The organism is Hymenobacter polaris, from assembly GCF_012927305.1.
Lineage (GTDB): Bacteria > Bacteroidota > Bacteroidia > Cytophagales > Hymenobacteraceae > Hymenobacter > Hymenobacter polaris.
Genome location: NZ_JABBGH010000006.1, coordinates 55,330 through 96,923 on the forward strand (window position 1 = coordinate 55,330; position 41,594 = coordinate 96,923).

Annotated in this window: 36 protein-coding genes (1 of these 36 running past the window's edge); 23 read left to right on the top strand and 13 right to left on the bottom strand. The window is 57.7% G+C overall.

Going from position 1 to position 41,594, the window contains the following annotated elements:
- The 5 genes from HHL22_RS23360 to HHL22_RS23380 all read right to left on the bottom strand — a co-directional run.
- Positions 1-435, bottom strand: the 5' end (the start) of a protein-coding gene (locus HHL22_RS23360) for an efflux RND transporter periplasmic adaptor subunit (RefSeq protein ID WP_169533856.1). It extends 750 nt beyond the left edge of the window; only the first 435 of its 1,185 coding nucleotides appear in the window; its start codon is at positions 433-435; its stop codon lies beyond the left edge, outside the window.
- Between the two features lie 48 nt (positions 436-483).
- Entirely contained in the window at positions 484-4,932 is a 4,449-nt protein-coding gene (locus HHL22_RS23365) for a CusA/CzcA family heavy metal efflux RND transporter (RefSeq protein ID WP_169533857.1), read from the bottom strand.
- A gap of 176 nt (positions 4,933-5,108) precedes the next feature.
- Positions 5,109-5,435 carry a DUF6660 family protein gene (locus tag HHL22_RS23370; protein ID WP_169533858.1) on the bottom strand — a complete coding sequence of 109 codons (327 nt, stop codon included), beginning with the start codon at positions 5,433-5,435 and terminating at the stop codon, positions 5,109-5,111.
- Between the two features lie 90 nt (positions 5,436-5,525).
- A complete protein-coding gene (locus HHL22_RS23375) occupies positions 5,526-6,305 on the bottom strand; it encodes a Fic family protein (RefSeq protein WP_169533859.1) in 780 nt (259 codons plus the stop codon).
- Positions 6,302-6,604, bottom strand: a complete 303-nt coding sequence (locus HHL22_RS23380) for a hypothetical protein (RefSeq protein WP_169533860.1) — start codon at positions 6,602-6,604, stop codon at positions 6,302-6,304. Before HHL22_RS23380 ends, HHL22_RS23375 begins: the two co-directional genes overlap by 4 nt.
- A gap of 422 nt (positions 6,605-7,026) precedes the next feature.
- Here HHL22_RS23380 and HHL22_RS23385 point away from each other — a divergent pair, with 422 nt between their 5' ends.
- The 9 genes from HHL22_RS23385 (at position 7,027) to HHL22_RS23425 (ending at position 15,466) form a co-directional block, all read left to right on the top strand.
- Positions 7,027-7,938, top strand: a complete 912-nt coding sequence (locus tag HHL22_RS23385; RefSeq protein ID WP_169533861.1) for an ArdC family protein — start codon at positions 7,027-7,029, stop codon at positions 7,936-7,938.
- Positions 7,939-8,186: 248 nt separating this feature from the next.
- Entirely contained in the window at positions 8,187-8,324 is a 138-nt protein-coding gene (locus HHL22_RS23390) for a hypothetical protein (RefSeq protein WP_169533862.1), read from the top strand.
- 30 nt (positions 8,325-8,354) lie between these two features.
- Positions 8,355-8,774 (top strand): hypothetical protein, encoded by a 420-nt coding sequence (locus HHL22_RS23395; RefSeq protein WP_169533863.1) that lies wholly within the window; start codon positions 8,355-8,357, stop codon positions 8,772-8,774.
- A 41-nt stretch (positions 8,775-8,815) separates the two neighbouring features.
- Positions 8,816-10,045, top strand: a complete 1,230-nt coding sequence (locus HHL22_RS23400; protein ID WP_169533864.1) for a hypothetical protein — start codon at positions 8,816-8,818, stop codon at positions 10,043-10,045.
- Positions 10,046-10,072: 27 nt separating this feature from the next.
- Complete coding sequence (locus tag HHL22_RS23405; RefSeq protein ID WP_169533865.1) at positions 10,073-10,759, top strand: hypothetical protein; 687 nt, start codon at positions 10,073-10,075, stop codon at positions 10,757-10,759.
- A 49-nt stretch (positions 10,760-10,808) separates the two neighbouring features.
- The gene (locus tag HHL22_RS23410; protein ID WP_169533866.1) at positions 10,809-11,483 is read left to right on the top strand and encodes a hypothetical protein; all 675 of its coding nucleotides are present in this window, start codon (positions 10,809-10,811) and stop codon (positions 11,481-11,483) included.
- Between the two features lie 206 nt (positions 11,484-11,689).
- Positions 11,690-12,448, top strand: a complete 759-nt coding sequence (locus HHL22_RS23415; protein WP_169533867.1) for a DUF2971 domain-containing protein — start codon at positions 11,690-11,692, stop codon at positions 12,446-12,448.
- A gap of 72 nt (positions 12,449-12,520) precedes the next feature.
- The gene (locus tag HHL22_RS23420) at positions 12,521-13,945 is read left to right on the top strand and encodes a competence protein CoiA family protein (protein ID WP_169533868.1); all 1,425 of its coding nucleotides are present in this window, start codon (positions 12,521-12,523) and stop codon (positions 13,943-13,945) included.
- 90 nt (positions 13,946-14,035) lie between these two features.
- Positions 14,036-15,466 (top strand): hypothetical protein, encoded by a 1,431-nt coding sequence (locus HHL22_RS23425; protein ID WP_169533869.1) that lies wholly within the window; start codon positions 14,036-14,038, stop codon positions 15,464-15,466.
- Between the two features lie 34 nt (positions 15,467-15,500).
- Here HHL22_RS23425 and HHL22_RS23430 read toward each other — a convergent pair whose 3' ends face one another.
- Both HHL22_RS23430 and HHL22_RS23435 read right to left on the bottom strand, forming a co-directional pair.
- Complete coding sequence (locus HHL22_RS23430; protein ID WP_169533870.1) at positions 15,501-16,328, bottom strand: DUF5677 domain-containing protein; 828 nt, start codon at positions 16,326-16,328, stop codon at positions 15,501-15,503.
- A 92-nt stretch (positions 16,329-16,420) separates the two neighbouring features.
- Positions 16,421-17,563, bottom strand: coding sequence for a replication initiation protein (locus HHL22_RS23435; RefSeq protein WP_169533871.1), 1,143 nt, complete (start codon positions 17,561-17,563; stop codon positions 16,421-16,423).
- A gap of 1,300 nt (positions 17,564-18,863) precedes the next feature.
- On the opposite strand from HHL22_RS23435, the gene HHL22_RS23440 reads away from it, so the two are divergent.
- The 6 genes from HHL22_RS23440 (at position 18,864) to HHL22_RS23465 (ending at position 21,162) form a co-directional block, all read left to right on the top strand.
- Positions 18,864-19,208, top strand: a complete 345-nt coding sequence (locus tag HHL22_RS23440; RefSeq protein ID WP_169533872.1) for a hypothetical protein — start codon at positions 18,864-18,866, stop codon at positions 19,206-19,208.
- Between the two features lie 10 nt (positions 19,209-19,218).
- A complete protein-coding gene (locus HHL22_RS23445; RefSeq protein WP_169533873.1) occupies positions 19,219-19,509 on the top strand; it encodes a hypothetical protein in 291 nt (96 codons plus the stop codon).
- A gap of 10 nt (positions 19,510-19,519) precedes the next feature.
- Complete coding sequence (locus tag HHL22_RS23450; protein WP_169533874.1) at positions 19,520-19,855, top strand: hypothetical protein; 336 nt, start codon at positions 19,520-19,522, stop codon at positions 19,853-19,855.
- 28 nt (positions 19,856-19,883) lie between these two features.
- Positions 19,884-20,219: a hypothetical protein gene (locus HHL22_RS23455; protein ID WP_169533875.1), complete on the top strand. Its 336-nt coding sequence runs from the start codon at positions 19,884-19,886 to the stop codon at positions 20,217-20,219.
- Between the two features lie 76 nt (positions 20,220-20,295).
- Positions 20,296-20,790 carry a hypothetical protein gene (locus tag HHL22_RS23460; RefSeq protein ID WP_169533876.1) on the top strand — a complete coding sequence of 165 codons (495 nt, stop codon included), beginning with the start codon at positions 20,296-20,298 and terminating at the stop codon, positions 20,788-20,790.
- Between the two features lie 57 nt (positions 20,791-20,847).
- Positions 20,848-21,162 (top strand): hypothetical protein, encoded by a 315-nt coding sequence (locus tag HHL22_RS23465; RefSeq protein WP_169533877.1) that lies wholly within the window; start codon positions 20,848-20,850, stop codon positions 21,160-21,162.
- A gap of 25 nt (positions 21,163-21,187) precedes the next feature.
- Here the strand turns inward: HHL22_RS23465 and HHL22_RS23470 are convergent, their stop codons facing one another.
- The gene (locus HHL22_RS23470; protein WP_169533878.1) at positions 21,188-21,790 is read right to left on the bottom strand and encodes a hypothetical protein; all 603 of its coding nucleotides are present in this window, start codon (positions 21,788-21,790) and stop codon (positions 21,188-21,190) included.
- Between the two features lie 265 nt (positions 21,791-22,055).
- Here HHL22_RS23470 and topA point away from each other — a divergent pair, with 265 nt between their 5' ends.
- Both topA and HHL22_RS23480 read left to right on the top strand, forming a co-directional pair.
- Positions 22,056-24,380: a type I DNA topoisomerase gene (gene topA / locus HHL22_RS23475; protein WP_169533879.1), complete on the top strand. Its 2,325-nt coding sequence runs from the start codon at positions 22,056-22,058 to the stop codon at positions 24,378-24,380.
- Positions 24,381-24,385: 5 nt separating this feature from the next.
- Positions 24,386-24,712, top strand: coding sequence for a hypothetical protein (locus HHL22_RS23480; protein ID WP_169533880.1), 327 nt, complete (start codon positions 24,386-24,388; stop codon positions 24,710-24,712).
- Between the two features lie 65 nt (positions 24,713-24,777).
- Here HHL22_RS23480 and HHL22_RS23485 read toward each other — a convergent pair whose 3' ends face one another.
- Positions 24,778-26,073: a patatin-like phospholipase family protein gene (locus HHL22_RS23485; protein WP_169533881.1), complete on the bottom strand. Its 1,296-nt coding sequence runs from the start codon at positions 26,071-26,073 to the stop codon at positions 24,778-24,780.
- 108 nt (positions 26,074-26,181) lie between these two features.
- The gene (locus tag HHL22_RS23490) at positions 26,182-27,036 is read right to left on the bottom strand and encodes a phospholipase D-like domain-containing protein (RefSeq protein WP_169533882.1); all 855 of its coding nucleotides are present in this window, start codon (positions 27,034-27,036) and stop codon (positions 26,182-26,184) included.
- A gap of 141 nt (positions 27,037-27,177) precedes the next feature.
- On the opposite strand from HHL22_RS23490, the gene HHL22_RS23495 reads away from it, so the two are divergent.
- The 4 genes from HHL22_RS23495 to HHL22_RS23510 all read left to right on the top strand — a co-directional run bounded on the left by HHL22_RS23495 (position 27,178) and on the right by HHL22_RS23510 (position 32,928).
- The gene (locus HHL22_RS23495; protein ID WP_241738261.1) at positions 27,178-30,534 is read left to right on the top strand and encodes a class I SAM-dependent DNA methyltransferase; all 3,357 of its coding nucleotides are present in this window, start codon (positions 27,178-27,180) and stop codon (positions 30,532-30,534) included.
- Between the two features lie 23 nt (positions 30,535-30,557).
- Positions 30,558-31,661, top strand: a complete 1,104-nt coding sequence (locus HHL22_RS23500; protein ID WP_169533883.1) for a hypothetical protein — start codon at positions 30,558-30,560, stop codon at positions 31,659-31,661.
- A gap of 11 nt (positions 31,662-31,672) precedes the next feature.
- Positions 31,673-32,182 carry a hypothetical protein gene (locus HHL22_RS23505; RefSeq protein WP_169533884.1) on the top strand — a complete coding sequence of 170 codons (510 nt, stop codon included), beginning with the start codon at positions 31,673-31,675 and terminating at the stop codon, positions 32,180-32,182.
- A gap of 335 nt (positions 32,183-32,517) precedes the next feature.
- The gene (locus HHL22_RS23510) at positions 32,518-32,928 is read left to right on the top strand and encodes a hypothetical protein (protein WP_169533885.1); all 411 of its coding nucleotides are present in this window, start codon (positions 32,518-32,520) and stop codon (positions 32,926-32,928) included.
- Positions 32,929-32,944: 16 nt separating this feature from the next.
- Here the strand turns inward: HHL22_RS23510 and HHL22_RS23515 are convergent, their stop codons facing one another.
- Both HHL22_RS23515 and HHL22_RS23520 read right to left on the bottom strand, forming a co-directional pair.
- Positions 32,945-36,415, bottom strand: coding sequence for an AAA domain-containing protein (locus HHL22_RS23515; RefSeq protein ID WP_169533886.1), 3,471 nt, complete (start codon positions 36,413-36,415; stop codon positions 32,945-32,947).
- Between the two features lie 9 nt (positions 36,416-36,424).
- The gene (locus HHL22_RS23520) at positions 36,425-37,432 is read right to left on the bottom strand and encodes a helix-turn-helix transcriptional regulator (protein ID WP_169533887.1); all 1,008 of its coding nucleotides are present in this window, start codon (positions 37,430-37,432) and stop codon (positions 36,425-36,427) included.
- A gap of 440 nt (positions 37,433-37,872) precedes the next feature.
- On the opposite strand from HHL22_RS23520, the gene HHL22_RS23525 reads away from it, so the two are divergent.
- Together HHL22_RS23525 and HHL22_RS23530 are read left to right on the top strand one after the other, a co-directional pair.
- Positions 37,873-39,003, top strand: coding sequence for a ComEC/Rec2 family competence protein (locus HHL22_RS23525; protein WP_169533888.1), 1,131 nt, complete (start codon positions 37,873-37,875; stop codon positions 39,001-39,003).
- A gap of 11 nt (positions 39,004-39,014) precedes the next feature.
- A complete protein-coding gene (locus tag HHL22_RS23530; RefSeq protein WP_169533889.1) occupies positions 39,015-41,279 on the top strand; it encodes a Mov34/MPN/PAD-1 family protein in 2,265 nt (754 codons plus the stop codon).
- Positions 41,280-41,300: 21 nt separating this feature from the next.
- Here the strand turns inward: HHL22_RS23530 and HHL22_RS23795 are convergent.
- Positions 41,301-41,594 (bottom strand): hypothetical protein (locus HHL22_RS23795; protein WP_206680766.1); only part of this gene is annotated, 294 nt, incomplete at its 5' end.

Here is a 41,594-nt window from a genome sequence, read left to right on the forward strand (position 1 = left end):
GCGCTCGTATTCAGCTTTCGCAAACTTGAGTTGGCTGCGGGTTTCCTGGTAGTCCTGCTGCAGCTGCACAAAGTCGGGGTTGCGGATGACGGCCAGCACCTGGCCGGCGCGCACCCGCGAGCCCTGCAGCAGGTCGGTCCGGTCCACAAAGCCGCCCAGCGGGGCGCTGACCGATACCAGATTTTCGGGCGGCACGTCGAGCACGCCGTTCACTTTCAGCCCCCCGCTCATGGGGCGCTCGGTGAGGGCGCCCAGGCGCACGCCGCCCACCTGCTGCTCGGCAGCGGTGAGCGTGACGCGGTCGGCGGGGCCTTTCTCGGCCGCTTCCCCGCCGGGAGCGGCGGCGGCCGTTTCTTCTTTTTCCGGGGGGGCTTCCTTGGAGCCGCAGCCGCTTAGCAGGCCGAGCAGCACCAGGGGGAGGGCTAGGTATCGCATGATGATTCTGAGGTTGAAGGGAGAAGGCGTAGCGCGGCGCGGGCCGGGCTACTGGCTGCCCAGGAGGTATTCCAGCTCGATAACGGTCTGGTTGTGTTGCAGCAGCGCGTCGAGGTAGTCGAGGCGCAGGCGGCGGGCGCGCTCCAGGTTGAGCAGGTATTCGGAATAGCCGGTTTCGCCGGCCTTGTAGGCCAGGGTGGACAGGCGGGTGATGACCGTGGCCTGCGGCAGGGCCGTGCTTTCGAAGTAGGCCAGGCGCTGCTGCTGCTCGGTGCGCCGCAGCAGCAGCTCATCGAGCTGGCCGGCCAGCTCGGCCCGGTAGCGGTCGAAGCCGGCCTGCGCCACCTGTTCCTGCAGGCGGGCGGCCTGCACCCGCGCTTTTTGGGGCCGCCGCCACAAGGGCACGGCCACCCCGGCCTGCACCCCCTGGAAGCGGGAGCCCCCGCCGAAGTAACGCTCGGTACCGGCCGCGTCGAGGCGCTGGTAGCCGATGATGCTCTGGTTGAAGTAGCCCACGGTGAACTCGGGCAGCCCGGCCGCCTGCGCCACGCGGGTTTCGGCCCGTCGCTCGGCTACCTGCTGGGCCAGCACCCGCGCCTGCGGGTTGGTGCGCTGGAGCAGCGTGTCGGCCCGGCCCGGGGCCGTGGTATCGACCAGCTGGGCGGCCCCCAGCAGCGCGAGCGGTTGGAGCACGCTGTCGGCCAGGGCCACTGCCGTGCGCACTTGCAGCAGCGCCTGTAGCTGGCGCTGCGCCACCCGGAAGTCGGTGCGGGCTGCCCGCAGCTGGGTGCGGACTTCGCCCTGCTGCACCAGCGCCGTGGCGGGTTCGAGCCGCGCCGCCTCGCCGGTCTTGAAGCGCAGATTGGCCGAGCGCAGAAACTCCGAGTAGAGGCTGTCCTGCCCCCGCAATACCCGCAGGCGGTGCCGGGCGTGCACGGCCTGCTCGTAGCTCAGGCGCACCTGCCGGCGCAGTTTGGCCTGCACCTGCGCCAGCTGCGCCTGCTGGCCGGCAATGCGGGCGTCGGCCAGCGCAGCGGCGCTGCGGTACACGCCGGGCAGGGCCAGCGACTGGGTGAGGGTGAACTGGTTGTCGCGGTTCTGGGAGTTGTACTGCCCGTAACTGCCGGTAAGCGTGGTGCGGCCGAAGTCGTAGGCCGTGCGGCGGATGGCCTGCTGGGCTTCCAGCGCCCGGGTGCCGGCCAGCACCGTGCCGTTGGTTTGCAGGGCTTGGCTCACGGCCTGCGCGGCAGTCAGCGGCCCCTGCGCCCGACCCGGCAGCGGCAGGCCGAGCAGCAGCAAAAGCAGCCCCGGGGCCACGGGCAAGCTTTTCGCGGGGGCAATTGAAGTAGCCTCTGGCTGCGGCTCCGCATTCGGGCCGCCGGCCTTCACGCGCTCGGAAAGGGCGTAGAGCACGGGCAGCACCAGCAGCGTGAGCAGCGTAGCCGACACCAGCCCGCCGATGACCACGGTGGCCAGCGGGCGCTGCACTTCGGCCCCGGCCGACTGGGCCAGGGCCATGGGCAGGAAGCCGAGCGAGGCCACGGTGGCCGTCATCAGCACCGGCCGCAGGCGCACTTCGGTGCCGCGCATAATGCGCTCCATCAGGTCGGTCACTCCTTCGGCCTTGAGCTGGTTGAAATAGCCGATGAGCACAATGCCGTTGAGCACGGCCACCCCGAACAGGGCAATGAAGCCCACCCCGGCCGAAATACTAAAGGGCATGTCCCGCAGCCACAGCGCCGCGATGCCGCCGATGGCCGAGAGCGGGATGGCCGTAAAAATCATCACCGACTGCTTGAAGGAGCGGAAGGTGAAGAACAGCAGCACGAAGATGAGCACCAGCGCCACCGGCACGGCCACGCTCAGGCGGTCGGTGGCCTGGCGCAGGTTCTCGAATTGGCCGCCGTAGGTGGTGTAGTAGCCCGGGGCAAATTTGAGCTGGCGGTCAATCTTGCCCTGCAGCTCTTCGACCACCGTTTCCACGTCGCGGCCCCGCACGTTGAAGGCCACGCTGATGCGGCGCTTGGCGTCGTCGCGCTGAATCTGGTTGGGGCCTTCGCGCAGCTCCACGCTGGCCACCTGCTCCAGGGGCACCTGCCGGCCGTTGGGAGCGGCAATGAACAGGCGGCGCACGCTGTTGATGTCCTTGCGCAAATCCTGGCGCAGGCGCAACACGAGGTCGAAGCGCCGCTCCTGCTCGAACACCTGGCCGGCGGTTTCGCCGGCGAAGGCCGTTTGCACGGTGCGGTTCACGTCGGCCACGTTCAGGCCGAACTGGGCGAGGCGGTTGCGGTCGAGCTGCACCACGATTTGGGGCAGGCCGGTGACCTGCTCCACGTACACGTCTTCGGCTCCCTTCACTTGGCGCACGAGCCGGCCGGCCTGCTGGGCGTAGTCGGCCAGCTGCTGCAGGTCCTCCCCGTAAATTTTGAGCACCACGTCCTGCTTGGCCCCCGAAATCAGCTCGTTGAAGCGCATCTGGATGGGCTGCTGAAACCCAAACGTGACGCCGGGCATGACGCTTAGGGCGTCGGCCATCTTATCGGCCAGCGCTTCGCGGTTGTGGGCGGAAGTCCATTCCTTCTGGTCCTTGAGAATAATCATCACGTCGGCGGCCTCCACCGGCATGGGGTCGGTGGGAATCTCACCGGCCCCGATTTTGGCGACTACTTCCTTGACTTCGGGAAACTGCTTTTTGAGAATCCCACCAGCCTTTTGGGCCTGCTCGATGGTGTAGCTCAGCGAGGAGCCGGTGAGCGTGCGCATCTCCACCGCGAAATCGCCCTCGGTCAGCGTCGGAATGAACTCGCCCCCCAGGATGCGAAACAGGAAAAAGCTTCCCACCAGCAGGCCCACGGCCGTGAGCAGCACCGCAGCCTGGTGCCGCAAGGCCCCTTTAAGCAGCGGGTGGTAGAGGCGGGTGTAGAAGGCCATCATCCGGTCGGAAATGGTCTGCTTGGTTGTAGTCGACCGGCTCAGGGCCAGCGCCGACATCATCGGCACGTAGGTCAGGGACAGGATAAATGCCCCGAGAATGGCGAAGGCCACGGTTTCGGCCATGGGCCGGAACATCTTGCCCTCGATGCCGGCCAGGGCCAGCAGCGGCAGGTACACGATGAGGATGATGATTTCGCCGAACGCGGCCGAGGAGCGGATTTTGCTGGCCGCGTGGTAGGTTTCCTCGTTCATCTGCTCGGTGCTCAGGCGGTTGCCCGGTACCACCAGCTGCCCGCCGTGCAGGCGGTGAATGATGGCCTCGACGATGATGACGGCCCCGTCCACAATCAGCCCGAAGTCGATGGCCCCGAGGCTCATCAGGTTGCCCGACACGCCAAACAGGCGCATCATGCTCACGGCAAACAGCATGGCCAGCGGAATGACGGAGGCCACCACCAACCCGGCGCGCCAGTTGCCCAGAAACAGCACCAGCACAAACACCACAATCAGCGCGCCTTCCAGCAGGTTCTTGCTCACCGTGTGAATGGCCCGGTCCACCAGGTTGGAGCGGTCGAGGAACGGCTCCACACTCACGCCTTCGGGCAGGGTTTTGCGAATGGTGGCCATGCGCTTCTGCACGTCCTGGATGACTTCGGCGGCGTTGGCCCCCTTGAGCATGAGCACCAGGCCGCCGGTCACTTCGCCCTGGTCGTTGAGGGTCATGGCCCCGTAGCGCACGGCCGCGCCGTAGCGCACGTCGGCCACGTCGCGCACGAGCACGGGCAGGCCGGTGCGGGTGCTGCGGATGACGATGTTGCCGATGTCGGCGGGCGAGGTGGCCAGGCCCTCGGTGCGGATGAAGGCGGCAGTGGGGTTCTGGTCGAGGTAGGCCCCGCCCGCGTTCTGGTTGTTGGCCGCCACGGCCTGGTATACCTCGTTCACGGTCACGCCCAGCGAGCGCAGCCGCTCCGGGTCGAGGGCCACCTCGTACTGCTTGAGCAGCCCGCCGAACGAACTCACGTCGGCCACGCCGGGGGTGCCCAGCAGCTGCCGGCGCACTATCCAGTCCTGAATGGTGCGCAGCTCGGTGGCATTGTATTTCTTCTCAAAGCCCGGCTTGGCGCGCACTAGGTACTGGTACACCTCGCCCAGGCCGGTGCTGAGCGGGGCCAGCTCGGGGCGGCCCGTGCCGGCCGGAATCTGGCTTTCGGCCTCCTGCAGTCGCTGCGATACTTGCGTGCGGGCCCAGTAAATGTCGGTCTGGTCCTCGAACACCACGGTGACCACCGAGAGGCCGAAGCGCGAAAACGAGCGCACTTCCACCTGCCCCGGGATGGTGGCCATGGCCTGCTCCACGGGAAAAGACACCAGGCGCTCAATCTCCTGGGCGGCCAGCGAGGGAGCCACCGTGTAAACGACAACCTGGTTACTGGTAATGTCGGGCAGCGCGTCAATCGGCAGCCGGCTCAGCGAGTAGCCGCCCCACGCCACCAGGGCCAGGGTTAGCAGCCCGATGATGAGCTTGTTGTGGATAGAAAAATGAATCAGCCGGTCGAACATCCGCTGGTTGGGGGTTAGGTCTAACGCTTCCGTGAAACCCTGCGGCCCGGCGGCTCCGGCACAAGCGGCGGGAGCACAAGGGGGCATAACCGATTCAGCGCCAAACGCTAAATCGCCCGTCACGCAACGCGACGGGCCACCCAAAGGGGGTGGTCAGCAGGAAAATAGGGGAAGGGTTAGGCCTGGGGCGGCTGCCACACGGACCCAAGCGCCCGCGTTGGGGCGGCCACAACCAGCCGGCCGTGCCGGAGACTGGTACCCCACTCAGTGGGCGGAGTATAGGCCGCCTGATTGCCCAGCGGCACGGGCATCACAGCCCCGCCGCAGCAGTGGCACTGGCACAGCGGCGAGCACCAGTCGCCAAACGCGCCGGCCCCGCAGTCGGAATGCGAAGCGGCCACTGTTGTTTGCTGCTGGTCCTTGCACACGGGTACTTCGTCCGTGCAGGAAAGGCACGAGAGGCAGGCGAAGTAGAAGGCAAAAAACAGGGCGAGCAGGCGCATGTGCTGGCAAAGATAGCGAATCCGGGTAAACGAGCCGGGATTTTGGGCCGGGTCACTTACCGCGCAACGCCTCAAAAGGGGCGTACTCGGCTAGGTACGGGGAACCGACGCGGACAGCTGATACGTCAGGGATTTGCCATGCTGGCCCCGCATAAAGTCCATGAATACCGCCAGGTCCTCCGCTACCCGGCTCTGCTCCAGGGCCTCGAAATACGCCTGGCGGTCCTCCCGGAACACAATGGTCAGCGGTTGGCCGTAGTAGCGCTGTACGTAGTTCATCAGCAGCCGGGAGGTGCGCCCGTTGCCGTCGTTGAAGGGGTGAATGCTCACCAGCCGCTGGTGGGCCTCGAAGGCCAGCTCCAGCTGCTCGCGCAGGGTGGCCACCGCCGGCATCCGCTCGCGCAGCTCCCCTACCAGGGCCGCGACCAGAGCCGGCACCTTCTGCGCGTTGGGAAACGAGCTGGCCCCAACAATGAACACGTTGTTGCGGCGCAGGTCGCCCTGCGTGGGGTCCACGGTGCCCAGGGCCGTATTGGTAAGCCGGCCGGTGCTGCGCATCACGGCCCCCGCCAGCTCCCGCAGAAAGGCCGGGCCGGGCAGCTGCCGCGCGTCGGCCCGCTCCAGGGCCAGGTCGAGGGCGCGGGCGTGGTCGCCCAGCATGTCGTAGCCTTCCAGCGGCTTGCCCGGCCCCAGCACGGGCGCTTCGCCCAATAGAAAATCCATGGCTTCGAGCACCGTCACGCGGGAGCCCTCAATCATGGTGGAGTGGGCCGATACCATCACCTGACTAAGCTGCTGGCTGGTTTGCTGGCGCACCGGGGGCAGCTGCTGCACCAGCTCGGTGAGGCGCTCAATCTCGGTCCACGTCATGCGGCCTGCCGCAGGGTGGCCGCCCGGAGCGCCGCCACGTCCACCGAGGCCAGCGGCAGGGGCGAGGCCAGGCCCGCGCCGTGAATGAGGTCGCTGGCCCAGGCCGCCAGGTCATAAGCGTAAATCATGCGCTGCCCCGCCTCGTCCTGGTACTCGGTTTTGCCGCGCATGAAGGCTTCCAGGCTCGGCCGTAGCGCCGCCGGCACCTCCGCCAGCGCCTGGTCGGGGTGGGTGGGGCTGAGCAGCGAGTTCAGGTAGTCCCGCAGGGCCTGATAAGCAGCTTGGCTGGCGGAGGTCATGGATTGCGGAATGGTGAGCAGGCGGCCGAATGCGTTACCAAAAGTAGCGAATTCGAGGTTAATGCTCCTGCTGAGTGATGGCCGGACGACAGTATTCGAAGGGCGGTGGGGCGAACCCTTGCGGGCCGGGCTGTGCGGGGCTCCGGCGGTGCCTACGGTCCTGCGGACTAAACCCCTTCCATCCCTTTCGCGGACCAGAGGAAAGCAGCACCGCGAAGAAATAGTCACGCCAGCAGGCAATGGGCGGGCCAGACGGGAACGATGGTAATGAGGAACAAAAGGGGAAAAATCAGAATTCGTGCCAAATGGCGTGATTTATTACGCAATTATTGGAACTTTAATTTACACATTATTGAAACATTAATGCGAGTTTTTGCGTTTAAATAGTATAAGCAGCAAGCATAAAACCAACCTGTTAAGCCATGAAAAAGCCCGCTCCTTTTGCTCCCCGCCCCGACGTGTACGAAATCATCACCAACCGCATTATTCTGGCGTTGGAGAACGGCGTGACCCCGTGGAAGCAGCCGTGGAACGCCGCCCACGGCGCGCCTCGCAACTACCGCAGCAAGCACGTGTATCAGGGCGTGAATGCCCTGCTGTTGGGGATGCTGGAGTATGAGCACCCGTATTTCCTGACCTACAACCAGGCCAAGGAGCTGGGCGGGCAGGTGCGCCGGGGCGAGAAGGGCATGCCGGTGGTGTTCTTCACCGTGACCAAGAAGGAGGATGGCAAGGGCGAGGAGAAGAAGAAGGCTTTTCTCAAATACTCCACGGTGTTCAACGTGGCCCAGATTGACGGCGTGGCGTGGAGTTTCCCCGAACTGCCCAGCCGCGAGCACACGCCCGAGCAGGCCGCCGAGCAGGTGCTGGCCGGCTACGTGGGTGGCCCCCGCGTGCTGCACAAGGGCAGCGAAGCCCTGTACCGCACCAGCATCGACACCGTGACCATGCCCGAGGCCAGCAACTTCCACACGGCCGAGGACTATTACCACACCCTGTTTCATGAGTTGACCCACTCCACCGGCCACGCCAAGCGACTGGACCGGGCCACGCTCACCGAGTTAGCCGCCTTTGGCAGCGAAACCTACGCCAAGGAAGAACTGGTAGCCGAATTAGGGGCCTCGTTCCTGAGCCACGCGGCCGGGCTGGACTTAGCCCGCACCGAGCCCAGCAGCGCCAGCTATATCGCCAACTGGCTGCAGGCCCTGCGCAACGACAAGCAGCTGATTATTTCCGCCGCCAGTCAGGGCCAGAAGGCCGCCAACCACATTCTGGGCATCGTGCCCAGCTACGAAGTGGAGGAAGCTCCCGGCACCGAAGTCACGCCGCAGTAAGGTTAGCGGCCGCCCGATGGAGTTGTTTCGTCGGGCGGCCACCGGGGCGGGCAACAAAATGAGATTGCAATTGCAAAAACACAATTGTTAAAGCCTTACAAAAGGGAAGGATTTGTTAACCACAACACCCTTAGTAGCTGCTTAAATAGTCAATAATTATCACTTTAATTTAAATAAAATTGAAACATTAATGTCGGATTTTGCGTTTAATAAGTATCAGCAACGAACGATAAAACAGCTCTTTATCCATGGTTGACGAAGCTTTTGATTTAGCCCACGGCGAGGTATGGGCCGACCGGTTTGACCCCGCCGACGAAGCGCCCGGCGCACCCCCGGCAGTATCCGCTGCTGAGCTAGCGGCATGGGAAGCTGCCCCGTGGTTTTAGCCCCTTTTTCACCTCAAGCCCTTTTTCAGTATGAACGCTCCCACCACTTTCCGACCCGCCCGCCGCATTCCCGCCGCTCGTTTAGCCCGTCTTCGCGCTGCTAACGCGGCCCAGCGTCAGGCCCGCGAGGATGCCTGGCAAGCCCGCGAGGATGCCGCCGCGCAGCTGACCAATCCGGTGCCCGAGTTTGAAGCCGCGCCCCGCTTAACGATGCTTCCCGGTGGGCTGCATTGGTCAGCCCAGCAGCCCGTGCCAGAGGTAGGAACTACGGTAACGGTGAACCGCGACGGCCACCCGGAGCGGGCCAAGGTAAAGGGCTACACCCATGCCGCCGGCTTTTTGGGACTGGTTACCGAAACCACCCACCATGCCAAGGCTAACAGCCGCCGCAAGCGCAGCAGCCCCCGCGCGGGTGTGGTATTCGGCAGCCAGCTGGCGCTTGCCGCCTAGCCGCCGGCTCATCTTCTCCCTACTCCTTTTCCCCTTCAATTATGATTACCCCAGCCCCTGCCCCCCAGCAGCCCCGAATCAGCCCCCTCGATTGGGCTGGCGACCCGCAGCAGTGCCCGCAGTGGGTAGGTTTCCCCTCCCGCGCCGGCTTACCAGCCGGCCTGCAATGGTCGGGCAGGGGCGAGGTGCCCGCCATCGGTGCCCGGATTCATATCTACATGAACGGCATCGGCCCGGCCGGCGTGAAAGCGTACTTCCACGCCGAGGGGTATGTAGGGGTACTCTGCCAGCCGGCTAAGATGCCCGAGCATCTGGCGAAGCACGGTGTAACGCTGGGGCATTTTTTTGGCCGGGAGTTGGAGCCCTACACGCCCGGCCCCGCCGCGCCGGCCCAGGTGCCCGAAGCAGTAGAAATCAGCTCGCAGGAGTACCGGGTGATTCCGGCCCCGCTGTACTACCGCAACCTGCACACCGGCCGCATTACGGTGGTATACGACGGACTGGCCGACTACTACGGTTTCTTTGACGTGGAAGCTTTCGCTGGCACGGACCGCCACGATGCGGCTCAGCTGGCCGACCCAGCTAATTGGCGGGAGATTCCTGAGCACCACTATCTGCAGGTGCACGAGGCCAGCCACGAGCGCAAGGCCCCGCAGCTGTTTGCCCTTCGCGCCGGCACGGCCGACCAGGTGGACTACCTGACTGAGCAGTTTCCCGGCCCGTTCCGCATCCCCGCCGCCGTGCCCTACACCTTCGACCAGTACGACACGCTGAGCGCCCTGGCCGAGGCCATGAAGCAGCAGGGCCCGCAGTACCGGGGCCGCATCGTGGAGAAAAACGAGTGGCGGACGTGGGTAGCGTTTGAGGAAGAGATGGGTGGCAGCGGGGAGTGCCCGTGGGAGCGGCTACAACTCGATTTGGGCCAGCTGCCGCTTGACAGCTACGCCTACCTCTCGGGCCGGCGGGCTACGGTTGAGGAAGGCGAGGGCAACGGCCGGGTTACGCTTTGGCAGCAGCCCAGCGGGCAATACTATGTGGAAACCGAGCCCCACTTTCACTACGGCCCGAATTACCCCACCCTGACCCCGCTCACGCTGGCCCAGGTGCAGGAGCGGTATGCGTTCGACTTCACCCCCAACGGCCAGGAGCCCGCGCCGGCCGAGCACGCCGACTGGATTCCGGACTACCCGCCCCAGGAGGACGACGAGTTGGCCGACAATCAGGACAGCACCGAGTACCCGGAAGACCCCAGCGACGAGCAGCGCGACTAGCCTCACTTTTTACAATTGCAAAATCTCATGCTACCGAACCTCCCCGCCATCGAAACCCACGCCGGCCGTATTGCCATTGGGGCCACCGTCCGCAGTACCCGCTACCGCGACGTGCAGGGCCTGGTGACCGCCATTTATTGGAACGGTTATCACTACGCCATCAAGGTAAACGACCGCCACAGCGACGACGCGGACCAGTACGAGCTACTTTCTGAAAACACCCACCAGGGCTTTAACTACGTCAATCCTCACAGCCAGCAGGTGCTAAGTGGCAGGTTTGAGATACTGCTACCAGGGGAGGGGGACCGGATATATTTTGCCGACACCGCCGAGCAGGCCATTGCCCTGCTCGCGGCTACCATCGGCCTGCGCGACCAGGCGCAGGAAATCGAGTATCTGAAGCAGCGGGCCGCGGCCGGCCCATTGGACGAACTACGTTGGCGCGGGCAGGCCGTGGGCAGCATCGTTGGCCATCTCGCTTACGTGAGCACCGGCACCGGCAAGCAGCACCCGGCCCCCAGGTTTCTAGTGGGCCAGCAGGTGCATTTTTTCAGCCCTCACACGACCCACACGATTAGCGGGCTGGCTTTATACAAAGACCGCCTGAACTACGGCCAGACGCAGTGGCACTATTTCTACGAAGGCGCAAAGGGTACTCATTACCCCATGAGCGAAGCCAACACCACGGCCGCGCCGGCAGAGTTGGCCGCGTAGCTTATCGTTTCACAATTGCAAAATCAGAAGCGCTTCTTTCCCCTTTGTTATGGCTTACCCCACCCCCCAGGAAATCACGGCTAAGGCCGCTGCCCAAGGTTTTCGCGTTGGCGCTTACGTTCACATGAGCACCCGCAACGCCGATACGGCCGCGCCCATCCGCGAGTTTTCCAGCATTAACGGCCAGGTGCAGGCCGTTTGGATGAATGGCGCTTGCCGCAATCTGCTGGGCGAGTTGCGCCTGAGTACCCAGCACCGCTTGCCGTACCAGTTTCCGGATGGGTATGAGTTCTTTACCAGCCCGCACCTCGTGGCCGAGGCCTGCCGCCAAGCTGGGAGCAATGAGGCTACCGTGAGCTTTACCGCCGCTAGGGTGCAGGGCTTCGGGAGCGATGGTACTGATACATGGGTTACTTCTGACCCCAACCCCCAGCGCGCCGACGCGGTATTCGTTAGCCTTCGGCAGCAGCCGGCCGAAGCCCCAGTGCCTGAACTAAGCCCAAATATGGAAATCATTGTGGCAGGGCAGGTAATGACCGCCGCCGATGTGGCTCACTGGATGAACGCCGACCCCAGGCAGGGCGCGAAGCTGTTCAAGGAGATGCAAAAACTATACGGTTCCAAGCCCACCATGCTGGACTTGGCCATGTTCAGCGGCGCTACCATGCTGGCCCCCGTCGCGGCTAGTGTGATAGCGGCCAGACGCAAAGCGCATGGCGAGTAATCCCCTGGCTGAGCACCAAACTAAGCGCCCCAGTCAGCTGACCGGGGCGCTTTTATTTTTCGAACTGGAGGCCGCGAACAAGAGGAAAAGCCATGGTGAAAGGAAGTGAATTATTAGCTTACCGAGCAGGTTAATTTACCTAATGCCACGCTTTTAACTGTTCATCCTTGCACATGCTATCCTCAACTGCCTCCTTGCCTGACCTAATGCTGCAGGCCATTGCTGAAGGTATTTACCCAGCTAAACTCTGGAAATACCGCCCCAACAATAATTTTACTGATGATATTTTTCAGAGTCAGGCCCTGTATTTCCCGTACCCGCCCCAACTCAATGACCCGTTTGATTGCCAGATTCAGCCAATCAGTTGCACCCCGGCGGAAGTGACAGCTTTTGTGCATCAGAATAATGCGGGCAGGTCCAGCGCGGACCTCAGAGCCATGGTGGCGGAGGCCACAAAGAACCCGGCTGGGTTTCGTCGTTCCATAAATGAGAGTATGCGTAAGTACATCAATAAGTTAGGCGTGTGCTCATTCACCACCAACTTTGATAACCTTCTTATGTGGGCACATTACACCGAGTCGCACAAGGGCTTATGCTTGGGCTTCGATGTAGCGCAGGACCCGGAGCTATTTATTACCCCGCTCAAAGTTCGGTACGCGCCTACTTATCCAGTTTATAATCATCTGACTGAAAGCGCCCAGATAGCTGATAAGGTGCTGGCGGTAAAATCTGACCACTGGATTTATGAAGAAGAGGTGCGGGTGGTAAAAAGCCCCATGCCTGCTAACCAAAAAGTGTCCTTTAATCCCTTGGCTCTTCGTGAGGTGCTATTTGGTTACAATATGCCCGTTAATGAGCGGCGACGAATCAAGCATTTGGCCAAGAAGAACGGTTTTGGACACACGATTTTCAAGCAGGCTGTAATTAGCCCTAATAGCTATTCGCTTACTTTCGTTACCTGCTAAGAAGAGCAGGAGGGAACCACGCAACCACAGCCACCGAACAGGTTTTCGGTGGCTATTACATTTCTCTGCACTATGTCAACTGTTGAGTGCGACCGGGCTTTTCTAGCTGACGGCGGGGAAATTTCAATTGAGGATGCCACTAGTGGGGCCAACGGTTACTTCTGTTTGGGGTGTGGGCAAGAACTCATGGCGCGCAAGGGAAAAGTAAATGACCCCCACTTTGCCCACCTTCCTGCCGGTGGCACTGGTTCGCGCCCATGCGACTATTCTAGCGAAACCTACCGGCATGACTTGGCCAAAAAGCTGCTGCGACAGTTGAAAAAAGTGCGGGTGCCTGCTGTTTACGCAGCCTGCCCACCTAATTTCCATGGGCGGCTTCCACGCTTGGCCGAAGCACAAGATGTAGAAGCGGCTATCGTACTCGATGAGCGCAACGTGTATCTTGACGAACAAGGCGAAATACGTTTTGCCCGCCGCCACCGTACCGAACCATTTGACGACCACCGTGGCCAGCGCGTGTTGCTAGGGCGACCAGATGTCATTTTTCTGGATGCGCAACGGCGCCCTATTCTGTTGATAGAAATTTATGCTACCCACAAAGTCAGTGAAGAAAAAATTAGCCGTTTGTACACGCTTGGCGTGGATGCGATAGAGATATTCGTTCCTGCGCATTTCGACCCGGTTGCCATCAAAAAGCTGTTTTCAGTCACTTCCCACACGCATTGGTTGTACAATGGCCAACAAGCCGATTATCGATTCCTGGCCTCTGATTCCCACGTATTGGCAAACGGAGGTGCCCCGGCTGCTGAACTCGAAGGGCGACTTTCTGGGCGACGGGAAACGCTCAAGTGCCGCCGTAGTCGGGTTGGCCACGCTTTACGAGGAGTTAGAAACTGCCTGGGACGCCCTGACATTGAGGCCATCCAAGGCGAGGTTAGAACTGCTCAGGCAACGGGCGAGGCGTTTACAGAAAGACTTGAATCGGAGCGAGACAAACGTGATGAGCGACTTGGAGCAGCAGTACGAGCGCGAGTTGCAGAGCGCCGAAAAGCGAACGCAAACCAAACGCGAGAACTTGCAGAGCAGGAAACAACTCTTAGCGAAGCAGAAAGAGAGTTGGCCCGCAGAATTAGCGCAGATGAGGAACAACTTAGCCAACTCGCTTTGGACCTTACGAGCCGAATCAAACGTGCGGAAGACACAGCTGAAAGCGAGTATATCGGACAAGTGGATGCAATTCAACTCGAACGCGAGCGGCGCCGAAACGAGCTTAGCAGAATTGGCCGAGAAGCAGCAGCAGTTGTTAGCGCAACAGCACGATTTAGCCCAGCTAGAACAGAACTTGAACGACAGGAAGGTATCCTTGCCCGAGCAGCAGCTACAAATCGACGCGGACTTGAACGCGCAGCAGCAGACCTCCGAAAAATCGAGCAGGCTACGGAAAGAATTGACGAGCAAACAGCAGAACTACGCCGAATTGAAAGCAAAATTGCTTAGTCTAGGGCTCATCAAAGCTGAAGATTTCCCGGACCTCTAAAAACAACAATCCCACTATTGGGCCGGTAGCTAGGCCATGCGCTTTTAATTATGACACCCATCCCACCTAGGTCTGCCGGCACTACTGCCGGGGAGCGCTACCTCGCCCAGTTGTGCCACCGCTCCTTTCTTTCCCTTTGGAATTACTCCAATCCATATACGGACGAGGGTAAAAAAACACCGGCCAACGTTGGCAAGGAGTTGTGTGACCAGCTAGTAATATTTGGCAATCACGTTATTATTTTCTCTGATAAGGATTGGGCATATCCAACGACTGAGGATGAACAAGTAAATTGGAGTCGGTATTTCAAGAAGGCAATCTGGAAAAGCGCGGGACAAATTTGGGGTGCAGAAAACTGGCTCAAGCGGTTTCCGAATCGCATTTATGAGGACGCAGCTTGCCAGCGGCCACTTCGTGCCGCCCTGCCCCCTACTACCATGATGAAGGTGCACCGGGTGCTTGTGACGCATAGAGTATCAGCGGCATGCCAAGCTGTTTATGAGGGTATGGGTAGCCTCATTGTCGACACCAGTTTAGTGGGAGAGGCGCATTTTCAACGCCACCCCGAGGGCCCGACCACCCAGCCCCGCGAGCTGGAACCATTCACCGTGGGCCACTTGGACCCTGCTCGTGGGTACGTGCACGTATTTGATGATGCTAGCCTAATAACAGTATTACGCACGCTCGATACCATTACTGACTTTGTGCAGTACCTAGAGCGCAAGGAAGCCTATTTATTAAAACCCGGGCGCACGGTGTGGGCCGCCGGCGAAGAAGATTTACTGGCTTACTACTTGCGTCATACGGACGCGCAGGATGAGCACTGTTTTCCAGCTGACTCGGGCCAGGCCACTACGGATGAGGAGTTTGAGGAGGGGGGGTGGGCTCTTTTCGCGGGCGAGGAACTACCCCGCAAGCTGGCCAGCGACCAAGTGAGCTACACTTGGGATAGAATTATTGAGTTTGTTACGCAGCATTTCGAGTCGAATACGCTGCACTACGCTACTGATTACAGTTACGAGGCCCATGAAAAGGCCCTGCGTTTTCTGGCGCAGGAACCGCGCTTGAGCCGACGTATGCTGGCGCGTCCGCTGGCTGACCTTATGACAAATTCGCCTGCTACTAACCCGCTGATGCGCATGGCCGATTCTCCGTCCCATCCCGGAGTACGCTTCGTGTTTTTAGCGTATCCCCGTCAACCAGGGCTAACAGATGAACAGTACCGTCAGCAGCGTTACGCATACATGGAAAGCTACTGCCGCGTAGTTAAACTGGTGTTCTTTGATTGCGTTGACCACCTTGTCGGGATTTCGTTCGCGGGTGGGGGCCGAGCGCAGATTGGTAATGTAGATTTATTCTATTACCCTGCACAGGAATGGGCACCTAAGGAACACGAATTAGCCGTGGCCATTCAACAAAAAACAGGCTTCCTAAAAAACTACAAACAATCCACGCGGCAAGAGGACGAATACCCGGATTAAGGTAATAGTTAGTACTGGTCTAGGTCTTACACAATCATTTTTCCAAGCGCTCTCCAATAGTTTTCCAGACATAAATTATGGCGAAAGCTTCCAACTCGTTCTGGGCTTCCTTTAGGGCTGGGATTAGTTGTATGTAATCAAACATAAATTTAGCCAGCACCACCATTGCTACTCCCACAGAGGCATCAGCCATTTCTTGCTGCTTCTCCAAGCTTCTACTTTGCTGAATCTGAATTACGCTCAAGCGGCTGGAATGAGCATAGCCACATAGAAACTTGTATTGCTGTTTAAAGAACCCTTCATCAAAACCGGCATTTACGGCCAGCGTTCCCCAGCTACTATCAATTCGCCAGCTTCCTTTCAAAATAGCACCTTGCTGCTTCTTATTTAGGGCGATAAAACAGGGCGATGACTGAATCTCATGAGTGAGTCTATCAATGGATTCACGCTCACTATTTATCAAATCAAGCTGAGCTTTGTTTTTGGGCTCAAAGTCTTTCCTATCTAGAAAACCGGCCAAGTGCCAGCATAAAAATCTAAATCTACGCTCTTCATTTTCTGTTGCCGATATAAAGACATGGTTGAGCGTTAAGTATGTTTCCATAGCTGCTCTAACCAGTATGGCTATTGAGGCAAAGTCTATTTGAGTAGGGTAGCGATTAGCACCTATGGTCAATTGCTGGCCATGATATAAATGGCGAACAGAGATTATGTGGCTTATTATCTTTTGTCCAAGACCTTCAGCATAATACAAGCTTTCTTGGTCAACCGGATTCTTCTGCCCACCCAAACGATTTCCGATTTCAACGGCTGAATTAATTAATATATCAAGGTCCATCTTTCTATTTTCTTCCATACCCATGGTGTCCTGCTATTTAATGTTAATTACTATATATTTATAAAAATTATATTAATTTATAAGTCGCTGTGTCCAACTCAAGGCAGCACAACCTGCTACAGGTTAAGCGCCTGCTGTACTATTAGTTTAGCCTCTGCCGCCTCATTCTTGGCGTCGATTTTGGCTTGCTTGGCATCTTCCAGCGCCTGCTTGCCGGCACGCACGAAGGCCGCATTGCAGTAGCGCAGCTTATCATCGATATGCCGATTGGAGCGGTTCTTCAACTCCCATGCCTTGAGCAGCTCCAGCGCACCTTCCTGCTTAAGAATGGGGGCGTACTTGACGATGTTGGCGTCCGTCACCTTCCAGTCGCGCAGCCGGGCAATGATGCTGCCGGTGGCTGCGTTTTCCAGCCAAGAAGCGGGAATGTCTTTTAGCGTCGGTCCTTTTTTCAACTCGAACCGAAACCGGATAATCTTCTTGCGGCCCCGAGTGGGCCGGGTGGTTTCGTAGATGGGGGTGAAGGTGAATTCGAAGTCGGTGCCGGCCAGCTCCTTCTCCGGCTCCTTCATGGTGTTGGCGATGAGCAGCATGGTGTTGGGGTACTTCATCAGCGGATTGCCGGTCTTGCCCTTCTTCACCTGTCCGCGCTTGTCGTACTCGTACCAGCAATCCATGTACTGCCGGTATTCCTCCACCGGCACTTCCCAATAGCCCTTGTCCTGCCAGGCGGCCAGGATTTCGAAGAACCGCATGCTGTACCAGCTTTTCAGGTTCATGTAGCCGTGCAGCGGAAACTTGCTAAAGTGGGCCGCTTTCACCAGGTAGGGGGCCAACTGCGGATTGAGCAGGATGGTAATGATGCCGTCCTTGTAGCCCACGCGCTGCTCGCGGGTGGTATCGAGCAGATGCCGGAAGTACCATTCCTTCTTCTCGATGCTCTCGAACTCCCACTTCACGTCGGCCAGTTCGTAGAGCGCGCCCTTGATTTTGGAGTACGCCGTTTCCGGCTCGATGTCGGTACCCTCCAGGATGGAGGAAATGTGCAACTGGTAGAAATCCCGCAGCTGGTAATCGTTGTCCCGAATCTGGTCAATCACCCGGGCCATGATGCGCTTGCCATACACCGAAATCTTCTTCTGGTGGGCAAACGTGACGTTCCAGTGCTGCTTGACTTCCCCCCGGTATTCAGGCTCGTACTTGAGGTCCAGCTCCAGCATCGGAGCCGCCGGGACGCGGGAGATACGTTTATCAGCCATGGAGTTAAGCAGCAGGTAGCGGTGGGAAGCATACGCAAGATATACCAAAACGACTAAAAAGGTAAGGTACTACTTTGCCCACCTTACCTTTTGCTTTGCCTCTGCTCCAATCACCCGCCGGTAAGCCGGGTCGGGAAGCTGCTAGTATTACCTGTCCAAACCTTAGTTTATTCACCCAGGGCAGACAAACGCCACCTATCGCGAAGCCATTACCCCGACCTGAGCACCTGTCCAAACCTTAGTTTATTCAGTTTGGTAACCCGCAGCAACAGTCGAAGCCAGCGGAGCAATGTGGATAACCCATCTGTCCAAACCTTACTTTTTACCTGTCCAGAACTTACTATTTGATGGCGAAAACCTGTCTAGAACTTAGCTTTTGAAACTGCAGCACCTGTCCAAACCTTAGCTTTTACCTGTCCAAACCTTAGCTTTTGGCCGTTTACTCCTTATAGTAAACTAGTATGTTCTTTTTAACTAATCAGTAAAAAACTACTATTTAGTCTGTCGACCAAGAGAAGGCATTTAGGACCGAAGGGATGTACCTCACCGGCACATGGGCCGAAAGGAAAACAAACAACAAAGTTCAAAAAGGTAAAAAACAGGGATTGCACTTTTCTACTTTTTTATACTATTATTACAAGTTGAAGACTCCTCCTTGTACTGCTAAAGTACTGGAATAAGTATCAGTAACTCAGAGAATCAGCAGCAGCGACAGTTTCTGGAACACCAACCCCAGCCGGGCAGCCCCTCAATAGCCATCCGGCTAGCAAACTCCTGCCTAAAAACGAAAAAACTAAGCCCTGGGTATGATTATGGCGATAGTGACCCAGAAAAACGCTGAGAAGCTGACTTAAAAATGAACAAGAGGGAAAAATCAATGCGTGGGCCAACAGCTCAAGCTAAACTATCATAATCTGACACTTTATTTTTTATAAAATTGAATCATTAATTGGTTATAGAAGTACCAATTAAACGCAATTAAAGTACAAAACAACAGACACTTAGCTATAAGGCTTGGCCCTGTGCTGTTGTGCTGAAACCACCAGTTTTATACTGCGGATAATCGGCAGATTTAGATGCCCACAGAAGCCACAATATGAGTTTTGAACCCGAGCAAGATGCCTTAGTCGACCAAGCCGGGTTGCTGAAAGGGGTTGCGGACGGATAATGGTACGTGAGCAAAGAGAAACCCTATCGATTTAATCAATAATGGACACTTTAATTTAAATAAAATTGAAACATTATTACCGGTTTTTGCGTTTAACTATTATCCTCAACGCAATAAGATAGTCTTTTGATTATGAGCGCCAAACCCGAAATTGTCGAAGAAGCTTACATCATTTTATCGCAGTTAGGAGGTCGTCGCTTTCTGGTGATGACCGGGGCCGACAAGCTCATGGCCGCCGGCCGGATGGCCAGCAACCCCAATCCCTGGCTGCGGATGGACCTGCGCCGCAACCAAGCCCAGGTGAACCGTCTGAAAATTACCCTCATGCCCACCGACACCTACAAGGTGGAATTCTACCACCAGAAGCTGGTTGACTGGGAACCGGTCATTACCAACCAGCAGACGTTTGAAATGGTGTACGGGGAGGATTTACCGGCTCTTTTCACTTCGGTCACAGGCTACGATACCCACCTTTAGCCCCTGCCTGATGCGTGCCAGAGAAGCCCCCACCATCATCCAGCCGGGCTGGAACCAGTATCGCAGCCGGGTTATCGCCGCCATTACCGACGTGGAAATGCTGATGCAGCAGCTGGGTAAAGGCCTCGACTGCGACGGCCTGACTGCCGAAGTGGCCCTGCGGCTCGGGCTCCGCATCGATACCCAGCCCGATTTCGACGTGCTCAACGCCCTGGTACGGGCCGTGCGCCCCATCGGCCGGGAGGCCCTGCGGGCTACCCGGGAAGACCAGGGCGGTCAGTTTTCCCTCCTTCTGCTTTAGCCCTGATGCCATGCCCCAGTTCCAGGATTTAGTTGTTGGCGAGGCCGTGTATTATGCCCGGGAGCGGGCCGTGGGCCTGATTTACACCACTTATGAGCGGGGTCGACACGAGCGCCCCGGCGTGCAGCTGCTGCTTAGCGACGGCCGCGACCTGAGCGGCTTCAGCGCCGAAGAGGCCGACCAGTTCCTGCAGCCACTGGGCGATACCGGCCTGCGCTACGAGTTTGCCAACGTGGGCCAACTGGCTCGCGACTACCAGCGCGGCGTGTTTAGCCAGGCCTTCCATAATGCCCAGGTGCTGCTGCTGGTGCGGCAGCTGGCCAGCCCTGAGCCACCCGCGAAGTAGCTGTTTTCTCCCTTTTGTTCTGTTTGCCATGCCCCCAACCACTCAGCACCCCCTGAATAGCCCCGTTTTTGCTCCGCAGCTGGCTTATCTGGCCGTCGAGCAGGAACCCATCGATTCCACCGAAGCGCAGCGCCTAGAGCAGCTGCGGCAGCTTATCGGGGCCGCGCCCGATACGACCGACCTACGCGCATTTGCCGAGCCGGCCCGCCAGCTGCTGGGGCCTGGCTACCGTGTGCACTGCGGCAGCTCGCACGTCTGGATAAAACGCGAAGAACAGCCCGAGCGCCTGGCCATCGTGGCTGACCGCTACACCACCGCCTACCGCGAGTGGAACAGCCCACTTCTGGCTCCTGGAGCAGAATAGCCGCTTATAAAAAGTGGTTTTTCAGTTCCGGCTTTGCCTTAACTTGCCTCCCTAACGCCTGACTACTCGCCCCCGCATGTACAACTTTCAGTGCCTCACGAAAAAGGACTGGGCCACCGACTACGGTTTCCGCAAAGCCCTTGAAGCCGACCCCGGCACGATGAAGTTTGCCGGGCAGACCGTGGGAGCCGGTCGCCGGGACATCGTGGAGTACTGGCAGCGGGAGAAAGACCACTACCGGCTCTGGGAGCTGCTGCTTTACATGGGCAGCCACACCGTGCCGCAGACGGTGGCCTACTTCGACCTGCCGGCCGACACGGCGGACTTTCTGCGCTGGGTCTACAATGAGGTATCCCACGAGCAGCGCGAGCAGGTGGCGGAAATGGTGCAGGGCTTCGCCAGCGGCTTTGACCAGATGAATTTCTTCCCCTACGCCGAGCTGTACCCCATCTGGCAGCGGGCCGACGAACGCCAGGCCCGCGACGGCAACGTGCTCGTGTACCTTGACCGCATCACCGAGCCGGATGGGGCGGAGATTGTCCGGTACCAGGCGCCCAGCTTTTTTGAATAGCCCGAACTACGGGGCAGCCGAGGCCGTAATGTTGCAAAAATTGACTAATCTTTGCTCGTGTTAGACCTCTTTGCGGCCCCGGCTATGCTCAAACCAAGTTCCTACAATTCGCTGGCCGAACTCATTCACGCCCTGGGCATGCGCAGCGACACGGCCCGGCACATCGGCATCTCGCACAACACCCTCAACGTGCGCATGGCCAAGCCGGGCAGCTTCACGCTGGATGAGCTGGTGAAGGTGGCCGAACTGGCCAAGTCCGACCTGCTGACGATGACCAAGCTGGCCCAAAAGCAAATGGATAACCCCGTGGAGCCGCCCGCCCCGGCGCTGGGCCGCCCGCGATTCAAGAAGAACCAGCCAGACGCTAGTTGATTGTGTTAAGCTGCGTTTGCTCGGACTAATGCCGGGCGCTCACCAATAAAAAGAGCGTCCTTACATTGAAGTAATCCTTATCGCAAACGACAGGTAACTGCCTGGTTATTTGACGAGGTGACCCGTCCGGCATTATTTCATCCGTTGAGACGAAAGTATTAGTCCCTTCGTGCTTAAAAGTGATATAAACGCTGGAATCCTCAATTACCTGAGCAGACTTGTATTGGTATTTCCTTTCAAGTCCTAAAAGAGCCTTGAGCGCTGTTGAGTAGCTGCATGCAGCAGGGAAGCCAGATGATGCGGGTGAATTGGCCAGATGCGCATATAGGCCATGTCGATGCAGCATGAGCGGGCTGAGCGTTTCTAGTTTCAGGATTCTGCCATGACCGTTAAGCTCCTTCGCCAACCGATAAGTATCTGTTCCATAATCAGAACAATCAGTATCGTCTGACAAGAAAAGATAGGTTACATCAACCTCCTCAATTGACAATCCATGCTTATCATAAGCGAGCGCTGAAAGCACTTCAAACAGGCTTTCTCGGGCCAGCCTTATTTTTTCAAGTTCTGCACTTTGCAAAAGTTCAGCCTTTTCCTCTGAACGTCGGTGTTTCGCTTCTATCCAACTCATTGTATAAGTTTACTTGATTGGCTGTAGAGTTGAACACCTTGCTATGTTCCTGCTTTGCGGCAAGTTACACAGAGGCCGCAAGTCGACACTATTGGTGCGGTCGGGGAATACTAGTTTTTAGTCAGTAAACGCATAGCTCCGGCACCAACTTGGCTACCATTCGTAGCCAGTTTCTGCACTTCACCGCCGACTTTTTACCACTCGTCCTTTTTTCTCCGAAGGGCTAATTGGGCATGGTAGTTTCGCTGCGTACTAGCTGCGCAGCATGAAGCTTATCATCGTCGAAAGCCCCAACAAGATTAAGAAAATCAAAGGCTACGCGGGGCCCGATTACGAGGTGGCGGCCTCGGTGGGCCACATTCGGGATTTGCCCGTGGGCGGGGGCGACATTGGGATTGACCGCGAGCACGGCCACGCCTTGAAATATGTCGTCAGCGACGACAAGAAGGCCGTGGTGGCCAACCTGCGCCGTCTGGCCAAAGCCGCTGGCCCCCAAGGCGTGTACCTAGCCACCGACCCCGACCGGGAGGGCGAGGCCATTGCGTTTCACCTCTGCGAGGTACTGGGCCTGGACCCGCGCACGACCAAGCGCATCGCCTTCCAGGAAATCACTGAGAAGGCCATCAAGGCCGCCTTGGCCGCACCCACCACGGTGGACCTGCACCTGGTGCACGCCCAGGAAGGCCGCCGGGCCGTGGACCGGCTGGTTGGCTTCACCATCAGTCCGGTGCTCAACCGTAAGCTGGCGGCTGGCCTCTCGGCAGGTCGGGTGCAGTCGGTGGCCGTACGCCTGGTGGTGGAACGGGAGCGCCAGATTCAGCAGTTCACCGACACGTTCACCGTGCCGGTGGTGGCCACGTTGCAGACCAGTCACGGCGAGCAATTGCGCGCCCGCCGTACGGCCCCTTCCTTCGCGATGCTTGACCAGGCGCAGGCCTACTTGTCGCAGGTCGGCCGCGGCGCGGGCTTTGGGGTGCTGAACGTGGAGAAAAAGCCCGTGGAACGGCAGCCCGCGCCGGCCTTCTCCACCTCGACGCTGCAGCAAGAAGGCGTAAAAAAGCTCCGGTTCACCGTGCAGAAAGTATCGGACCTGGCCCAGAAACTGTTTGAAGGGGGCCACATCACCTATATCCGCACCGACAGCGTGAACCTGGGCGAGGAGGCCACCCAGCAGGCCCAGGTGCAGATTACCGCGCAGTTCGGGGCGGGCCAGTTTCAGGCCCGCCAGACTAAAAACAAGGACGGCGCGCAGGAGGCCCACGAAGCCATCCGACCCACCCACTGGGAGCAGGCCCAGGCCGGCGACACGCCCGACGAGCAGGCGCTCTACCGACTGATTTACACCCGCGCCCTGGCCTCACAGATGCTGGCCGCCCAGTATGACCAGACCACGATAACCCTCGCGCCGGCGGCTGATGCCACTGATACCTATACCAGTTCCACCCGCGTGCTCACCCGCGCCGGCTACCTGGCCGTGTACCAGGACGCCGAGGAGGAAGGGGAGGAGCCTGATGACGAAGCGGAAACGACGCTCAAACACCCGGTGCAGGAAGGCGAGGCCCTGACGCTGGTAAAGCTGGAGGCCCGCCAAAGCTTTGCCCGGCCCGCCCGGCGCTACAACGAGGCCACCCTGGTTGCGGACCTGGAAAAGCAGGGCATTGGCCGGCCGAGCACCTACGCGTCCATCCTGCGTACGATTTTCGCCCGGAAGTACATTAGCACCGGCAGCGTGGCGAGCAAGAAGCTCACCGCGCAGGTCCTGACCTGGCAGGATGGCCAGCTGAGCACCAGTCAGCGCAGCGAAACCCTGGGCGCGGATAAGGACAAGATGCTGCCCACGGCCACCGGCACCGAGGTCACGGCGTTTCTGGAGCGCAACTTCCCCAAGGTGATGGACTACAAGTTCACCGCCGGCTGCGAAGCCGTGTTCGACAAGATTGCTCAAGGCAAGCAGACCTACCAGCAGTTTGTGCCGATGTTCGACCAGAACCTGCTGGGCTGGGTGGCCGCCGCCGACCAGCTCACCCCGGACCGGGCCGAGCTGCAGAAGCGCCTCGTGGGCCACTTCGAGGGCAGGGAAATGCAGTTGGGAACCGGCAAAAACGGCCCCTACATCCTGCACGCCGAGAAATACTACAACCTTCCCGAGAGCATCAGTCCCGCGCAGCTGAGCGAGGCGCAGGCCCAGGACCTCATCAGCCAGCGCCGGGCGTCGGCCCCCCTCGAGGTGGGTCTGCACGAGGGCAAGCCGGTGGTCGTGGGTCAGGGGCCGAAAGGCGTTTACCTGAAGTGGCGTGAGCAGTATTTCAACGTGCCGGCCGGCATATCGGCCGCGGCCGTCACCCCGGCGCTGGCTGTCAACTACCTCATCAAAGCCCAGGCAGAAGCTGCCAAAAACATACTGGCTACCGTGGGCAAATACACCATCGGCCGCAACGAATGGGGCCTCTACGTCACCGACGGAGAGGTAAAAGCTAAGTTTAAGCCGGGCACCACGGAGGAGCAGGCCCGGGCCACCACGGCTGAGCAGGCCGCTGAAATGATTAAAAGCTACAAAGCATGGAAGAAGAAAAACGCGGGCCTGAAGTAGCGCCCTTGAGCTTTCCCGACCTGAGCCTGGCCTTACCCTACCAGGACGCGCTGCTCTACGCCCAGAACCGGTTGAAGATGATTGCCCGGGGCGGGCTGCTGCCGTTTTGCGAGGCCCACAAGTTTCCCTACACCACAATCATCAACCTGAAAAACGGTAACCTCAAGAAGGAGGAGCCTCGGCTGCTACACCGGCTGTTGCGCAGTCTCGACGTGCCAAACGAGTTGCTGCAGTTTCCACCGGATAGTCCTAGCCAGCGTTTTTTGCTGCCGGATGGCGAGGCGCTGGCCACTTTTCAGCTACAGATGGCCTTTTTTAAGTCTCCTGGATAATGCGTGAATAGAGGTAATGCCCAAAAAGGTACCAACAAGGTTACCGTTAAAACGGAACGTAAGATTCAAGGCCAGTACAACTTGACTTGTATTTCAGTCAGGTTTTCGGCATGACGTGTTAATAAGCTCAGTTGAATAGGTGTTAACGGCGTCAGATTTGTGCCGACTCGACATACAATCTGCCATTCGTCAGAGGTAAGGTCGCGAGCTATTAATCCAGCGTAATCTAGTTGCTGCTCCAGGTATTCTGTGAGCGCAAGCCGGTGTTCTTTCGGATTAGCCACCCATTCGGGGCGAAGCTGCCTGGCCGCTACTACTGCTGGTGGGATATTACCCTGAGCCAGGTTATCGATGAAACCCGGGATGCTGTTTTTGAGCTGCCATCCTAATGATAGATAGGCAACACACTTGCTGTGCTCCGTGGCGCGTTGAAAAAGATTGGCCATCATCTGCGCATTTTTAATGCGGTTCATGAATAAATCCACTGTGCGCAGCAAAAGTGCTATTGTGTTGGGATAAGGGCTGTTTCCCAATGGGCTCAGGCCCGCTCCAGCATCCGATACAATGATAGTATTACACTCGTAGCGGCTGTTGGCCTGCGTGAGTTTCTGGATGCCCTGGTTGTCGTAAACCCCGCCGTCGATGAGTTGTGGGTGGGCACGATTGGTATCGGCTGGCTCTTGAAAGTATTGTGGGCCAATCGTAATGGGGGTGAAGGCAAAAGGTACGCAGGATGAGGCCGCTACGGCCCGCGCCACTGGGAAAGAGGCCGCATTGAATTGTACCGGGGGTTGATAGTAAGAATAAGTCGAGTCAGTCATCCACTCCCGTGAAAAAGTGAATGGCCGTCCGGTCTGCAAATTCGAGGTTCCAATAGCCAGGATGGGGGTCGGGCGTAGCTGTTGAAGCGTCTGCCCTTGGTAGAAAAAAGCATCATAGGCCCGCTCTATTTCCCGGCTAACCGGGAGGATGCGAAACTGATACCGGAGAACAACGAAGAGTAAGCCGAGTAGCGGCAGCAATGACCAAGGAGCCCAACGACTAAAAAGCAAAATGGTGCCTGGCACAACAAATACCAGTGCCACCAGTAAAAATCGCACAAACGACCATGACCGTAGCGCATAGCCAATCACATTACAGCGAAGAAAGGCCTCCATCATCTTGGCGTGAAACTCTTCGAAAGTCCCTTGGTGCAGGCAATAAGCCGCCCCGGTAATAGAGCCACCGGAGATAGTAGAAATGACATCGATGCTGGCCAGTCGGTCCATTTCGTGCAGCTTCTTGAGCGTGCCTAAATGAAAAGCGGCTGCTCGATAGCCACCACCGGATAAGGCTAAGCCAAAACGGCGAGTGAATGACATGCGCACACAGTATTGAGGAAGGGATTGATGAATAATACTATCGTGCCTTTCAGAAAATATGGCCAGTAGTATTTTGTGAGCGATAGGAACCACCGTGCTACGGAGCCGTTAATAATCGTCTTTAAATGCCCGAACTGCTGTCAGAAAATCAGCGATAACAGCGCATAAGTGCCTTTTCTCAGTCGGAGTCAACTTATTGAACTTCGAGGTGGAAAGCGGTTGGGTAAGAGTCGCCCGAATCACGTCGTAGTACCCTTTGTTGCCGCGCTGTAATTCGTAGCGCAAGACTGGTGAGGTGAAATGTTTCGCCCGCTTGGCACTGTACCGGTCAGCTTCGCGGCCTGATACGACGCCTTCCAGTAGGAGCTGTTGGTTCGGGGCATCAATAGCAGCGGTAAAGGAATTGCTCAATGCTTGAATGGATAAGCTCCTGCCGGAATTACTCGTTATCATGCAGGAATCATCCACAGATTCTTCTAAATAGTCTGACAGGGTTTGACCAAAATCCTCGGCGTTGAAGCGCTTATCTTCTTCGCTTCCTTGCTTCCCCAGCTCTTGTGGAGCCAGGTACTGCTGAACGAAGTGACGCAGCACCTCCAACTCCTCGGCTGTTTCAAGCTGCGAGCCTATCTCGATGGAATTGCTGTTGGAAGAGCCCAACAAATTGAGCGACGTGATAAGGCCGTTCGTCTCGTTGAAATAGAACTTGGCGTGCAGCCAAGGCACAAGCTGTGGAGTGATGCCTAGCGCTTCGACCTGCTCCTTGCTGGCCGGGTTGCCGGCGTCATAACGGATATAAAACGTGATGCGCACACCCCGGTCACGGGCGGCTGTGAGAGCTGTAGCTAGCTGTTTCCATTGCGTTAAATTGACGTAAGGCGACACCAGCACGAGTTCTTTTCGGGCCTCGTGAATGATGTCAAATAAAGCGCCACTAATCTTATGGGGGAGTAGAATTTTCACGAAAATTTATTGGCAGCGATAGGACATGAAAACAAGGGAAGCAGGCAAAAAAAGCGGAGCTACATTGGCTAGCAAAATTAGTTAAGTTTGGAGCTGGTGCTAGTTTTAGTGGCTAGATTGCCTGCCTTTCTCTGAATCCCTGTGACCTATCCAGATTTCCTCGCTCGCTGGCAAGCTTCCGGTGGGGCTGAGCACGCCAACTACGGTCTTTTTCTGCAAGACCTCTGCGACCTGCTGGGGGTGCCCCGACCCGACCCCACCACGGACGACCCCACGCAGGATGCCTATGTATTTGAGCGCGGCGTGAGCTTCGACGATGGGGCCGGGAAGCGCAGCACTGGCCGCATCGACTTATACAAGCGCAGCTGCTTCGTGCTCGAAACCAAGCAGGGCACCGACACGCCCGACCAGCAAGCCAAAGCCGCCAAAGCCGAGCTGGGGCAGGCCACCGGCAAGCGCCGCAAGGGCCACGCCGTGCGGGGCACAGCCAAATGGGGCCAGATGGTGGAAGCTGCCCGCGAGCAGGCCCTGCGCTACGTGCGGGCGCTGCCGGCCAGCGAGCCGCGGCCGCCGTTCGTAGTCGTAGTCGATGTGGGTTTCTCCATCGACTTGTACAGCAACTTCGCCGGGGTGGGCGACAGCTACGTGCCTTTCCCAGATTCCAGCAAGTTTAGGGTGCTGCTGCCGGCGCTGGCCGACCCTGCCACGCGGGCACAGCTGAAGCTGCTCTTCACCGACCCACAACAGCTCGACCCCGCCCGCTTAGCGGCGCAGGTGACGCGCCGGCTGGCCGGCCACTTGGCGGGGCTGAGTAACCAGCTGGAAAAGGCTGGTCACGCACCCGATGTGGTAGCGCAGTTTCTGATGCGCTGCCTCTTCACCATGTTTGCCGAGGATGTGGAGCTGATTCCGAAAAAGTCGTTTTCCAAGCTGCTGGCCGAATATGCCGATACGGCCGAGGCCCGCGCCTACCTGCCCGAGGCCTTGCAAAGCCTCTGGACGACCATGGACAAGGGTGGCTTTTCGCCGGCCCTACGCACCAAAGTGCGCCACTTTAATGGTAAGCTGTTTCACGACGCGACGGCCCTGCCGCTGAACGCCGACCAAGTGGCGCTGTTGCAGCAAGCGGCCGATGCCGACTGGACATTGGTGGAGCCGGCCATTTTTGGAACACTGCTCGAACGCGCCCTCGACCCCGACGAACGCCACAGCCTGGGCGCGCATTACACCCCGCGCCGCTATGTGGAGCGCCTGGTGCTGCCTACCGTCATCGAGCCGTTGCGCCGGGAATGGGCCGCCGCTCAGGCTGCTAGCGCTCAGCGCATGGAAGAAGGGAAAGGCAAAAAAGCCGTGGACGAAGCACGCACCGAGCTGGTGCGCTTCCTGCACCGGCTGACATCGGTGCGTATTCTGGACCCGGCCTGCGGCTCCGGCAATTTTCTATACGTTACGCTCGAACACCTCAAGCGCCTAGAAGGAGAAGTGCTTACTGCTCTGGGCCAGCTGGGCCAGTCGGGGCGCCTGGAACTGGGCGATGGTACTACCGTTGGTCCGCGCCAGCTGCTGGGCCTGGAGCTGAATCCCCGCGCCGCGGCCATTGCCGACGTGGTGCTGCGCATCGGCTATTTGCAATGGCACCTGCGTACTCACGGTCTTACCCAATTGCGTGAGCCGCTACTCGACGATTACCAGAATATTCAGCAGCAGGATGCGGCGCTGAGCTATGACGGGCCTGAGTTTCAGAATGCCCGCCCGGCGGTCTGGCCCGAGGCAGATTTCATCGTAGGCAACCCACCCTTCATTGGGAAGGGACGCATCCGTGAAGCACTGGGCGACGCTTATGTTAATGCATTGCGCAGGGCCCACCCCCATATCCCCGACAGCGCCGATTTGGTCTTGTATTGGTGGGACAAGGCGGCGCAGGCCGTCCGCACAGGCATCACCCAGCGCTTCGGCTTTATCACCACGAATTCCATTACCCAGACTTTCAATCGGCGGGTAATTCAGGCCCATCTGGAGGCATCGGAAACTCCGGCCGAAATCACGTTTGCCATTCCCGACCATCCCTGGACCGATAACGCCAATGGTGCCGCCGTACGGGTAGCATTTACTGCGGTCGAAAAGGCGAGGGGAGAAGAGGGCATCTTGGCCTTGGTTATCAAGGAAAGCAACGACGCCGAAGACGAGGAAGCTGTTACGGTTGAGCTAACGGAACGCCGGGGGCGCATCAATGCTGACCTGACCACCGGGGCCGACGTGACGCAGGCACAGCCTCTGCAAGCCAATGAGGGCCTCAGCAGCTTCGGCCTGATGCTGGCAGGTTCGGGCTTCATCGTGACGCCAACCGAAGCGCAGGCTCTGGGCTTGGGCACCGTCGCGGGTATCGAACAACACATCAGGCCCTACCGCAACGGCAAAGACCTGGCTGCCACGCCTCGGGGCGTAATGGTTATTGATTTGTTTGGATTAAGCGAAGCGGAAGTGATAAACAAGTTCCCAGCACTTTACCAGCAGATTTATACCAGAGTGAAGCCTGAGCGCGACATCAACCGCGATAAGGCGCTGCGAGAAAAATGGTGGCTGCATGGTCGCTCCCGCCAGGAATTACGCAAAGCATTGGTAGGTCTTACTAGATACATCGGAACACCGGAAACGGCAAAGCATCGGATTTTCCAATTTTTAGATGCCACTACAGCCGCTGACCATATGATTGTGGCATTGGCCTTAGATGACGCATTCCATTTGGGAATTCTATCTAGCAAAATTCACACTTTGTGGGCATTCTCGGCAGGTGGTAAGATGGGAGTAGGAAATGATTCACGCTACAATAGCTCACGCTGTTTTCAGCCTTTCCCCTTCCCCACTACTACCGAAACCCAGCAAGCCCGCATCCGTGAGCTAGCCGAAGCCCTCGACGCGCACCGCAAGCGCCAGCAGGCGCAGCACCCCAGCCTCGCGCTCACCGACCTCTACAACGTAGTAGAGAAGCTGCGTGCTGGCCAGCCCCTCACCGCCAAGGAGCAGGCCACCCACGAGCAAGGCCTCGCGGCCGTCGTGCTCAGCCTACACCAGCAACTCGATGCCGCTGTAGCCGAGGCCTACGGCTGGCCCACCGACCTGTCCGAGGCCGACATCCTAACCCGCCTAGTACAGCTTAACCACCAGCGCCAGCAGGAAGAAGCCGCCGGCACCATCCGCTACCTGCGCCCCGCCTACCAGGCCCCCGGCCAGCAGCAGTCGGCCTTGGCACTACCGCAGGAGGCCGCCGCCACTACCGCTAGTGCCGAAACCGGCCCGCAGCCCTGGCCCTCGGCGCTGGCTCAGCAAATGCAGGCCGTGCGCGCCGTGGTGCAGCAGGCCACCGCGCCGCTGGCCGCCGCTCAGGTAGCCGCCCGCTTCCGGGGTAGCAGCGTCAAGAAAGTGCAGCCGCTGCTCGATACACTGGCCCTGATGTCGCTGGTGCGGTTTGTGGAGGAAGAGGATAAGTATGCCGCATAAGGAACAGTACCAGCCCATCCGACATGATAGACCCAACCAAATTCGACCATCTATTTCCCAAGTTTGACCATCTATTTGCACTCAACGACCGCATACAAGCAATAGTCAATCCGCTGGGAGAAATGCAGAAAGGACTGGAAGCTGCTATGAAATCCCAACGGCTATTCGATGGCATGGTGAGGTCTCAGCAGTGGCTGGACCGCATCGGCATGACGAATGCCATGGCTTTATCGATGCGGATGGAAGAGGCCTTCAAAACCCTGACATTCCCAGCGCTTACTGTGCCGAGTGCGGCCGGTTCTGCTCACCTAGGCCTAGCTTCTTTTGTGCCAAAGCTCTCACCGGAAGTAATCAGCTTAATGGAAAACATGGAGCTGGTTCAGGGTGGTTTTTTCAAGAAATGGACTGGCTTAGCCACGGTACTGGAGCAGCCAGGCTGGGTTAAACAACTAGCAGCGATGGAAGCGCGCTTCAGCCATCTGTTTGCCGACTTAGCTTCGGAAGCCACCGAAGCGGCTACGGAAGAGCTGGAGGCTAGTACAGTGCTGAGTTCCCAGGTGTTTGCTTTAGGCGACGAAATATTGGCTGACCCGGTTAGTGCCACATCGCGCATCCAACCTGTGCTAGCGGCGTGCGCAGCACTGCTGGCCAGGGCACTCAACTCTAAGACCCGGGTACTGCTGCAAGACCTCATCATTTACCTGACGTTCATCATCACGGTGCGCGACAAGCTGCACGAGGCGTTTCCTGCGCCAGCAGCCCCAAGTGTGGGCGAGGTAGCCATCCAGCAGGAAATGCATGAAAACCGTACCCAAACAGCCCTACTGAACTTCCAGCTTGCCCGGCAAAATGGCCAAGTGCAGTTAACGCCACGAGCGGTACTACTGCGCACCCGGCCGGCCGGCAAAGCCTCCAGTGCGGGCAAGTTGCCAGGAGCCACGGAGCTACTAGTGGGTGCCCAAGTGCGCACCTGGGTACAGGTGTCCGGCTTCAATGAGGCCGGCGAACTGGTGCAGGGCTGGTTACCAGCCGCACAGCTGCAACCGAAGCCAGCAGTGCCTGACCAGAAAGCTGCACAGAAAATCAACGCGGTCCCGCCCAAGACTGCGGCCAACACCACTCATTAGCCCCGGTTAACATGAGCGACATCCCAGAGCCTACGTTCACCACTCCAACCACGCCGCTGACGGAAGAGGAATTAGCCGAATATCAGCAGAAGCTTACGGACTGGAACCAGGAATTAGAAACCTATGCTGCCAACCTAGACAGCCACGACAAAAGCCGGGAGCGCGCCCTGGATAACCGCAAAAACGCAGAGATTGAGTATGATAAACTCATTGTATACCTGGCAGGTGGGGGCTTAGTCCTCACCGTTGGATTCATAAAAGACATCACCAAAGCCGCCAAAACGACGGACGTAGGCTGGCTATTGGGCTGCTGGATTTGCTTCGCGCTGGCGCTCCTTGTCAACTTGGTTTCCCACGCCCTCACGCGAATGGCCGCTGATGCCCTGCTTACGGATGCGCCCAATTGGAAAAATTTGGACAAAAAAGTGAACTGGGCCAACTGGACGTGCTTAATTCTAGTGGGATTGGGTATCTTCGTCTTTCTGGTTTTTGTATTCTTAAACTTTCCGGCTCATGCCTAAAACAAATACTACTGGCGGCCCCATGCAGATTATTCTGCCAGCGGGTACTGGTCAAACCAACGGCCAAGTACTTGGCCCCAGCGCCTCAGGCCGCCCTACGCCCCCACCGCCTCCCGCCTTGCCCAAAATCAACCCTAAATAGCACTTCACCCTTTATTCTTCAATTCCAATGGCTAAAACCATTAAAAACCTCAATCTGCACCTGCCAGTAGGCGTGCCAGGTGCCGGTAACACATTGCCCGCCAACACTATTGGCCGGCCCACCCCACCGCCCAAACCCGTATTGCCTAAGGGATAGTCCGTAAGCAGTTCAGCGTTTTATTGCCATACGCTTTATGCATCCTCTACTTATCGCGGGCCTTGCCACGGGCGTAGCAAAACTGATATTAGACCAGGCCGAAGACCAAGCCCGACAGCTTGACTCGACCTATATGCAAACGGGGAAGAAGTGCGGCGGTACGACGCTGAGAATCAAAAACTCGATTGATAAAATCATGGACCAGCACCGTTATGCCAAAATTGGCAAAACGGTACAGCCGGCCAAGCGTTTTCAAGCTACCGATTACCGTGACTACCATACGATGTACGTGGTGTATGAAACCACCAGTGATGCTTTCATCAAGCATTACGAGTCGTATTTCATCAACAAGTACAGCAAGCAGCTCGATAACAAGCACGAGAATAGTACAGGGCGGCTAGCCACCGTTAAGGGCAAGCACTACCTCTACGTGGTTGTAGCTGATTAGCAAATGGATTTTTGTGTTATCTGCTTATAACCAATTCATTCACCACCCGCTCCTCCATTTCCTGTACTAGCTGCTCGATGCGGCCCGCCCACCCCGTGCCTCGAAAAAACCACGATACCTCGTGGCGTACGTAGTGACCGCTCCGGGCGGCCCCCAGCCAGTTGAATGACCCTTCGAGTAGCGCGTGGTTATCGAGGCAAATAGTCTTGTTATGAATCTGTTCGGCAATTTTTACCTCAGCTCCTGCGCGGCGTAGCGCTGCCCGGCCCGCCTGGGCATGCGGGTGCAGCTGCCCCCGTGGAGCATCCAGATGCGCATCGGTGTACACGGTAATGCGTAGGGTCGGCTGCCGAACCTTGGCGGCCACGATAAGGTCGGTCAAGCCATCAGCCTGAATAGCATTCGCTGAAATAAACGGTGAGACGATGACCAAATGCTCTTGTGCCGTGTTGATGGCCCAAGCCAACGCCCGGCGGTGCTGCTCCAGCTCGCTGAGGCGGTCTACTTTGCCGGTGGCCACGGCAGTTAGGTGCTCGCGAGGCACGGGTAGGTGCCGTCGGCTTTCATCGCCATAGAAGAAGCTGTTATCTAATTCAGGCCGCGGTCGCCCTTCGGCTGGCTCCTCAAACAGAAGCTTCGCCAGGTTTCCGGATGGCGTGTTACGCGCTGGGTTGAACAGGCAGCGGTTGCCAATCACTAGAAAGGCCTCTTTCGCCCGCGATACGGCCACATTCAACAGATTATAGCCTTGGTCGAAGAAGTACCCGCCCCGGTGGCTGGCATCATACACGGGCGAGAACAGAACGATAGTGCGTTCAGCCCCCTGCAGTGCGTGTACCGTGCCCACAGTGAGATTCTCGTTGCCCAGTCCTTGCGCACGCAAGGCGCGCTGAATGGCCAGTTTCTGCCCGCTAAAAGGGGTAACGATGCCGACCAAGTCTTGCAGGCGTGGCGTGGGGTTAGCCGTGCTCCTGGCAGCAGCCAGGATATCATCCCGCTTTAAATGGAGCCAGCTGGCAATGGCTTCGGCTTCTTGTTGGTTCTGCCGGCTACCGCCGACGGTAGTGCATTCGCCGGCAATGTGGATGTACCCAAGTGGTGGCAGTCCCAAAGCTGCCAGGCTCGACGGGTTAGCCAAGCGCTCCAGTTGACTACCGTACACATACTCGTCGCAATAGCGAATAATTTCGGGCTTACTGCGCCGGTGCTGCCGCAGCAGTAGGCCGCGCTCCTGCGGATAGTTGGTAAGTCGGAAAGGCGTCGCCAGTTGAGCCAGCCGCATCAGGCTGCCCGCTGAAACCTGGTAGGCCAGCGGGCACTCGGCAGGCGCAATACCGACACGGCGCTGGTTTTGGGCATCCAGTGCCGGTAGCAAATTCCAGACGGGCTCAATCTGATTGGTATCGCCTACCACCACAGCTTTTTTTGCCAGGGCAAAGGCTGCGGCTCCCACCTCGGGCGAAACCTGGCCGGACTCATCAACGAGGAGCAAATCGAACAACTCCAGAGCATAGCTTGACTCACCATCCTTGGACTTCTTAACTAAGAAATTAGCCACCGTGTGGAAGGTGGAAATAAAGCACGGCGTGAGCATGGCCCACCGCGCAAACTGCTCCGGCTTGGTTTCGTAGCCTCGGCGCGGGGGCTGGGCCGGCCGCAGCTTTTCTTGCAAGGCAACCACGTACCGGGCCTCCCAGTAGTGCAGCGCCAACACGAAGGCACTGTGCCGGTGTGTCACATCCAGAACATTGTGGATGCTACTGGCATCAGCAGCGGAGAGGGCTTGCAAGTAAGAAGCCGCCTCTTTCTGAGCCGCGTAGTCACGGCGCAGCTGCGCGGCCAAGGTGTCAAACGTGCTTAAGGCACCCAGGGCAGCCTGTGGGTGCAACAGGGCCTGCTGGGCTTTTTCCAAACGCTGAGCTACCTCTAGCTTCAGTTGCTCGGGGTCGAAGTCTGTTACTTCGTTGGAATAGGGGCACTGGGTCCGCACCAGGAATTGGTAGCGGGCTTGCTTCTTTTTCCGAACCGATGCCAGAAAAGCGGCCAGGAAATTTTCGAAACTTGATTCGGATGCCTGCAGTCGCAGTAACTCAAGCTGATAGGCTTCAAGGGCGGCAATGGTGGCCCGGCCGGTCTGCAACGCTTGTCGCAGTTGCTCCGCATTCCACGGCTCGCCTCGCTCGTCGTACAGGCGTGGCAGCAGGTCCAGCCACGTATCAATACACGTCACCTGTTGAAGTAGAGCATGGTGCAGCTTAATGCGCAGAGCAGCCGGAGTTGGGTACTCGATACCAAAAAAGGCCGCTCCCTGGCGTAGTAGCTCGGTTTCGGCGGCCCGCAGGTAGCGACCATCCGCAGCTTCTTTTGCCTTGCAAAAGCCCTCGCGGGTGGTTTGTACCTGGTAGCCCCGCTGCTCGTTTTCAGCCACGTTGCTATTGGTAAGAAACACGCCCAGTGAGGGCGCCTCCGGCACCCAGCGACTGACACGCGCTTCGCGACCGAAGCTATCGAGAATGTTAGTAATAGCTTGATTGTTTGTGGAGCTGGCCAGGATGCGTGGAGCTTCTTGTCCCAGCACCGCTTTTTCCACTATCAGGTTCGCCACAATGCTCTGCAGGAGCGTGGTTTTGCCGGTGCCAGGTGGGCCGTTCACCGGAAATACGTCGCCAGATGCGGTTTTAAGCAGCGCCTGAAGAGTGCTTCTTTGCGACGTTGACAATGGATAGCTATTTCCCATCTGTCCGTAGTGGCCCTTGATAGACAATAGGCCAAGCGCTTCGGGGTTGAGGGGCCGCCCGGCCGCCTGGCCCTGGAGCAAGGTCGTCAGTAGCGCGGGCAGGCGCGACTGCTTTTCCAGGTAGCGATACAGGCCGATGATATTTGCGGCCATGCCCTGCGGGGGCATCAGGGTAAGAGTAGCATTACTGTCCACCACCCAATCGCCAATTTCTGCCCGGTTAGCTGGCCAGCCGGCCGAGGCTGTCGCCTTGGCATAAAAGGCCTGCGCGTTGGTGTAGTACTGTTCCCAGGTATCCGTTTTCCACGTCCAGAGCGCTAGCTCCGAATCAACCGTGGTGAGGCTGCCCAGCACGGGCGCATTGCGCGTGGTAGGCTCCAGCACGTCGCGGATAAGCCAAGGAATCAGGTGCTCGTTGCTGGTAGGTGGTTGAAGCTGCCCCGTTTTAGTGAGCCGCGCTGGAATCCAAAACGGATGAATCGCCCGTGCCTGCCCCTGCTGCGCTGTTCGACGTCTATCGCCGACCACGGGCCGCAGGCTAAAGGGAGCCAACATAACGGCCAGCGTCTCCAATTCGGAGACAGCGGCTGCCTCCGGAGCAGCCGCGTAGTGGGCCGTATAGAATGCCTGCAACGCTTCTGCATCCAGCAGGGGTGCCGTCAGCGAAGCCTGTTTCGTTATGTCAATGCGTTGCCGGTCAGCATCAGCCAACGAGTTGCGCCAATAGCGTAGCCACGTCCCAGATTCCATATCACCTTATCAATTGTAGCGGGAGACAGCCTTTTTAAGTTTCTCGTGCATAGAGTCGCGCAAAGACTTGGGCGCTAGCACTTGTAAATCAGGTCCGAAGCTAAACAGGCGCGTTTTGAATTCCTGATTGATGATTAAGCGTAGCTCGATAACCAAGCCATCGGCCGTGTCACTTATGGTTACCTGGGTTGGGTGCAACTTTTTGGTGAGCACGTAGAGCGCTCGCCCAGCCGCAATGTGCAAACGAATGGTCTCGACGTGCGGATTTTTCTCCGGCATCGTTACCCCGATGATAGAGTCAAAATAGGTGCTAAAGTCGACATCTGTCGGACGAAACTTCAGTGGGCTGTTATCTAGTCCTTTAATGCGGTCAAGAGCATAGTTTTGAAGATGCGCGCCTTTGGCTTCATTGCGGGCTATCAAATACCAGCGCCCGTTGTAAGTCTTGAGCAGATAGGGGTGGACTTCCACTGGGCTGGCCTGCGCTGCTCGGTAAGATTGATAATGTATCACCTGCGGCGTCTGTTCGCGAATAGCCTTGTACAAAGGCTTCAAATGTTCGGTACCCGTATAATCCGGGACTGCTTCCAGTTGCAGAATCGGGTTTGTTACGGTTCCATCACTGGGCAAATGCTGTTCTAGGCGCTGAACCAGCTCATCCAGGTCGTCTGCCAAGCCCAAACCACGCAAGGCTTTCAAATTGTGTAGGCTTTGATGAAGAATCACTAGGTCCGCACTAGTAAGCGGCGTTTTGCGAATTGAGTATTCTGAGTCTGTGTAATGGTAGCCTTTATTGCGGGTGTACTCAATGGGGGCATCATAGTGCATCGGCAACTTCATGTCGTGCAAATCTCCTTTAAGCGTGCGCTCGCACACGCCTTTACCCTTGTTGGTTGTGGCGCGGTACTCGTCCTCTACTGCCTTTAGCAGGTCCTTGATAGTCCAGACGAGGTTACGCCGTTGCAGGCATTTGTCAATAATGAGGTAGCGCTTATATGCGTTTTTGCTAACTGGCATTGAAATCCTAGGATATAGGCCATACACAAGCTCCATCGGCCAGCGAGAAACTCCACGCTACGAAGAACGGGCTTTTCAAATCAGCTAACGCATGAGGCGCTCGCTTTACTGTGCAATTAGCTTGCACAATAGTCTGTCTGGGTGGGCATAGTGCCTACTTAAAAGTTTTTATGAATAAAGTTATTTGCTGTAAATCAGCTATTTAAATAAAATAATCAAGGTTTTTACGAAAAAACATCAAGCTAATTTTAACTGTGCAAAAAGACTGCACAGTAAGCCTTTTGCTTTGCTGCGGCAATGGGAGGGAACCCCACTTCTGGTCGTAGCCGGACATCGACTAGGGCGCGGGGCATCCTTCTTTCACAACCATTGCTTGGCTGAAGCCAGCTGTCAGCGAAGTCGCTGGTGAACGGTTTCAATTAACTTAACTGCTTAAGAGCATGCACCAAATCACCCTTTTTAATTTAGGCAATGCCGACACGTCGCGGATTGACCTCGCGAACGGCAAAAAGCTGCTGATTGACTACGCCAACATGCGCTGCGCTACTGACCCCAAGGACAAGCGCATCGACCTGCCAGTGCAGTTGCGTGCCGATTTAAAAAACGCGAAGCGTAATGACTACGATGTCGTTGCTTTCACCCACCTCGACAATGACCATACCTGCGGGGCTTCCGAGTTCTTTGAGTTGTTGCACGCTGCTAAATACCAGGGCGGCGACCGAGTAAAAATCAAGGAACTGTGGGTGCCGGCGGCTGTCCTCGTTGAGGATGGCTGTGAGGATGAAACCCGGATTCTGCGCCAGGAGGCCCGTTACCGGCTGAAAAAAGGGGAGGGTATTCGCGTATTCTCCGGTCCCGGCCAACTAACCGACTGGCTGGCCACGCAAGGCCTTACCGTAGCCGACCGGCAGCACCTCATCACAGATGCTGGTACGCTGATTCCCGGGTTCGATTTGGCCACAGATGGCGTAGAATTCTTCGTTCACTCGCCCTTTGCCAGCCGCACGGCAGGCGGCGGCTTGGCCGCGATGGACCGCAACAGCGACGCGCTGACCTTTCAGGTGACCTTTATGGAAGGAACCCGGAAAACCCGGATGCACTTCTTTTCGGACATCGACTGGCCGGTAATCAAGTCCATTGTGGAGGTAACCGAGTATTACGGGCGCACGGAACGGCTGGAATGGGACATCTTCAAAATTGCCCACCACTGCAGCTACCTGTCGCTCAGCAGCGAGAAGGGTGTTGAAGTAACGGTGCCCGATGCTGTAGTGAAAAAGCTGTTCGAAACCTACGGGCAGAGCCGTGGCCGCCTCATTTCGACCAGCAAGCCCATTCCCAGCAACGACGATGACAAGCAGCCCCCGCACCGCCAAGCCGCAGCCTATTACAAGGCCCAGGCTGAACGGCTTCGAGGGGAATTTCTGGTCACGATGGAGCACACGAGCATCCTGTACCCTGAGCCCATCGTCATCAAAATTGACCAGCTTGGGGCGAGCATCGGCAAGATGGCTGCGGCTGCCAGCGTAGCAGGCGGTAGCATCCCTCCACCTCGGGCCGGCCGCGGCAACTAATTGTAGGTACGATGGAATTGCTTGAAATGGGATACTATCCACTGTCAGGAGAGCCAGTAGAGGCTGGCTCTCTGGCGATACCAAAAGCCGTTGAATTGGTGCAGGCCCTGCAAAGTCAGGGCTTGCCCTATATCCGGGTGGTAGATTGCCTTCGCGTTGAAGAGTATGAGTTCGTGGTCGTGGATGTCGAGCCGGAAGTACCGCAGTATCCGGTGCATGAGGTGCAAAATGTCGAACGCATCGCAATCGGATTCAATCCCGCCGATACAGAGCATCAGCTTATCTGGGCACTACGCGAAGATTTTCCGCTGGTGCCACACCTGCACTTTGGTCGCGAAGGGACGCCGCGTAGCTTGTGTCTGTACCAGATTGCCTATGCAGACTTGAAGCCAACCTGGACGGCGGCTGCACTACTCCGGCAACTACAGCGCTGGTTGACTCAAACAGCCCGCGGAGAGCTACATGCCCCTGACCAAGCACTGGAACAGGCCTTTTATGCTCCCCCGGAGCGGCTGGTATTGCCAAGCATCGTTTTTGCTCCTGATGCAGCCATCACGCTGGAGCCCCTGCACGTGCGTTTCGTCAGCACAGTGCTTGGCAAAACAACCCTGGTTGCTTCGCCTGTAGCCTCAGCACCCGAGGGCCAGCAAGCACAGTTCACCAGCTTTGTGTACACGGCTTCGCCACAGGTGCACGGTCTGATTCGGGAACAGCCGCGCACGATAGCCGAACTTCAAGCCTACTTATCTGATAGCGATGTAGGTTTTACGAACGCGCTACGTGGGCACCTGAGCGACTTAAAGGAGGCTCCAGGCTTTAATCGAAGCCTTCAATTACTGATTATTGTTCGGCTCCCGAAGCTGCGCACGGCGACGGAAGCTATCGAGACAGTAGAAGTATGGGCTTTCGCATCAGTCGGCACCCTGGCCGAGCTTGGCACAGACCTCGGAATTTGGGCCATGCATGAAAACCTCTTAGCTAACCTTTATCCCGTCGACTTTAGGTGTAGCGGTCAGCGTAGTAAACTAGAGTTGCTGAGTCCAGTTCGGGCGCTCACTCGCGACCTAGCAGCTGCCTACAATGGCTTGCTGGCCTCCACTACACGCTTTGTAGCAGTGGGCGCGGGCAGCTTGGGTTCACAGGTAGTCAATAACCTCGTGCGTGCCGGGCAGGGCAATTGGGTGTGGCTAGATGAGGACCAGTACCTGCCCCACAATGCGGCACGACACTACTTGCCGAGCAGTTTGGTAGGCTTGGGTAAGGCGCACGCGATGGTATCGATGCTGAAGAATACCTACGAGAAAACGGACTTGCGGGCAATCGCGGCTAACGTGTTACACCCGGCCTCCCCCCAAGTATTGACGGCATATAACGCGGCGGAGGTGATACTAGACATGTCGACATCAATAGCAGTGGCGCGGCACCTAGCGTTGGATATTGAAAGCCCAGCCCGCCGCTTGTCGCTGTTCCTGAATCCATCGGGAACAGACTTGGTGCTGCTGGCAGAAGCTCAGGACCGCTCGCTACGGCTCGACCAGCTGGAGATGGAATATTACCGGGCTTTGCTACGTCAACCCCAATTACAGCAACACCTGCTCACCGCCGGCCAGCCCATTCGGTATTCGCACGCCTGTCGTGATGTCTCCGTGCAGTTGCCACAGGACCAGGCTGCCTTGCATGCTGCCATCGGAGCCCGGGCTGTCCGCGCATCGGTGGCTGAACCGGGTGCTCGCATCAAAATCTGGCGGGCACAGCCTGACTTAACCGTGGTGGCTGATGAAATCGAGGTATCTCTTCATACGGAAATGACGGTGAATAGCTGGACCGTGGCCGTACCGCATCAAGTATTGCGGGAAATAAGTGAACAGCGCCAGGCGCGCCTACCCAATGAAACGGGTGGGGTATTAGTCGGCGTTTTCGATACACAGCATCGCCGGGTGTATATCGTGGACCATATTCCTTCGCCGACAGATAGCCAGGAGTCCCCTATCGCTTATATCCGTGGCGTAGGAGGTGTATCAGAAGAGCTTGCTCGCATTAGCGAATGCACGGGCCGACAGGTAGTGTACGTAGGGGAGTGGCACTCACACCCGGACGGCTACAGCACCCAGCCTAGCGAAGACGATAAGAACCTATTTGCCACCTTACAGCGGGAGAGTCAAACCGGCGGATTACCCGCAGTAATGGCTATTGCTGGGGAGCATGAGACTACGAGTTGGTACGTAGCAGATATCGCAGCTGGCGGAGAGACTGTAAGCAGAATAGTTAAAGCATAGCAGTGGCTCAATGCTACAACACTAAGGTCGGTTAAGGGGTCGCAATTGCGTTTGATACTTTGGGCAGCGGCAGCTGCGGTGGTCATCCCGCTCTTTTTGAGGCAGGTATCCGCAAGTCGGACAAGAGAGAGCTTGTGCAAATGCCAGCACTGCTTCCCCAAAGGTGCGTACATCGGAATTGGACAAATCAGCGCCAGAAGGACTGAAGTGGGCTCCGACTTCGTTGCGAATGAACGTCAACCCATTGATTGTCTGAAACAAGTCATTTAATTGAATTTCAGACCAGTTGTTAGGCAATACAGGGTGGCCGTGCAC

What these genes read in the sequence shown, in the direction of transcription:
- HHL22_RS23365 (WP_169533857.1), bottom strand. Translation starts at nt 4,932, where the DNA reads ATGTTCGACCGGCTGATTCATTTTTCTATCCACAACAAGCTCATCATC.
- HHL22_RS23370 (WP_169533858.1), bottom strand. Translation starts at nt 5,435, where the DNA reads ATGCGCCTGCTCGCCCTGTTTTTTGCCTTCTACTTCGCCTGCCTCTCG.
- HHL22_RS23375 (WP_169533859.1), bottom strand. Translation starts at nt 6,305, where the DNA reads ATGACGTGGACCGAGATTGAGCGCCTCACCGAGCTGGTGCAGCAGCTG.
- HHL22_RS23380 (WP_169533860.1), bottom strand. Translation starts at nt 6,604, where the DNA reads ATGACCTCCGCCAGCCAAGCTGCTTATCAGGCCCTGCGGGACTACCTG.
- HHL22_RS23385 (WP_169533861.1), top strand. Translation starts at nt 7,027, where the DNA reads ATGAAAAAGCCCGCTCCTTTTGCTCCCCGCCCCGACGTGTACGAAATC.
- HHL22_RS23390 (WP_169533862.1), top strand. Translation starts at nt 8,187, where the DNA reads ATGGTTGACGAAGCTTTTGATTTAGCCCACGGCGAGGTATGGGCCGAC.
- HHL22_RS23395 (WP_169533863.1), top strand. Translation starts at nt 8,355, where the DNA reads ATGAACGCTCCCACCACTTTCCGACCCGCCCGCCGCATTCCCGCCGCT.
- HHL22_RS23400 (WP_169533864.1), top strand. Translation starts at nt 8,816, where the DNA reads ATGATTACCCCAGCCCCTGCCCCCCAGCAGCCCCGAATCAGCCCCCTC.
- HHL22_RS23405 (WP_169533865.1), top strand. Translation starts at nt 10,073, where the DNA reads ATGCTACCGAACCTCCCCGCCATCGAAACCCACGCCGGCCGTATTGCC.
- HHL22_RS23410 (WP_169533866.1), top strand. Translation starts at nt 10,809, where the DNA reads ATGGCTTACCCCACCCCCCAGGAAATCACGGCTAAGGCCGCTGCCCAA.
- HHL22_RS23415 (WP_169533867.1), top strand. Translation starts at nt 11,690, where the DNA reads ATGCTGCAGGCCATTGCTGAAGGTATTTACCCAGCTAAACTCTGGAAA.
- HHL22_RS23420 (WP_169533868.1), top strand. Translation starts at nt 12,521, where the DNA reads ATGTCAACTGTTGAGTGCGACCGGGCTTTTCTAGCTGACGGCGGGGAA.
- HHL22_RS23425 (WP_169533869.1), top strand. Translation starts at nt 14,036, where the DNA reads ATGACACCCATCCCACCTAGGTCTGCCGGCACTACTGCCGGGGAGCGC.
- HHL22_RS23430 (WP_169533870.1), bottom strand. Translation starts at nt 16,328, where the DNA reads ATGGGTATGGAAGAAAATAGAAAGATGGACCTTGATATATTAATTAAT.
- HHL22_RS23435 (WP_169533871.1), bottom strand. Translation starts at nt 17,563, where the DNA reads ATGGCTGATAAACGTATCTCCCGCGTCCCGGCGGCTCCGATGCTGGAG.
- HHL22_RS23440 (WP_169533872.1), top strand. Translation starts at nt 18,864, where the DNA reads ATGAGCGCCAAACCCGAAATTGTCGAAGAAGCTTACATCATTTTATCG.
- HHL22_RS23445 (WP_169533873.1), top strand. Translation starts at nt 19,219, where the DNA reads ATGCGTGCCAGAGAAGCCCCCACCATCATCCAGCCGGGCTGGAACCAG.
- HHL22_RS23450 (WP_169533874.1), top strand. Translation starts at nt 19,520, where the DNA reads ATGCCCCAGTTCCAGGATTTAGTTGTTGGCGAGGCCGTGTATTATGCC.
- HHL22_RS23455 (WP_169533875.1), top strand. Translation starts at nt 19,884, where the DNA reads ATGCCCCCAACCACTCAGCACCCCCTGAATAGCCCCGTTTTTGCTCCG.
- HHL22_RS23460 (WP_169533876.1), top strand. Translation starts at nt 20,296, where the DNA reads ATGTACAACTTTCAGTGCCTCACGAAAAAGGACTGGGCCACCGACTAC.
- HHL22_RS23470 (WP_169533878.1), bottom strand. Translation starts at nt 21,790, where the DNA reads ATGAGTTGGATAGAAGCGAAACACCGACGTTCAGAGGAAAAGGCTGAA.
- topA (WP_169533879.1), top strand. Translation starts at nt 22,056, where the DNA reads ATGAAGCTTATCATCGTCGAAAGCCCCAACAAGATTAAGAAAATCAAA.
- HHL22_RS23485 (WP_169533881.1), bottom strand. Translation starts at nt 26,073, where the DNA reads ATGTCATTCACTCGCCGTTTTGGCTTAGCCTTATCCGGTGGTGGCTAT.
- HHL22_RS23500 (WP_169533883.1), top strand. Translation starts at nt 30,558, where the DNA reads ATGATAGACCCAACCAAATTCGACCATCTATTTCCCAAGTTTGACCAT.
- HHL22_RS23505 (WP_169533884.1), top strand. Translation starts at nt 31,673, where the DNA reads ATGAGCGACATCCCAGAGCCTACGTTCACCACTCCAACCACGCCGCTG.
- HHL22_RS23510 (WP_169533885.1), top strand. Translation starts at nt 32,518, where the DNA reads ATGCATCCTCTACTTATCGCGGGCCTTGCCACGGGCGTAGCAAAACTG.
- HHL22_RS23515 (WP_169533886.1), bottom strand. Translation starts at nt 36,415, where the DNA reads ATGGAATCTGGGACGTGGCTACGCTATTGGCGCAACTCGTTGGCTGAT.
- HHL22_RS23520 (WP_169533887.1), bottom strand. Translation starts at nt 37,432, where the DNA reads ATGCCAGTTAGCAAAAACGCATATAAGCGCTACCTCATTATTGACAAA.
- HHL22_RS23525 (WP_169533888.1), top strand. Translation starts at nt 37,873, where the DNA reads ATGCACCAAATCACCCTTTTTAATTTAGGCAATGCCGACACGTCGCGG.
- HHL22_RS23530 (WP_169533889.1), top strand. Translation starts at nt 39,015, where the DNA reads ATGGAATTGCTTGAAATGGGATACTATCCACTGTCAGGAGAGCCAGTA.